The sequence below is a fragment of the Plantactinospora sp. WMMB782 genome (assembly GCF_049179135.1).
Lineage (GTDB): Bacteria > Actinomycetota > Actinomycetes > Mycobacteriales > Micromonosporaceae > Plantactinospora.
This window is the reverse complement of the sequence record NZ_JBMHMC010000007.1, coordinates 2,788,256-2,845,926: the sequence shown is the minus strand read 5'-3', so window position 1 is coordinate 2,845,926 and position 57,671 is coordinate 2,788,256. Positions and strand designations below refer to the sequence as shown.

41 protein-coding genes, 2 rRNA genes and 3 pseudogenes (2 of these 46 running past the window's edge) are annotated in these 57,671 nt (G+C 69.0%); 23 read left to right on the top strand and 23 right to left on the bottom strand.

Annotation, left to right across the window (positions count from 1 at the left end):
- The 4 genes from ACN28A_RS15080 to ACN28A_RS15065 all read right to left on the bottom strand — a co-directional run.
- Nucleotides 1-682: ribosomal RNA gene (locus ACN28A_RS15080) — 23S ribosomal RNA — on the bottom strand; it reaches 2,431 nt to the left of the window's first position.
- A 337-nt stretch (nt 683-1,019) separates the two neighbouring features.
- Nucleotides 1,020-2,536, bottom strand: a 16S ribosomal RNA gene (locus tag ACN28A_RS15075).
- The 16S and 23S rRNA genes sit together here, the layout of an rRNA operon.
- 606 nt (nt 2,537-3,142) lie before the next feature.
- Nucleotides 3,143-3,790 carry a DUF305 domain-containing protein gene (locus ACN28A_RS15070; protein ID WP_421395877.1) on the bottom strand — a complete coding sequence of 216 codons (648 nt, stop codon included), beginning with the start codon at nt 3,788-3,790 and terminating at the stop codon, nt 3,143-3,145.
- Between the two features lie 97 nt (nt 3,791-3,887).
- Nucleotides 3,888-4,775, bottom strand: coding sequence for a DUF1996 domain-containing protein (locus ACN28A_RS15065; protein WP_421395875.1), 888 nt, complete (start codon nt 4,773-4,775; stop codon nt 3,888-3,890).
- 389 nt (nt 4,776-5,164) lie between these two features.
- Between ACN28A_RS15065 and ligA the strand changes: the two genes are divergently transcribed.
- Nucleotides 5,165-7,639, top strand: coding sequence for an NAD-dependent DNA ligase LigA (gene ligA, locus ACN28A_RS15060; protein ID WP_421395873.1), 2,475 nt, complete (start codon nt 5,165-5,167; stop codon nt 7,637-7,639).
- Between the two features lie 47 nt (nt 7,640-7,686).
- Here the strand turns inward: ligA and ACN28A_RS15055 are convergent, their stop codons facing one another.
- A complete protein-coding gene (locus ACN28A_RS15055; protein ID WP_421395871.1) occupies nt 7,687-8,484 on the bottom strand; it encodes a putative protein N(5)-glutamine methyltransferase in 798 nt (265 codons plus the stop codon).
- A 358-nt stretch (nt 8,485-8,842) separates the two neighbouring features.
- Between ACN28A_RS15055 and ACN28A_RS15050 the strand changes: the two genes are divergently transcribed.
- Nucleotides 8,843-10,105 (top strand): sodium:proton exchanger, encoded by a 1,263-nt coding sequence (locus ACN28A_RS15050; RefSeq protein WP_421395870.1) that lies wholly within the window; start codon nt 8,843-8,845, stop codon nt 10,103-10,105.
- 66 nt (nt 10,106-10,171) lie between these two features.
- Here ACN28A_RS15050 and ACN28A_RS15045 read toward each other — a convergent pair whose 3' ends face one another.
- Together ACN28A_RS15045 and ACN28A_RS15040 are read right to left on the bottom strand one after the other, a co-directional pair.
- Complete coding sequence (locus tag ACN28A_RS15045; protein WP_421395868.1) at nt 10,172-10,336, bottom strand: hypothetical protein; 165 nt, start codon at nt 10,334-10,336, stop codon at nt 10,172-10,174.
- A gap of 222 nt (nt 10,337-10,558) precedes the next feature.
- Nucleotides 10,559-11,791: a cytochrome P450 gene (locus ACN28A_RS15040; protein WP_421395866.1), complete on the bottom strand. Its 1,233-nt coding sequence runs from the start codon at nt 11,789-11,791 to the stop codon at nt 10,559-10,561.
- Between the two features lie 91 nt (nt 11,792-11,882).
- Here ACN28A_RS15040 and ACN28A_RS15035 point away from each other — a divergent pair, with 91 nt between their 5' ends.
- Together ACN28A_RS15035 and ACN28A_RS15030 are read left to right on the top strand one after the other, a co-directional pair.
- The gene (locus ACN28A_RS15035; protein WP_421395865.1) at nt 11,883-12,224 is read left to right on the top strand and encodes a DUF952 domain-containing protein; all 342 of its coding nucleotides are present in this window, start codon (nt 11,883-11,885) and stop codon (nt 12,222-12,224) included.
- Between the two features lie 277 nt (nt 12,225-12,501).
- The gene (locus ACN28A_RS15030; protein WP_421395864.1) at nt 12,502-13,410 is read left to right on the top strand and encodes an acetyltransferase; all 909 of its coding nucleotides are present in this window, start codon (nt 12,502-12,504) and stop codon (nt 13,408-13,410) included.
- A gap of 375 nt (nt 13,411-13,785) precedes the next feature.
- On the opposite strand, the gene ACN28A_RS15025 is transcribed toward ACN28A_RS15030, so the two are convergent.
- A complete protein-coding gene (locus ACN28A_RS15025; protein WP_421395863.1) occupies nt 13,786-15,309 on the bottom strand; it encodes a non-reducing end alpha-L-arabinofuranosidase family hydrolase in 1,524 nt (507 codons plus the stop codon).
- Nucleotides 15,310-15,634: 325 nt separating this feature from the next.
- Here ACN28A_RS15025 and ACN28A_RS15020 point away from each other — a divergent pair.
- From ACN28A_RS15020 to ACN28A_RS15005, 4 genes and pseudogenes are all read left to right on the top strand, one after another.
- Nucleotides 15,635-15,805: pseudogene (locus ACN28A_RS15020) on the top strand (helix-turn-helix domain-containing protein); the annotation flags it as partial.
- Nucleotides 15,806-15,883: 78 nt separating this feature from the next.
- Complete coding sequence (locus ACN28A_RS15015; RefSeq protein WP_421404400.1) at nt 15,884-16,309, top strand: hypothetical protein; 426 nt, start codon at nt 15,884-15,886, stop codon at nt 16,307-16,309.
- A gap of 99 nt (nt 16,310-16,408) precedes the next feature.
- Nucleotides 16,409-17,323 (top strand): ATP-binding cassette domain-containing protein, encoded by a 915-nt coding sequence (locus ACN28A_RS15010; protein ID WP_421395861.1) that lies wholly within the window; start codon nt 16,409-16,411, stop codon nt 17,321-17,323.
- A complete protein-coding gene (locus tag ACN28A_RS15005) occupies nt 17,323-18,978 on the top strand; it encodes an ABC transporter permease (protein WP_421395859.1) in 1,656 nt (551 codons plus the stop codon). Before ACN28A_RS15010 ends, ACN28A_RS15005 begins: the two co-directional genes overlap by 1 nt.
- A gap of 234 nt (nt 18,979-19,212) precedes the next feature.
- On the opposite strand, the gene ACN28A_RS15000 is transcribed toward ACN28A_RS15005, so the two are convergent.
- Entirely contained in the window at nt 19,213-20,541 is a 1,329-nt protein-coding gene (locus ACN28A_RS15000) for a cation:proton antiporter (protein WP_421395858.1), read from the bottom strand.
- Between the two features lie 679 nt (nt 20,542-21,220).
- Between ACN28A_RS15000 and ACN28A_RS14995 the strand changes: the two genes are divergently transcribed.
- The 4 genes from ACN28A_RS14995 to ACN28A_RS14980 all read left to right on the top strand — a co-directional run bounded on the left by ACN28A_RS14995 (nt 21,221) and on the right by ACN28A_RS14980 (nt 24,727).
- A complete protein-coding gene (locus tag ACN28A_RS14995) occupies nt 21,221-21,808 on the top strand; it encodes a copper chaperone PCu(A)C (RefSeq protein WP_421404398.1) in 588 nt (195 codons plus the stop codon).
- Between the two features lie 23 nt (nt 21,809-21,831).
- The gene (locus tag ACN28A_RS14990) at nt 21,832-23,049 is read left to right on the top strand and encodes a Dyp-type peroxidase (RefSeq protein ID WP_421404396.1); all 1,218 of its coding nucleotides are present in this window, start codon (nt 21,832-21,834) and stop codon (nt 23,047-23,049) included.
- An 85-nt stretch (nt 23,050-23,134) separates the two neighbouring features.
- Complete coding sequence (locus ACN28A_RS14985; RefSeq protein ID WP_421395857.1) at nt 23,135-23,764, top strand: copper resistance CopC family protein; 630 nt, start codon at nt 23,135-23,137, stop codon at nt 23,762-23,764.
- Nucleotides 23,765-23,881: 117 nt separating this feature from the next.
- Nucleotides 23,882-24,727 carry an MOSC domain-containing protein gene (locus ACN28A_RS14980; RefSeq protein ID WP_421395855.1) on the top strand — a complete coding sequence of 282 codons (846 nt, stop codon included), beginning with the start codon at nt 23,882-23,884 and terminating at the stop codon, nt 24,725-24,727.
- Between the two features lie 136 nt (nt 24,728-24,863).
- Here ACN28A_RS14980 and ACN28A_RS14975 read toward each other — a convergent pair whose 3' ends face one another.
- Complete coding sequence (locus tag ACN28A_RS14975; protein ID WP_421395853.1) at nt 24,864-26,681, bottom strand: carbohydrate-binding domain-containing protein; 1,818 nt, start codon at nt 26,679-26,681, stop codon at nt 24,864-24,866.
- A gap of 393 nt (nt 26,682-27,074) precedes the next feature.
- On the opposite strand from ACN28A_RS14975, the gene ACN28A_RS14970 reads away from it, so the two are divergent.
- The 4 genes from ACN28A_RS14970 to ACN28A_RS14955 all read left to right on the top strand — a co-directional run bounded on the left by ACN28A_RS14970 (nt 27,075) and on the right by ACN28A_RS14955 (nt 30,330).
- On the top strand, nt 27,075-27,521 hold the full coding sequence (locus ACN28A_RS14970; RefSeq protein ID WP_421395851.1) for a TOBE domain-containing protein: 447 nt from the start codon (nt 27,075-27,077) through the stop codon (nt 27,519-27,521).
- Nucleotides 27,518-28,318: a molybdate ABC transporter substrate-binding protein gene (gene modA, locus ACN28A_RS14965; protein WP_421395849.1), complete on the top strand. Its 801-nt coding sequence runs from the start codon at nt 27,518-27,520 to the stop codon at nt 28,316-28,318. Before ACN28A_RS14970 ends, modA begins: the two co-directional genes overlap by 4 nt.
- A 3-nt stretch (nt 28,319-28,321) precedes the next feature.
- Nucleotides 28,322-29,167: an ABC transporter permease gene (locus tag ACN28A_RS14960; RefSeq protein WP_421395847.1), complete on the top strand. Its 846-nt coding sequence runs from the start codon at nt 28,322-28,324 to the stop codon at nt 29,165-29,167.
- Between the two features lie 68 nt (nt 29,168-29,235).
- A complete protein-coding gene (locus ACN28A_RS14955) occupies nt 29,236-30,330 on the top strand; it encodes an ABC transporter ATP-binding protein (RefSeq protein WP_421404394.1) in 1,095 nt (364 codons plus the stop codon).
- Nucleotides 30,331-30,604: 274 nt separating this feature from the next.
- Here the strand turns inward: ACN28A_RS14955 and ACN28A_RS14950 are convergent, their stop codons facing one another.
- Nucleotides 30,605-31,339 (bottom strand): DUF899 family protein, encoded by a 735-nt coding sequence (locus tag ACN28A_RS14950; RefSeq protein WP_421395845.1) that lies wholly within the window; start codon nt 31,337-31,339, stop codon nt 30,605-30,607.
- A gap of 131 nt (nt 31,340-31,470) precedes the next feature.
- Between ACN28A_RS14950 and ACN28A_RS14945 the strand changes: the two genes are divergently transcribed.
- On the top strand, nt 31,471-32,073 hold the full coding sequence (locus tag ACN28A_RS14945) for a winged helix-turn-helix transcriptional regulator (protein ID WP_421395843.1): 603 nt from the start codon (nt 31,471-31,473) through the stop codon (nt 32,071-32,073).
- A 272-nt stretch (nt 32,074-32,345) separates the two neighbouring features.
- Here ACN28A_RS14945 and ACN28A_RS14940 read toward each other — a convergent pair whose 3' ends face one another.
- The 3 genes and pseudogenes from ACN28A_RS14940 to ACN28A_RS14930 form a co-directional block, all read right to left on the bottom strand.
- The gene (locus tag ACN28A_RS14940) at nt 32,346-32,582 is read right to left on the bottom strand and encodes a hypothetical protein (RefSeq protein ID WP_421395841.1); all 237 of its coding nucleotides are present in this window, start codon (nt 32,580-32,582) and stop codon (nt 32,346-32,348) included.
- A 57-nt stretch (nt 32,583-32,639) separates the two neighbouring features.
- Nucleotides 32,640-32,768 (bottom strand): annotated as a pseudogene (locus ACN28A_RS14935) (hypothetical protein); the annotation flags it as partial.
- Between the two features lie 114 nt (nt 32,769-32,882).
- A complete protein-coding gene (locus ACN28A_RS14930) occupies nt 32,883-33,800 on the bottom strand; it encodes an SDR family NAD(P)-dependent oxidoreductase (RefSeq protein ID WP_421395839.1) in 918 nt (305 codons plus the stop codon).
- A 422-nt stretch (nt 33,801-34,222) separates the two neighbouring features.
- Between ACN28A_RS14930 and ACN28A_RS14925 the strand changes: the two genes are divergently transcribed.
- Nucleotides 34,223-35,635 (top strand): PHB depolymerase family esterase, encoded by a 1,413-nt coding sequence (locus ACN28A_RS14925; RefSeq protein ID WP_421395837.1) that lies wholly within the window; start codon nt 34,223-34,225, stop codon nt 35,633-35,635.
- Nucleotides 35,636-35,961: 326 nt separating this feature from the next.
- On the opposite strand, the gene ACN28A_RS14920 is transcribed toward ACN28A_RS14925, so the two are convergent.
- A complete protein-coding gene (locus ACN28A_RS14920; protein ID WP_421395835.1) occupies nt 35,962-36,429 on the bottom strand; it encodes a VOC family protein in 468 nt (155 codons plus the stop codon).
- Between the two features lie 92 nt (nt 36,430-36,521).
- Here ACN28A_RS14920 and ACN28A_RS14915 point away from each other — a divergent pair, with 92 nt between their 5' ends.
- The 3 genes from ACN28A_RS14915 (at nt 36,522) to ACN28A_RS14905 (ending at nt 38,813) form a co-directional block, all read left to right on the top strand.
- The gene (locus ACN28A_RS14915; protein WP_421395833.1) at nt 36,522-37,469 is read left to right on the top strand and encodes a helix-turn-helix transcriptional regulator; all 948 of its coding nucleotides are present in this window, start codon (nt 36,522-36,524) and stop codon (nt 37,467-37,469) included.
- Between the two features lie 119 nt (nt 37,470-37,588).
- Nucleotides 37,589-38,080 carry an SRPBCC family protein gene (locus ACN28A_RS14910; protein ID WP_421395831.1) on the top strand — a complete coding sequence of 164 codons (492 nt, stop codon included), beginning with the start codon at nt 37,589-37,591 and terminating at the stop codon, nt 38,078-38,080.
- Nucleotides 38,081-38,219: 139 nt separating this feature from the next.
- Entirely contained in the window at nt 38,220-38,813 is a 594-nt protein-coding gene (locus tag ACN28A_RS14905) for an SRPBCC family protein (RefSeq protein ID WP_421395829.1), read from the top strand.
- Between the two features lie 57 nt (nt 38,814-38,870).
- Here the strand turns inward: ACN28A_RS14905 and ACN28A_RS14900 are convergent, their stop codons facing one another.
- On the bottom strand, nt 38,871-41,564 hold the full coding sequence (locus tag ACN28A_RS14900; protein ID WP_421395828.1) for an ATP-binding protein: 2,694 nt from the start codon (nt 41,562-41,564) through the stop codon (nt 38,871-38,873).
- Nucleotides 41,565-42,354: 790 nt separating this feature from the next.
- On the opposite strand from ACN28A_RS14900, the gene ACN28A_RS14895 reads away from it, so the two are divergent.
- The gene (locus ACN28A_RS14895; RefSeq protein ID WP_421395826.1) at nt 42,355-44,724 is read left to right on the top strand and encodes an NACHT domain-containing protein; all 2,370 of its coding nucleotides are present in this window, start codon (nt 42,355-42,357) and stop codon (nt 44,722-44,724) included.
- Nucleotides 44,717-48,028, top strand: coding sequence for an NACHT domain-containing protein (locus ACN28A_RS14890; RefSeq protein ID WP_421395824.1), 3,312 nt, complete (start codon nt 44,717-44,719; stop codon nt 48,026-48,028). The genes ACN28A_RS14895 and ACN28A_RS14890 overlap by 8 nt, the downstream gene beginning before the upstream one ends.
- A gap of 623 nt (nt 48,029-48,651) precedes the next feature.
- Here the strand turns inward: ACN28A_RS14890 and ACN28A_RS14885 are convergent.
- The 7 genes and pseudogenes from ACN28A_RS14885 to ACN28A_RS14855 form a co-directional block, all read right to left on the bottom strand.
- Nucleotides 48,652-48,798 (bottom strand): annotated as a pseudogene (locus ACN28A_RS14885) (transposase); the annotation flags it as partial.
- Nucleotides 48,799-48,996: 198 nt separating this feature from the next.
- Nucleotides 48,997-50,757 carry a UvrD-helicase domain-containing protein gene (locus ACN28A_RS14880; RefSeq protein ID WP_421395823.1) on the bottom strand — a complete coding sequence of 587 codons (1,761 nt, stop codon included), beginning with the start codon at nt 50,755-50,757 and terminating at the stop codon, nt 48,997-48,999.
- Nucleotides 50,758-50,763: 6 nt separating this feature from the next.
- Nucleotides 50,764-52,698: an ATP-dependent nuclease gene (locus tag ACN28A_RS14875; protein WP_421395821.1), complete on the bottom strand. Its 1,935-nt coding sequence runs from the start codon at nt 52,696-52,698 to the stop codon at nt 50,764-50,766.
- 272 nt (nt 52,699-52,970) lie between these two features.
- Nucleotides 52,971-53,555, bottom strand: coding sequence for a PASTA domain-containing protein (locus tag ACN28A_RS14870; RefSeq protein ID WP_421395819.1), 585 nt, complete (start codon nt 53,553-53,555; stop codon nt 52,971-52,973).
- 244 nt (nt 53,556-53,799) lie between these two features.
- The gene (locus ACN28A_RS14865; protein ID WP_421395817.1) at nt 53,800-54,765 is read right to left on the bottom strand and encodes a restriction endonuclease; all 966 of its coding nucleotides are present in this window, start codon (nt 54,763-54,765) and stop codon (nt 53,800-53,802) included.
- A gap of 881 nt (nt 54,766-55,646) precedes the next feature.
- The gene (locus ACN28A_RS14860; RefSeq protein ID WP_421395815.1) at nt 55,647-56,087 is read right to left on the bottom strand and encodes an ASCH domain-containing protein; all 441 of its coding nucleotides are present in this window, start codon (nt 56,085-56,087) and stop codon (nt 55,647-55,649) included.
- Nucleotides 56,080-57,671 carry the 3' portion of a GNAT family N-acetyltransferase gene (locus ACN28A_RS14855; protein WP_421395813.1) on the bottom strand. It continues 460 nt past the right edge of the window, so the window shows 1,592 of its 2,052 coding nt (coding positions 461-2,052); its start codon lies off the right edge, out of view; the stop codon is at nt 56,080-56,082. The genes ACN28A_RS14860 and ACN28A_RS14855 overlap by 8 nt, the downstream gene beginning before the upstream one ends.

Sequence of the window (57,671 nt, the reverse complement as noted above, 5' to 3'; positions counted from 1 at the left end):
CCACTAACTCGCAGGCTCATTCTTCAAAAGGCACGCCGTCACCCACAAAAGCAGGCTCCGACGGATTGTAGGCGAACGGTTTCAGGTACTATTTCACTCCCCTCCCGGGGTACTTTTCACCATTCCCTCACGGTACTCGTCCGCTATCGGTCACCAGGAAGTATTTAGGCTTACCAGGTGGTCCTGGCAGATTCACGGCAGATTTCAGGAGTCCGCCGCTACTCGGGAACACCCACAAGAAAGACCAGATGCTTTCACCTACCGGACTATCACCGCCTACGGTTGGCTTTTCCACACCATTCAGCTAACACCTGGTATTTATAACTCTCCGGGAAAGTGTCAGCTTCCCCCATGAGGTCCCACAACCCCGACCACGCAACCCCTGACAGGTATCACACGCAACCGGTTTAGCCTACATCCGCTTTCGCTCGCCACTACTCACGGAATCACTATTGTTTTCTCTTCCTACGGGTACTGAGATGTTTCACTTCCCCGCGTTCCCTCCACACACCCTATGAATTCAGGTGCAGGTGACACCACATGACTGGTGCCAGGTTACCCCATTCGGACACCCTGGGATCACAGCTCGGTTGACAGCTCCCCCAGGCCTATCGCGGCCTCCCACGTCCTTCATCGGCTCCTGGTGCCAAGGCATCCACCGTCCGCCCTTGACAACTTGACCACAAAGATGCTCGCGTCCACTGTGCAATTCTCAACAAACGACCAACCCACACCCACCACCCCACACCAACCCGGAACCACGTCCGACCGTATGCGGGGCCAGGCGCGCCTGGCACAAGACAACAACCACACGGTTGTTCCCTCAGGACCCAACAGGATGCTCTACACCCACCACCAGCCGCACCAACCCGAACTTTCCACACCCCGAAGGGCCGTACTCGCCATGGTCAGCCGTTGCCAGCCGTGAACTTCGCCAGTGTCTCCGCCAACGAGCACCCCGCCACCACATCCGGGCGACGCGGGCTCCATACCGTCCTTCGACGGATGGTGCTCCTTAGAAAGGAGGTGATCCAGCCGCACCTTCCGGTACGGCTACCTTGTTACGACTTCGTCCCAATCGCCAGCCCCACCTTCGACCACTCCCTCCCACAAGGGGTTAGGCCATGGGCTTCGGGTGTTGCCGACTTTCGTGACGTGACGGGCGGTGTGTACAAGGCCCGGGAACGTATTCACCGCAGCGTTGCTGATCTGCGATTACTAGCGACTCCGACTTCACGGGGTCGAGTTGCAGACCCCGATCCGAACTGAGACCGGCTTTTTGGGATTCGCTCCACCTCACGGTATCGCAGCCCATTGTACCGGCCATTGTAGCATGCGTGAAGCCCTGGACATAAGGGGCATGATGACTTGACGTCATCCCCACCTTCCTCCGAGTTGACCCCGGCAGTCTTCGATGAGTCCCCACCATAACGTGCTGGCAACATCGAACAAGGGTTGCGCTCGTTGCGGGACTTAACCCAACATCTCACGACACGAGCTGACGACAGCCATGCACCACCTGTGACCGCCCCCGAAGGACCCCACATCTCTGCAGGTTTTGCGGCCATGTCAAACCCAGGTAAGGTTCTTCGCGTTGCATCGAATTAATCCGCATGCTCCGCCGCTTGTGCGGGCCCCCGTCAATTCCTTTGAGTTTTAGCCTTGCGGCCGTACTCCCCAGGCGGGGCGCTTAATGCGTTAGCTGCGGCACAGAGAACCGGAGAGGCCCCCCACACCTAGCGCCCAACGTTTACAGCGTGGACTACCAGGGTATCTAATCCTGTTCGCTCCCCACGCTTTCGCTCCTCAGCGTCAGTATCGGCCCAGAGACCCGCCTTCGCCACCGGTGTTCCTCCTGATATCTGCGCATTTCACCGCTACACCAGGAATTCCAGTCTCCCCTACCGAACTCTAGCCTGCCCGTATCGGCTGCAAGCCCACAGTTGAGCCGTGGGTTTTCACAGTCGACGCGACAAGCCGCCTACGAGCTCTTTACGCCCAATAAATCCGGACAACGCTCGCGCCCTACGTCTTACCGCGGCTGCTGGCACGTAGTTGGCCGGCGCTTCTTCTGCAGGTACCGTCACTTCCGCTTCGTCCCTGCTGAAAGAGGTTTACAACCCGAAGGCCGTCATCCCTCACACGGCGTCGCTGCATCAGGCTTCCGCCCATTGTGCAATATTCCCCACTGCTGCCTCCCGTAGGAGTCTGGGCCGTGTCTCAGTCCCAGTGTGGCCGGTCGCCCTCTCAGGCCGGCTACCCGTCGTCGCCTTGGTAGGCCATCACCCCACCAACAAGCTGATAGGCCGCGAGCCCATCCCAGGCCGAAAAACTTTCCACCCCCAACCATGCGGCCGAAGGTCATATCCGGTATTAGCCCCCGTTTCCGAGGGTTATCCCAAAGCCTGAGGCAGGTTACTCACGTGTTACTCACCCGTTCGCCGCTCGAGTACCCCGAAGGGCCTTTCCGCTCGACTTGCATGTGTTAAGCACGCCGCCAGCGTTCGTCCTGAGCCAGGATCAAACTCTCCAACAAAAACCATGGAAAATCCGAATAACCCGGCAACAACAAAAACACTTGCTGCCAAACAAACAAACATTTGGCACTGGCTTATCAAGCACCCTGTTGAGTTCTCAAAGAACAACCACACACCGAACAACCAGTCCAACCGGACCGCCACCCGGGGCATTTCGTCCCGCGCCCGCCGTTTCCGTCAGGCACTTGTTGTACTTTACCCGACTGTTTCTGCCTCGTCAAACCGGTGTCTCCCGGTTTGTCATGCTTCGTCCAGCCGTCGTGCACCCGCACGGACGCGACGGGCTACCGCCGCGATCGTTCGGGGTTCGGCAGGCCGGCCGCCGCAGTGTTGCTTCGCGGTCTTGCCCGGTGCCCTGCCGGGAGAGAAAGTTACACGGCCGGGCCGCCAACGCCAAATCGGGGTGGCCCGAACATAAGTTGTAGCACTAAAGGCGGATTGTCGGAATCGCCGACATCGGCCGGTCCTGTCGCGGCTCGTGCTTCCCGCGAACGGCCGAGCTGCGGGACAGCACCGACCAGCCGGACACCGAGCGCCGGAGCCGCGACAGCCGCACCGGAACGGTCGGGCCGTGGCACCGGTCCGGTCGGCCCGCGTGACGGTTCTCAGTCCGGGAGTCGGGCGAGCTGACCCAGGTAGGCGGTTCCGGTCCGGACGATCGCACCGGCCAGCGCGGTCGTCTCGGAATCCGCGCCGGCACGCTGCTCGGCACCGGCGATCCGTACGGACTGCTCCAGGTGCGCAGTCAGGTGTACGCCGAGGAGACGGCGGAACTCCGCCTCGGGTGCGCGGCCGAGTGCGGCCAGCTCGGCGGCGGTGACCATGCCGGGCATGTCATGCCCCTCGTGCGGGTTGGTCTTCGGCGCGCCGGAGCGGTCCAGCAACCGCACGGACCGGTCGAGATCGACGCGGTGGCTCTGCCGGATCCGAGCGGCGAGACTGCGTACATCCGGGTCTGCGGTACGCCGCGGCACCAGGTCCAGCAGGGGCATCACCCGTTCGTGCATGGCGATGTTCAGTTGCAGCCAGGCGACGTCGGTGCTGTTGAACGGGGCGGCCGGACCCGGTGCGCCGGCCTCGGATGGTGCTCCGGACGTACCCGACGGGTCGGGCGGATACCCGGGGGTGGCCGGGGCCGCGCTGGCGGGCGTACCCGGGCCCGGGGAAGGTGGTGCGGCGGAGCCGGCGCAGCCGCCGGCCAGCAGGACCGCGACGAGCAGCGCGGCGGTGTCCGGGGCGGCGCGGCGTCTCATCTCCGGTTCCCTTCCCAGGTCGCTGTCCGCGCCCCGCTCGCCCTCCGCCTCGGTGGGCCCGGACCGGACCGGCCGGACCCACCGAGGCGGCCCGTGATCAGCTCGGGCGGCCGTCCGCGCCGCACTTGATCACCGGGCGGATGCAGTCCCGGACCCGGCGGAGCATCTCCGCCTCGGGCCAGGCGTTGAAGAAGTCACCGTGCATGGTGAACCCGCCGCCGGAGGCGAGCCGGAACCGGGCCGGATCGCCGTTCACCGGATACCGCAGCACCTGGCGCAGCTTCGGCACCGCGACGGGGTGGCTGGGCGGGCAGGCCTGGTTGACCGGGTACGCCATGTGGCTCTTGTGGTCCGGCGAGTCGAGGTCCCGGCCGTTCCAGCACTGCGGGAAGTCGAGGTACGACTCGATCATCGTGCCGGCGGGACAGTTGACGAAGTCCTTGGACGCGCCGACGTGCCCCGCGTGCAGGCAGGACCACCGGGAGATGGTGGTCGAGTCCGGGCCGGTCGCCCTGGCGTTGCCGGCGACGATCCGCAGGCCCAGCGGCAGGGGCTGGGTGTTGGCGACGATGTCGCTGCGCACCCCCTCGCCGAGGTAGTAGAACGTGACGATCGTCGGCTCCACCGGGACGTTGTCCGCGTAGAACGTGGGCACCCAGTACGACGAGACGTCGACCCGGGGGTTGCAGGTGGTGTTGGAGTTCAGCAGGTCGGCGAGATTGGTGTACGCGTTCGTGGTCGTCGCGCCGAAGAAGCTGTGCATGTGCGAGGCGCCGGGCAGGCCCGGGAAGATGATCGGGTCGTCCGGCAGCCGGTGGCTGTACGGGCAGTCGGCCAGGAACTCGGCGACCCGGACGACCCGGGCCTGTGCCGGCTCCGCCCGCTCGACCACGGCATAGCCGCCGAGCAGGGCGAACAGCGCGACGAACAGCGACACGATCCTCAGCCGGCGGCGCGGCGCGGACAGGGGTACGGCCCTTTCCATGGGCACTCCTAGCGGGTGAGCGGGCAGCGGAGGATCCGGCGCCGCCGCCGTAGGCGTCGGAGACCGCTGGCCGGAGGGTGGTGGTCTGCCCCCGTTCGAGATGCCAGAGAGCGCTCTCTCCGGTACTACAAGCTTGGGCTCGCCGTCGAGATCTGTCAATACTTCCGCCCGAGCGTCGGATGGTGGCGGAGTCCGGAGTCCGGAGTCGGGACTCCGGGGTCCGGTGAAGTCCGGACGTACCGCGGAGTGCGCGGTCCGGTGGAGTTCGAGAGTGCGGCGGGCTCCGGGTGCGGTGGGCTCCGGGTGCGGCGGTGGCCGTGGGCGCGCTTCGTCGTACCCGGTCTCTAGGCTGAACGCCGAGCTTGCGGGCCTGACGGGAGGGGGACTTCGTGGCGCACGAGGCAGTGGGGACGGCAACCGACGAGCGGCCCGAGCAACCGGGTGGCGGCGGAGGCGGTCCGGCGGACGCGGCCGTCGAGCCGGTGGACGCGGCCGACGATCCCGCCGGCACTGCCGAGGGTTCCGTCGGCACTGCCGAGGGTTCCGTCGAGGCGGCCGTCGCGCCGGTGCAGCCAGCCGGCGAGCCGGTGGTCGACTCGGCGCTGGCGCGGCCCTTCCCGGACCGGTCGGCCTACCAGACGGCGATCGCCGAGATCCGGTCGGCCGCCGCCGCCTACTACAACGGCGCGGACCTGGCGATGGACGACGCCAGCTACGACGGGTTGCTGGCCAGGGTCGTCGCCACCGAGACCGCCCAGCCGGACTGGAAGCTCGACGATTCGCCCAGCGAGTTGGTGGCGGCCGGAGCCGGGCTGGTCGGCGACGTCGTGCACAGCGTTCCGATGCTCAGCCTCGACAACGTCTTCGGCGGGGAGGAACTGGCCCGCTGGGCGGCCCGGCTGGACAAGCTGCTCGGCCGTCCCGCCGCCGGCTACACCGTCGAACCCAAAATCGACGGGCTGGCCATCGCCGCCCGCTACGTCGACGGCCGGCTCACCCAGGTCGCCACCCGGGGCGACGGGCTGGCCGGCGAGGACGTGACGCCGCAGGCCCGCCGGGCGACCGGGCTGCCGGAGCGGCTCGCCGAACCGCTGACCCTGGAGATCCGGGGCGAGGTCTACATGACCGACGCCGACTTCGCCAGGGCCCAGGAGATGCGCACCGGGCACGGCGAGCCGCCGTTCGCACATCCGCGCAGCGCCGCGGCGGGCACACTGCGGGCCCAGGACCGGGCGTACGATGCTCCGCTGTCGTTCCTCGGCTACGCCGTACACGGCCTCGACGGCGCCGACGGGGAGACCGAGCCCCGCCCACACTCGGCCACCATGGCGTACGTCGAGAGTCTCGGCGTCGCGACCACCGCCGGTTCGCCGGTCGGGATGCCGCTCTGCACCACCGTGCAGGAGGTGCTCGCCGTGGTGGAGACCCTCTACGCGCGCCGGGGCGAGCTGGGCTTCGGCATCGACGGCGCGGTGATCAAGGCCGATCATCCGGCCGACCGCGAACTGGCCGGGTCGGGCACCCGGGCACCCCGCTGGGGCGTCGCCTACAAGTTCCCCGCCGACACCCGCACCACCACCCTGCTCTCGATCGAGGTGCAGGTCGGCCGGACCGGCGTGATCACCCCGGTCGCCGTACTCGCTCCGGTGCAGGTCGGTGGCGTCACGGTCACCTCGGCCACGCTGCACAACTTCGAGGACCTGGTCCGCCGCAACGTCCGGGCCGGCGACACCGTCTTCGTCAGGCGCGCCGGTGACGTGATCCCCGAGATCACCGGCGCCAAGCTCGACGAGCGGCCGGCGGACTCCACGGCGTACGAGCCGCCGGCCCGGTGCCCGCGCTGCGACGGCGAGATCGACCGCTCGCAGAAGCGGTGGCGCTGCACGCAGGGCCGGGCCTGCGGTGCCCGCGAGTCGCTCTCCTACTACGCGGCCCGGGACTCGATGGACATCGAGGGGCTGGGCAGCAAGATCATCGATCTGCTGGTCAGCGCCGGCATGGTCACCGACCCGGCCGACCTCTACGACCTCGACCCCGCCACGCTGGCCACCCTGGAGCGGCTGGGCGAGACCTCGGCCCGCAAACTCGTCGCCAACATCGAGGCGTCGAAGCGCCAGCCGCTCTCCCGGGTCCTCACCGGCCTCGGCGTACGGATGACCGGCCGGTCGATGTCCCGCCGGCTGGCCCGGCACTTCGGCACGATGGAGGCACTGCTGGCCGCCTCCGTCACCGACCTCCAGGACGTCGACGGCGTCGGCCCGGAGCGGGCCGTCACCATCGCGGCGGAGCTTGTCGAACTCGCTCCGGTCGTCGAGAAGCTCGCCGCCCGCGGGGTCAACATGACCGAGCCCGGAGCGCCCGGTCCGGCGGCGACCGGTGACGGCGACCCGGACGTGCCGACGGCGAGTGCGTTGCCGCTGCGGCGGCCCGACGGCAGCCCGATGACGGTCGTGGTCACCGGTTCCGTGCCCGGGTTGACCCGCAACGAGGGCAACGAGGCGGTCGAACGGCTCGGCGGCAAGTCGTCCGGGTCGGTTTCCAAGCGGACCGACCTGGTGGTCGTCGGCGAGGGTGCCGGCAGCAAGGCGGAGAAGGCCGCCGGGCTGGGCGTACGGGTGATGCCGGCGGAGCGCTTCGCCGAACTGCTCGCCGCACACGCCGCCGGTGACGCGACCACGATCACCGAGATCCTGGCCGTAGCGGGGGGCGGGGCACAGCCGGCCGACGCGGCACAACCAGTCGGCGAGGCACAACCCGCCGACGTGGCACAACCAGTCGGCGAGGCACAACCGGCTGATGCGGCGCGACCGGCCGACGGGACTCCGCCCGCCGGCGAGGCGCAGCCGACCGGCGTGGCCGGCTGAGCCTCGCCGACGCCGTCGTCAGCGGCGGCGGTCAGCGGCAGGGACGGTCAGCGGCGGCCGATCACCACGGTCGCCGGGAGGTCGTCGTCGCCGACCACCACCGTGCCGAGTCCGGCTTCGGTCAGCGCGGCTGCGGCCACACCGGCCTGGGCCGAACTGGTCTCCAGCAACAGGTGGCCGCCGGGGGCGAGCCAGTCCGGCGCCCCGGCGGCCACCCGGCGGAGCACGTCGAGGCCGTCGCGCCCGCCGTCCAGCGCCACCAGCGGCTCGTGCAGCCGGGCCTCCGGCGGCAACAGCTCGACCGCCTCGCTCGGCACGTACGGCACGTTCGCCACCAGCACGTCGACCCGGCCGCGCAGCCGGGGAGGGAGTGGCTGGTAGAGATCCCCGGCGTAGACCCGGCCGCCGAGCGGCGCGAGGTTGCGCCGGGCGCAGCGGACGGCGGCCGGTTCGATGTCCACCGCGTACAGCCCGACGTCGCCGACAAGCGTCGCGACCGCCAGCCCGATCGCTCCGCAGCCACAGGCCAGGTCGAGCACTGTCGCGCCGGGTCGGGCCAGCCCGGCGGCCCGGCGGACCAGCAGTTCGGTACGTCGGCGCGGCACGAAGACCCCCGGGTCGACCGCGACGCGCAGACCGCAGAAGTCGACCCAGCCGACGATGTGCTCCAGCGGCAACCCGCCGACCCGCCGCTCGACCATGGCCAGCAGCTCGGCCGGGCTCCCCGCGGCGCTGGTCAGGATCCCGGCCTCGTCCTCGGCGAAGACGCAACCGGCGGCCCGGAGCCGGCGGACGACATCCGCACGATCCGGGGTGGATATCTGGGTGGAGTGGAAGGTGAACACGTACAGCCCTTCGGAACGCCTGCGGGCGCCCCTCGGCTACCGGGAGCCGGCGTACCCGGAAAGGCACGCCGGAGCCCGGGGCGGGAGCACCCGGCCGATCGACACGGAAATCGGTCCCACCTCCTCGGATCGCGCGGCGCGAGGCCCACAAGGTACCCCAGGACCAGGCCGGCGGGTGGGCCGGCGGGCGCGGAGCGGTGTCATCTGGCCGATTCCGCCCCTGCCGCCGATCCGGTCCGGCAGGCTCGATCCCAGGCGATTCGGCCCCGGGCGCAGGCGCGACCCGGGCAGCTCGGCCCAGGCAGGCTCGACCCCGGGTGGGGGTGGCGACGACGTGCGGGTGGGACTCGATGTCACGGTGTCCGCCCGGACAGTGGCGACCCGGGTCAGCCTCGCCGTACTGGCCGCCGTACCGGCGGTGGCGATGCGGCTCTCCGGCGTCGACCTGCCGGCCGTCGCCGGCATGGCGGTCTTCGGCGTGGCGGTGCTCGCGGCGGTCGCCCTGTTGATGTGGGCCTCCGAAGTGGCCCGGGTCGACCTGCCGGGAAGTCTGGCGCTGGCGCTGCTCGCCCTGGTGGCGGTACTGCCGGAATACGCGATCGACATCTACTTCGCCTTCGCCGCCAGCTCCGATCCCACGTTCGCGGCGTTCGCCCTGGCGAACATGACCGGGGCGAACCGCCTGCTGATCGGGGTCGCCTGGCCCCTGCTGGTCTTCTTCGCCATCTGGGCGGTACGCCGCCGGCGGCAGCGCGGTGACCGCACCGGAGTGAGTCTCTCCGCACACCGCCGGACGGAGACCGTGTACCTGCTGATCGCCACCGGCTACGCCCTGGTGATCCCGGTGACCGGGCGGTTGGCCTGGTACGACAGCATCGTGCTGGCCGCCCTGTTCGCGCTCTACCTCTCCCGGGTCGGGCGTACCGAGCACGCCGAGGAAGCCCTGGTCGGGGTGGCCGCCACCCTGGCACAGGCGCCGGCCGTACGCCGCCGGCTGACCGTTGCGGCCCTCTTCGTCACGGCGGGAGTGGTGATCCTCAGCTCGGCCGAGCCGTTCGGCAGGTCCCTCGTCGAGGCCGGCAAGTCGCTCGGCATCGACGAGTTCCTACTGGTCCAGTGGCTCGCCCCGGTCGCGTCGGAAGCACCCGAGGTGATCGTGGCGATCGCCTTCGCACTGCGCGGCCGGGCCGACGACGGGCTGGGTGCGCTGCTTGCGGCGAAGCTCAACCAGTGGACCCTGCTGATCGCCTGCCTGCCGATCGCCTTCTATCTCGGCGGCGGGGAGTTCGCCGGGCTGGCCCTCGACGCGCGGCAGACCGAGGAGCTCTACCTCACCGCCGCGCAGACCCTGCTCGGCGTGGCGGTCCTGGCCGACCTGCGGATCTCCCGGGTCGAGGCGGCGACGCTGTTCCTGCTCTTCGCGGTGCAGTTCGCCCTGCCCACCCAGACGGTCCGGTACGGCGTCGCGGTCGCGTACGTGGTGCTGGCCGGGATCCTGCTGTTCCGGCAGCGCCGGGAACTGCCCGCCCTGCTGCGGGCGACCTGGCCGACCGGCCGGGCCCGAACCGGGCCGTCAACAACCGGGCCACCGTCCGGGCCCGGGGTGAGCAGACGCGGATGACACCTGCGGGTACGGCCCGTGGCGGGTCCCCGCCGCCGGCCGTACCCGGGTTCGGCCTACAGGTCCCTACAGGTAGCCCTTGGCCTCCTGCTTGGCGACCATCGGTTCGGTTCCCTTGCCCGTTTTCTTCAACGCGTCCCGCAGCTGCTTCTCGGTCATCTTCGAGCTGCCCTGGATGCCTGCCTCGTGAGCGCGTTGGCGCAGGTCGTGAAGTTCGTCCCGATCACCCATCTCGAAGCCTCCCTAGTTCCGCCGACGAGGGGCACCGCGACTCGGCGCCATCCTCCACGGGCCGGCTTCCCCCGATCGTGACCGGCAAACCGCAGCGTCGGCCGACCACCCCGGTCACCGCACCGCCCCCGGTCAGGCGCGGGAAGGCGGTCGCCGCACCGGGTTCCGGTCGCCGCACCGCGGCCGGTCACCGCAGCAGGTCCCGGCCGCGAACGCGGACGGTCAGCCCCGGATCAGGACGAAGCCGCTGCGTGGCCGGGTCGGCACCCGGCTCAGCGAGATCCGGAGATCCTGCTCCGGCACGTGGTAGTCCAGCTCGGCGAGCCGGCCGGTGAGCGCGCTCAGCAGGGCCACCGTCGTCGTCTCGCCCGGACAGCGGTGGCCGGTACGCGGATCACCGCCGCCCTGCGGCACCAGCTCGAAGGCGCCGATCTCCCGGCCGACGAACCGCTCCGGGTCGAAGGTGTACGGGTCCGGCCACAACCGGGCCGAGTGGTCCTGGCCGTACAGGTCGAGGATCACCAGCGAGCCGGCCGGGATGGGTACGTCCTGCCAGCTGAGGTCCCGGACGGCATGTCCGGCGACGAACGGCGCGAACGGATAGAAGCGCCGGACCTCGTGCCCGAACGCGGTGAGGTAGTCCGCGCTGCCGGAGCGCAGCCGGGGCCGGAGTTCCGGCCAGCGGTGCAGGGCGTGCGCGGCGAAGGCGACGAACCAGCTCACCGCCACCGTCGGCCGGACCAGGTTGAGGATCTCCACGGCGGCCAGCCGGGAGTCGAGCCGCTCGCCGTCGACTCCCCGGTAGTGGGCGATCGCCTCGACCGCCGAGCCGGCGTCGACACTCCGCCGTCCCGCCCGGACCTGGTCGACCAACTCGGCCAGCCAGCGCTCCCGCCGGCCGCGCGCCTGCCGGGCCCGCCAGTGCCGGGGACCGAGGGTGCCGAAGCCGTCCACCAGCGTCACCATGTCGGCGGCCATCCCGTCGACCTCCGACTCGGCCAGCGGCACGCCCACCCACCGGCAGACGGCCCGGGTGAGCACCCGGCTGACCTCGTCGAAGAGTACGACGGGCTGCCAGGAGGGCCAGCCAGCGACCGTCTCGTCCCAGGCGGCGCTCGCGTACCGCTGGAGGTTGACGACTGCCTCGGGGGTGAGCAGCGAGGTGAAGATCGCCTTACGGTGCCGGTGGGCGGCGCCGTCCAGGGTGTGCACCGCACGGCGGCCGAAGAGCGTGGCCTGCACCGGCCCCGGGATCGCCCCGTGCCGCCGGACGTGCTCCTCGTCGTAGAAGAACCGGGCCGCGTCCGGACCGCAGAGCGCCACCGCGCGCTGTCCGAGCAGCCGGGTCTGGACGGTCTCGGCCCGCTCGCGGCGGCGGAGGTTGGGCAACCAGCCGTAACCCTCGACAGCGAGCCGCAGCGTGTTGTCGGCGAGCAGGGCGGGACGCGGAGGCATCTGCCCTTGATGCCCGGGCAGACCAGGACTAAACAGGACCCAAACCGGCGGAAGAGTCGTACGGGCTGGTCAGGATCGGTACAGTCTCGAAGTGATCTTTCATATCGCCGAGGAGGCGGACTGGGCGGCGGCACAGGTCGCCGGGGACTACCGGGTCTCCACCCGGGGCCGGAGCCTTGCCGAAGAGGGGTTCATCCACGCCTCCCGGCGCGGTCAGGTGCTCGGGGTGGCCGAGGCGGCGTACTCCGACGCCGGTCCGCTGCTGCTGCTCCGCATCGACCCCGACCGACTCGCCAGCCCGGTGCGCGACGACGAGGTCGCGCCGGGAATCGTCTTCCCGCACATCTACGGCCCGCTCAACCTGGACGCGGTGGTGGAGGTGGCACCCCTGGCCCGGACCGCCGACGGTCGGTTCGTGTTGCCGCCCGGCTGACCCGGCTCACCGGACGGCCGGAGCAGCCGCCTGACCCACCCGGTCCTGGTCACGCAGCCAGATCCTCTACCGGTCTCCCGCCGCCGGGCCCTGCCGGGATGCCGGACCGGGAGCCGGACGGATTATTCCGTTGCGGCGGGCAAGGACCGCCGCCTACGTTCCCGGTACGCCGACGAGCCGGAAGGAGGTCAGAACGTGTCCGATGTTCTGCGCCCCCTCCGCGCCCCGGCGTCCACGCGGATCTGACCCGGGGCGCCCAGCTCTGGAGGATCGTCCCATGACCGATCTGGTCGTCCGCCCGCTCGTCGCGGGTGAGGAAAGTCTGTTCGACTCGATGCCCGATCCGCTGCCCCAACTGCGCCAGTTCGGCTACGCCGAAGGGCTGGCCGGCGGCGGCTACCGTCCCGAGCACACCTGGGTGGCCCTGCGCGGCGGCCGGGTGGTCGGCCGGGCCGCCTGGTGCCTGCCGCCCGGTGCCGTCGGTGAGCCGTGGCTGGAACGGTTCGACCTGGCCGCCGAGCCGGAGGTGGGCGCCACGCTGCTGCGCGCCGCGCACCGGGCGTTCGGCGGTCCCCGGACCTACTACGCCGCCCTGCCGGCACACTGGCGCCGCCGGCCGGAGGTGCTGGCCGTCGCCGAGGCGCCGATGGCGGCGGCCCGGCTCGCCGGGCTGGTCGAGCGGGGAGAGCGGCTGCGCTGCTCGTGGACGGGTACTCCGCTGCCGACGCCGTCCGGGCGGTACACCTTCCGGCCCGCCGCCGGACCGGCGGAGATCGACGCACTGGTGGCCCGGGTCGCGGATCCGGAGGTGCTTACCGGCAGGGAGGTCGCCCGCGCGGTCCACGGAGTCGACCTGGCCACCGACCCGCTGGCCTGGCTGGGCCGCTCGGCCGGAGCGTGGCGGATCGCGCTGCGGGCCGGGGAGCCGGTCGGGCTGGTCGGCACGGCCGGCGACGCCTGCTATCCGCTCATCGCCTATCTCGGCCTGCTCGACGAGGCAGCCCTGGCCGAGCTGCTGGCCGAGGCGGTACGGGTGCTGGCCGACGGCGGCGCGCACGAGGTGGTCGCGGACGTGGACGCACATCGGGTACGCGTACTGGCCGAACTGGAGCGGACCGGGTTCCGGCAGTTGCGCTCCCGGGTGGTGTTCGTACCGGAGCAGACGGGTGGTCGGTGCGGCACCTGATCGGCTGATCGGGCCGGCTGCGGCGCCCGGGCATGGGCGGCCCGCCGCAGACGATCGAACAGCGACGGTCCGGCTGCGGCGCCCGGGCTGGGGCCGCCGCGGCCGGACCGGGTCAGGGCAGTTCGGAAGGGCGGTAGCCGGCGGTCCCGGCGGAGGTGTGCACCAGCACCGTCAGACGGTCCACCTCGCCGCCCTCCGGCCCCGGCCACCAGGCCCGCCCACCAGCCGGACCGCAGGCTGGCCTGGAAGGTCCGGCCGCCGTCCAGCCGGACCTCCACCGCACCGGGCAGGGCGGGCTCGGCTGGTGCCGAGCCCGCCCTGTCGCTCCCGAACCCGTCGGTCGGATCGTGGGTCGGTTGGGTGTTGGTGGGGTGGTCAGCGTTGCAGGGTGAGGAGTCCGGGGCGGTAGGGCAGCAGGCCGTAGTCGCCGCCGGAGTTGGGGGAGCGTCCCTGGTAGAGGAGTTGGAGGTTGCAGGGGTCGACGGTCATGGTCTGGTCGGCGTTGGTGCGGATCAGTTCGCCGTGGCTGATGTCGTTGGTCCAGGTGGCGCCGCTGTTGGCTTTGCCGGCGAAGGGGTTGCTCTCGGTGGTGGCGTTCGGGGTCCAGGAGCCGCCGAGGCTGGTGGCGGTGAAGGAGCGGAAGTAGCGGCCCTGTGCGCCGATCGCTTCGACGATCATCAGGTAGCGCTGTTGGCCCTGGAGTTTGTAGACCTGGACGGCTTCGAAGAGGTTGTTGGTGGAGTCGGTCATGATCGTGGTGTAGTTCGAGCCGAAGCTGCCGGGGAAGTTCCCGATCGGCATGCTGGAGCGGTAGATGCGGCCGTTGTCACCGGCGAAGAAGAGGTACATGTTCTGGTCGTCGCCGATGAGGGCCTGGTCGATCGGCCCGGTCCCGGAGTTGGAGATGCTCGCGGTCGACAGGGTCTGGTGTGCCGACCAGCTGTTGACGTTCGTGGGGTTGGTGGAGGTCCGGTAGGAGAACGCGGGTCCACCCCACTGGTAGGCGAGCACCCAGATGTTGCGGGGGGCGAAGTAGAACAGCGACGGCGCCACGGCGGAGAACGGCATCGCGTTCTGGCTGGCCGAGCCCATCTGGTTCCAGTTGGAGAACAGGCCGAAGTTCATCGAGCCCCACGAGGTGCCGGTGTCGTGGGTGGTGGCGTAGACGAGGTGCTGGCCGTTGTAGGGGGCGTGGGTGAAGTCCTTCAGCGACACCCAGCCCGACCTCGGCTGGGCCAGGGCGCCGGTCGACGACCACCGGTACGACGACGGCAGGTTGCACGTACCACCCGGCGGCGGCGTGGTGGGGGTTCCTCCGCCGTCGACCCGGACGAGCTGCCACTGCTGGTTGGCACCGTTCCAGTCGTCGTACTGCACGATGTTGCCACCGTCGGCCGTCGAGGCGCCCTGCACCTCCACCACCTTGTTGCTGTTCCGGTTGACCAGCCGCACGTAACCGCCGTCGGAGTCGGCCAGCCGGAACTGCTGGTTGGTCCCGTTGCCGTCGGCCCACTGCACGATGTTCGCGCCGTTCGCCGTGGAGAAGTTGTAGACGTCCAGCACCTTGCCCGACAGCCGCGACTTCACCCGGTAGTAACCACCACCGGAGTCCACGAACTGCCACTGCTGCTGGTTGCCGTTGTTCCTGGCCCACTGCGTGATCCGCGCACCGTCGTTGGTGGCCAGGTTGTAGACGTCCAACGCCTTGCCACTGTTCCGGTTGACCAGCACATACCACGCGTTCGTGTCGACCGTCGCGGCTGCGGCGGGTGTCGACGCCACCACCGCGACGGCACCGCCGAGCAGCACCGTCGCCGCGCCGACGGCGACGACCCGTTTCAAGTACCCGCGTCGCCGCAGTGGCGGCGCGGTCGATGGAGACCCACCGAAGGCAGACATGATCCTCCTCGAGATGACCAGAAGCCGAACGGCCGACCCGCCACCTGCCGAGGACGCGGCGGCGACGGATCGACCGCGACGCATGGCGAGCACCTGCGTCGCTAGTGTGAGCGCTAACAAGGTGTTCCGCGTGCCCTCGCCATAACGCCCGAGCAAGGGCCCGACGACGCAGGCTCGCCCGGTGAACCAACGCATCGTCGTCCTTGAACATCGACTGTGAGCGATAACATGACGTTCGTCAAGTCGTGCCGCTCCGGCTTCACGAGCTTCCGGGCTTGCGGTCGATTGAACGAGTGTTTAACGTAGTGCTGTGGCATCGGCCGACATGGTTTCCGGTGCGCGGGACGGCGACCTCGCCACCGCGGACCGGATCCGCGACGCCGCCGTCGAGCGGTTCGGCCGGGACGGCTTCCGGGTCGGGCTGCGGGCCATCGCCGCGGACGCGGGCGTCACCGCCGGCCTGGTGGTGCACCACTTCGGCTCGAAGGACGGCCTGCGTCGCGCCTGTGACGAGCAGGTGCTGGCGGTCGTCCGGGAACAGAAGACGAAGACGCTCACCGACGGCACCGCGTCGATGTTCCTGGCCCAGCTCGCCGAGGTCGAACGGTTCGCGCCGGTGGTGCGCTATCTGCTGCGCAGTCTCCAGGCCGGCGGCGAGCTGGCGGCCGCCCTGATCGAGCAGATGATCGCGGACGCCGGGGAATACCTGGCCGCCGGGGAGGCGGCCGGGGTGGTCCGGCCCAGCCGTGACCGGGCCGCCCGGGCCCGATACCTGGCCTACCAGGCGACGGGTGGCGCGTTGCTGTGGTTCACCACCCAGGGCGCGACCGCCGGACCCGAGTCGTTCCGCACGCTGTTCCGCCACTACGTGCAGGAGATCACGCTGCCCGCCCTGGAGCTCTTCGCCCAGGGACTGCTCGTCGACCGGTCGATGCTCGACGACTACCTGATGTACGTCCCGGATCCGCCGGAGAGTGCCGCGGCCGACGCCGCCCGCTAGTCACCACACACACCCCGCTGGGGTGCTCTCTCCCGCACCTTCCGACGACACGTTGCCCAGGGCGCTTCCCTGGGCCTGCCTCGAACGGGACGTACCACAATGACTGCTGCCATCGACATCCACCAACTCGAAAAGTCCTTCGGCCGGGTGAGGGCGCTCGACGGCCTCGACCTGTCCGTCGAGACCGGCCAGGTGCACGGCTTCCTCGGCCCGAACGGCGCCGGAAAGTCCACCACCATCCGGATCCTGCTCGGACTGCTGCGCGCGGACGCCGGACAGGCCCGCATGCTCGGTCACGACCCGTGGAAGGACGCGGTACCGCTGCACCGCCGGCTGGCCTACGTACCCGGCGACGTCGAGCTGTGGCCCAACCTCACCGGCGGTGAGGCGATCGACCTGTTCGCCCGGCTGCGCGGCGGCACCGACCCGGTCCGCCGCGACGAGCTGTGCCAACGGTTCGACCTGGACCCGAGCCGGAAGGGCCGGACCTACTCCAAGGGCAACCGGCAGAAGGTCGCCCTGATCGCGGCGCTGGCCAGCGACGTCGAGCTACTCCTGCTCGACGAGCCGACCGCCGGACTGGACCCGCTGATGGAAGCGGTGTTCCAGGAGTGCATCCGCGAGGTCAAGGCGACCGGCCGCACCGTCCTGCTGTCCAGTCACATCCTCGCCCAGGTCGAGGTCCTCGCCGACCAGATCTCGATCATCCGACAGGGCCGGATCGTCGAGACCGGCTCGCTGGCCGAGCTGCGACACCTGACCCGTACCTCGGTGGAGGCGACCGTCGACCGGCCGGCCGACGTGCTCGCCGGGCTGGCCGGCGTACACCGGTTGCGGGTCGAGGACGGCCACCTCCACTTCGAGGTCGACGGCGAGCATCTTCCGACAGTGGTACGGCAGCTGGGCGAGCTGGGTGTGCACGGGTTGACCGCCCGGCCGCCGACCCTGGAGCAGTTGCTGCTGCGCCACTACGACGACCGGCTCGGCCACGACCGTGAGCCGGAGGTGGCGTGATGACCACCAGGACCGCCGACCACCCCGCACACCCCGCCGCACCCGGGACGCTGTTCACCGGGACCGGCAGCCTGCTCCGGTTCATGCTGCGACGCGACCGGATCCGGTTCCCCGGCTGGGTCCTCGGACTGACCCTGATGATGGTCTACTACTCCGCCGCCCTGAACAGCGTCAGCCAGAGCCCGGAGGACCTGGAGGGGCTGACCGCGTTCTCCGACAGTCCGGTGGGCGCGCTGTTCGGCGGGCCCGGATTCGGGTACGACGAGCTGACCGTCGAACGGTTCCTCGCCGGCCAGTACGGGCTCTACATGCTGCTCGGCGCCGGGCTGATGGGACTGCTCACCGTCGTGCGGCACACCCGGGCCGAGGAACGCACCGGCCGGGCCGAACTGGTCCGCGCCAACGTGGTGGGCCGGCACGCCCAGCTCACCGCCGCACTGCTGCTCACCGCCCTGATGGGTGTGCTCGTCGCGCTGCTGGTCGGTGCGGTGATGGCCGGCAACGGGTACGACGCCGGCGGCTCCCTGCTGTTCGGCCTCTCCATCGGAGCCGTGGCGCTGGCCTTCGCGGGCATCGCCACGGTCACCGCCCAGGTGTCGGAGTACCCCCGGGCCTCCGCCGGCCTCGCCGGTGCCGTCCTCGGCGCCGCCTTCCTGCTGCGCGGCCTCGGCGACATGGCGGCGGTCCAGGGCAGCGGCCCGGCATGGCTGTCCTGGCTGTCACCGCTCGGCTGGTCCCAGCAGACCGCACCGTACGTCCACGACCGCTGGTGGCCGCTGGTGATCTCGCTGGCGTTCACGGCGGTCACCGCCGCCGTCGGGTACACGCTGTCGACACGCCGGGACTTCGGCGCGGGCCTGCTCCCGCCCCGCCCGGGTTCGCCCCGCGCCGCCGGCTGGCTGGCCGGCCCGCTCGCGCTCGCCTTCCGGTTGCAGCGGGCCAGCCTGATCGGCTGGAGCGCCGCCCTGCTCGTCAGCGGCCTCGCCTACGGATCGTTCACCCAGCCGATGCTGGACGGCTTCGCGAACGCACCCGAGGACCTGGTGGCGGTGATGGGCGGCTCCGCTGACCTGCTGGCCGGCTTCCTCGGCCTGATGGGCCTGACCATGGCCTTCACCGTCACGATCTTCGCCGTACTCGCCGTACACGCGTTGCGCGCCGAGGAGACCGACGGCCGCGCCGAGCCGGTACTCGCCACGGCTGTCGGCCGCCGGGCCTGGATCGGCAGCCACCTCGCCGTCACCGCCGCCGGCGTACCGTGGCTGCTGTTCGTCGCGGGCGCGGGGATGGGGGTCGGCGCGGCGGTCAGCACCGGTGACGCCGGGCTCGTCGGCGATCTCGTTGTCGGCCACCTGGCGCACACTCCGGCGGTCTGGCTGGTCCTCGCCGCCGCCGCAGGACTGTACGCGGCCGTGCCACGGGCACTGCCGGCGATCTGGGCGGTCCCCGGCTACGCAATGCTCGTCGGCTTCTTCGCCCCGATCCTCGACATCCCCGCCGGCGCCGTACGCCTGTCGCCGTTCGAGCACATCGGGGAGTACCCGCTCGACGGGGTCAGCGTCGCCGCCGTACTCGTGCTGACCGTGTTCGCCGCCGCGGTGACCCAGGCCGCGGTGGCCGCCTTCCGCAGGCGCGACCTGTCCAGCACGGCCTGACCGACCGAGCGGGGCCTCGACGGGCCGAGGGTCACCTCGGGCAGCGGGGGTGTGACTTTGGCGAAGGCGGCGGGTGGCGATCCGCCGCCTCCGCCACCGCTGTCCGCGCGGCTCGCCGGCCGGCGGCCGAGGACCCGCCGTGGTTCCGGGCGCCGGTCCGGCGCCCGGCGCGCGGTCGATCGCCCGGCGAACCGTCAGCCGCCCGGTCGGGGCGGTCGACCGCCCGAGGGCCGGTCAGTCCCCCGAGGGCCGGTCGGTCCCCGAGGGCCGGTCGGTCCCCGAGGGCCGGTCGGTCCCCGGCGGCCGGTCGGTCCCCCGGCGGGTCCGGCTCCTGGTCGGGTGGTTGGAGCGCCTGCGGATCAGCCGGCGGCCCCGCGTCTCCAGGCGTTGCTGCCAGGCAGGCAGCAGATCCGGGTCGAAGCCACGCGCGACGACCACGTCGGTCGAGGAGTGCAGGAGGATGCTCAACACGATCGTGAGGGCGACGAGCGCGAACGTCTGCTCGGCTCCCGCGATCCCGGAGGCCAGCAGAAGCAGGCCGTAGACGACCGAGGCGAAGCCCTTCGGTCCGAACCACATGGCGGCCAGTTGCTCGCGGAGGTCGAGTCTGGCGCCGAGGAACGAGATCCAGAGCGCCACCGGGCGGGCCACGACCAGGGCCAGGATCGCGAACAGCCAACCGGTCCAGGAGACGTCGGCGAAGAACGCCGGCGACAGCAGCGCGCCGAACACCAGCAGCGCGGCGAGTTTGAGGATCTCGGCCACCAGTTCGCCGAAGTGCTCGAACGCCTCCCGCTGCTGTCGGCCGACCGTGGCTACGGTGATGCCGGCGGCGAACGCGGCGAGGAACAGGTTGGCGTGGCTGGCCTTGCCCAGGGCGAGGACGAGCAGGCCGATCGCGACGGCGTTGAGCGGAAGGTACTGCGGGGAGACGGCGAACCAACGGGTGCGTTCCAGCCGGATCGCGACCCACGGCACCGCGATCCCGATGGCGATGCCCAGCAGCAGCTCGGTGCCGAGCATCGTCAGGTGCAGGTCCTCCTCGTGCGCGGCGATGGCCAGCAGCACCACCACGAACGGCAGGGCCAGTCCGTCGTTGACCCCGGACTCGACGTTGAGCAGATGCCGGAGCCGGCCGGGGACCCGCTCGTTCCCGACCAGCGCGGCGGCGAAGACCGGGTCGGTCGGGGCGAGGATCGCACCGACCAGCAGGGACTCGACCCAGTTCAGGCCGGCGACGTAGTGCGCGAGGACGGCGGTGATCAACAGGGTGAGCGGCAGCCCCCAACCCAACGCGCGTCCGGGAAGCCGCCACGCCGCACGCAGGTCGGTCCAGCCGACCCGCATGCCGTCGGTGAACAGCACCGCGAAGAGGGCAAGTTCCGCCAGCGTCGCCACCTCCGGCGACCGGGCGGTCACGTGGACGAGACCGAAGACGCCGTCGCCGACGAGGAAGCCCGCGACCAGGAACAGGACCGCCGTGGACAGCACCGTGCGGTGGGCGAGCGCGGACAGCAGCACCGCCAGCAGCAGCGCAACGGCGAAGATCAGCAGCAGTGACATCCGGTGTTCCGTCCCGTCGGCATGGTGATCATGTCGCCGACCAGACTTCCCGGCACACCGAGGGAACAACCTACCGGTCGGCCGTCTCGGCAACGACCCCCCGGCCCCATCCTTCGGCGGGGGCGACACCGCGCCCGTCTCCGCGGTGAGCTGTCGCACACCTGTCACAGCGGTCACCCGAACGGTGTCCTGTGGCCGAATCCCCTCCGCCGTGAAGGAGAAACCGATGAACGGGAAGACCGAGGTGCTGGTGGTCGGCGCGCAGCGGCTGCGGTCGGTCCTCGCCAGCACCCCCGCAACGGCCACGCTGACGGTCGTCGGCGCCGGTCCCACAGGTATCGAGACCGACGGCGTGGGGCGCCTGCTCACCGACGAGACGTTGAGCAGCGTCGACGACGAGCGCATCGTCGCGGCCGGAGACTCGGCGGCACCGTCGGACCTGCCGTTCCGGATGAGCGCCTACGCCGCCGCCTGCCTGGGGGCGCACGCCGCCGACACGGTGCTGCACCGGATCGCGGGCCGGCGACCGGCGCCGGTGAGTGTGCCGACCGCCGTCATGTGCGTCAGCCTGGGGCGGCGGGCCGGCATCTACTCCGCTCCGGCTCGACGGGCTGGAACCAACCGCTGCTCCACGACGACCAGTAGTAGAACGAGCAGCGAGAAAGCGGAGGAAACACATATGCGCAGGTCGGCATCATCCGGCGTACGTCGCCGGGCGGCCACGTTCGCCGCCACCGTGCTGGCGGTACTCGCCGCGACGGGCTGCGGCCAAACCGTCGACACCCCGGCGGACCCGCCCGGCCCGGCCTCGTCGGCGAGCACCGACAGCGCGACGTTCATGGTGCGGGACCCGTGGGTCAAGGCCGCCGACAAGGGCATGACGGCCGCCTTCGGCACCCTGGTCAACAACACCGGCGCCGACGTCACCATCACCGCGGTGAGCACCTCCGTCTCGCCGATCGAGCTGCACGAGATGACGATGAAGGACGGCAGCATGGTGATGCGGCCGAAGACCGGCGGCATCACCGTCAAGGCCGGTGGAAGTCACGTGCTGGAGCCGGGCGGCGACCACTTCATGCTGATGGAGCTGGGCAGGCCGGTCCGGGCCGGTGACGAGCTGACCTTCACCCTCACCTTCGCCGACGGCCGGACCAGCGAGTTCACGGCGGTGGCCAAGCCGTTCACCGGCGCCGAGGAGAGTTACGACCCGAGTTCCGGCATGCCGATGGCCCCCGCGCCGGGGATGACCATGAGTCCCGCGCCGTGACCGACCGCTCCGAGACCCGCGCGGTGAGCCGGCGGCGCCTGCTCACCGGCGGTGCCCTGGGCGTCGGCGGCGCCGTCGCCGGGGCGGCGGCCGGGGTCGCCGTGACCGCCGCCGGCCGGCAGGCGCCGGCACCGGTTCCGGTCGACCCGGGCGCCGCCACGGCCGTCGGCACCGACGTCGTGCCCTTCTACGGCGCCCGCCAGGCCGGCATCGCCACCGACCCGCAGGCGCACGCGGCGTTCGTCGCCTTCACCCTGCACCGGGGAGTCGACCGGGCGGCACTGGGCCGGTTGATGCGGCTGCTCACCGACGATGCCGCCCGGCTGACCCAGGGCCGGGCGCCGCTGGCCGACACCGAACCGGAACTCGCCGTGCTGCCGGCCCGGCTCACCGTCACCTTCGGGTTCGGCCCCGACCTCTACCCGGCGGCCGGCCGGGACGACCGCCGGCCGCCGTCCGTCACCGCACTGCCGGTCTTCGACATCGACCGGCTGCAACCGGCCTGGTCCGGTGGTGATCTGCTGCTCCAGATCTGCGCCGACGACCCGCTGACTGTCACGCACGCGCAACGGATGCTGGTCAAGGACGCCCGGCCGTTCGCGGCGGTCCGCTGGGTACAGCGGGGCTTCCGGCGCAGCCGGGGTGCCCAGGCCGACGGGCATACCCAGCGCAACGTGATGGGCCAACTCGACGGCACCGCCAATCCCCGTCCCGGCACCGCCGCCTTCGAGCAGTCCGTCTGGGTCGGCGACGGCCCGGACTGGCTGCGCGACGGCAGCACGCTGGTGCTGCGACGCATCCGGGCCGAGTTGGAGACCTGGGACAGGCTCGGCCGGGCGGACAAGGAACTCGCGGTCGGCCGACGGTTGGACACCGGAGCACCGCTGACCGGCCGGCACGAGCGGGACGAGCCCGACTTCTCGGCCCTGAACGAGGCAGGTCTGCCGGTCATGCCGGACTTCGCACACGTCACCCGGGCCCGGGTGTCCGACGACCGGCTCAAGATCCTGCGCCGGCCCTACAACTACGACGCGGTGCCGGACGCCGACGGGCGGGCCGACAGCGGACTGATCTTCGCGGCGTACCAGGCCGACATCGCACGGCAGTACCTGCCGATCCAGCGCCGGCTCGCCGAACGGGACCTGCTCAACGACTGGATCACCCCGATCGGTTCCGCCGTCTTCGCCATCCCACCCGGCTGTGGGCCCGGCGGCTGGATCGGCGAACAGGTGCTGGGTTGACCGGCACGGGCCGGGCGACAACCAGGAAGAGCGACAACCGGGAAGAGCGACAACCGGGAAGAGCGACAACCGGGAAGGACGACCGATGCGACGAGTTCCCGGCAGCCGGGGTGGGCCGGACGGTGGGATCCGGAACGCCGGACGACGGCGGGTGGCGCTGGCCGCGCTGGCGGTCACCGGCGCCCTGGCGGGCGGGCTGCTGGACGTCCGGCCGGCGGCGGCGCACGCCGAGCTGCTGACCAGCGACCCCCGGGCCGACTCGACGGTGAGCAGTCAACTCGACGAGATCACGCTGACCTTCAACGGCCTGGTCCGGGGCGACTTCAGCACGGTCGTCGTGACCGGCCCGGACGGGGTCCGGCACGGCGCCGGTCAGCCACGGGCGGTCGACAGGCGGGTACGGCTGCCCGTCGAGCCGGTCCGGTCCGGCAACTACCGGGTCGCGTACCGGGTGGTCTCCGCCGACGGGCACCCGATCCAGGGACAGTTCCGGTTCACCGTCGCACTGCCCCCGGCGCTGGAGCCGACCGCCGCTCCGGCCGGCCCGCCGGCGACCTCCGGTGACCCGCCGGCGTCGCCGGTCGCCCGGGTGCCAGCTGCGGACACCGGTTCCGGAGCGGTGCGTTACGGTGCCGGTGCCGCCGGGCTCGGCGTCGCGCTGGCCGCCGCCGGGTTCTTCCTGGTACGCCGAGGGCGCCGGCGCCGCGGGAGATGAGCACAGGATCGTGGCGGGCACGGTGTCGGGGGGTACGAGCGGCGCCGACCGCCGCACCCGGACGATCGTCGGATCGCGGTTACCCCGCGTCACGCCGCCCCGTGCCATCCTGACCGGATGCGAGTCGTCTCGATTCACACGTACCCCGTGAAGGGTTGCCGTCGGATGGACCGCGAGTCGGCCCGGGTCGAGCCGTGGGGCCTGGACGGCGACCGGCGCTGGCTGATCGTGGACGAACAAGGGCTCGGCCTGTCCCAGCACCAGCACCGGGAACTGGTGACGATGCGGGCCGTGTCCCGGCCGGGCGGGCTGACCCTGGACGCACCGGGACTGGCCCCGCTCTACCTGGCCGAACCGACCGGAGGCGAGGCGAGCCAGGTCCTGGTGTATCGCGGCCGGCCGCCCTCGCAGGTACGCGCCGCCGGCCCGGAGGCCGACGAGTGGCTGGGCCGGCTGTTGGGACGCCCCGCCCGGCTGGTCTGGCTCGGTGACCCCGCCGGCAACCTCGTGCCCTGGGAGGTTCCGGCCGGCTCCGGCGCCGAGGTGAGTTTCGCCGACGGCACCCCGCTGCTGTTGGCGAACACCGCGTCGCTGGACGCGTTCAACGACTGGCTGCTGGAGTCGGGCAGCACCGAGGGGCCGCTGCCGATGACCCGGTTCCGCCCCAACCTGGTGGTCAGTGGTGCCGCGCCGTGGGCAGAGGCCGACTGGGTCGGCCGGCGGATCAGGATCGGCGGGGCCGAGTTCCACGGTGCCGCCGAGTGCGGCCGCTGTGCTGTCGCGACGATCGACCAGGAGACCGGGGAGCGGGGCCGGGAGCCGCTACGGACGCTCGCCGCGCGGCGGAACGTCGACCAGAAGCTCCTCTTCGGTCTCCAGCTGACCGTGCGGGCCGACCCGGACGGAGCGACCCGCGAAGGTCGTACGGTGAGCGTCGGTGACGCCGTGGAAGTGCTGGCCTGACGTTGCGGCGGGCATCCGCCCCGGAACGCGGAGCCCGGCACCGGGTGGTGCCGGGCTCCGCCGATCGAGCGGCGGTCGCCGATGGAAGATCGGCGCCGTCGGGACCGCCGACGCCGGCGAGGCCGGCGCTACCCGATCAGGTCGCGGTGCAGGTCACCGCCGGGGCGGTGTTGCTGCCGTTCCAGGTGCCGATGAATCCGAAGGTGGTGCTGGCCCCGGCGCCGAGTGAGCCGTTGAAGGCGACGTTCGTGGCCGTCACCGCCGAGCCGCTGGCGCTGACGGTCGCGTTCCAGGACTGGCTGATCGTCTGGCCGTTGCCGAACGTCCAGGTGACCCGCCAGCCCCGGATCGCGGACGAGCCGGCGGTCACCCGTACGTCGCCCTGGAAGCCGCCCTGCCACTGGCTCGTGATGGCGTAGCTGGCCGTGCAACCGCCAGCGCCCGGCGGCGGGTTGGTCGGGTTCGGCGGCGTGGTCGGGTTGGTCGGCGGCGGAGTGGTCGGCGGCGGGGTGTTCGGCGGCGGCCAGCCGGGCCCGCCGGGCGGCCAGCCGACCAGGCCGCCGCGGTACTGCCCGGCGGTGACCGTCATCAGCCGGCTGGCTCCCGCGATGCTGCCGCCGGTGGTGGCCATTCCGCCGACCGTGGTGCCGGAGAGGCTGCCGCCCAGGTAGACGTCGTAGGTCTGCCCGTTCTGGATCCGGTTGGAGGAGAAGACCACCTCCCGGAAGCTCTTGGGGGCCCGGTAGGAGGCGATCACCTGGTTGCCGGAGACCAGGTGGAGCAGGGCACCGGCCGGCTGGCTGCTGGACAGCTGCGGGGCGACCCAGCCCTGGCCGGAGGTCGGCGGCAGGCTCAGCACCGCCATCGAGGTCGATCCGGCCCCGAGCACCGTACCGCCGTTGAAGTAGACCGGGCCGTTCGAGTCGATCGCGCCCTCGCCGGGGCTGCCGGTGCTCGGCCCGCTGACCACGACCGTGCCGGCGGTGACGGTCACCGAGCCGTTGGAGTCGATGCCGTCGATCGTGGAGTTGACCAGGGTGGTCCCGCCGGTGATCCGGACGAAGGCGTTCGGCGCCACGTCGAAGTCGCCGTACCCTTCCTCGGTGGCGTTGAGCGCGTCGTCCCGGGCGGTGACGTCGACGTTGCCACCGCTGATGGTGATCTGCCGGCTCTCGACGGCCTCGAAGGCGTTGGTGACCGTGACGTTGCCACCGGAGATGGCGACGGTGTTCTCGCCCTTGATCGCGTCGTCACCCGCGCTCACCCGCACGGTGCCGTTCGAGATGGCGAGCCGGCCCCGGTCCGCCTCGGTGTCGTCGGACTTGATGCCGTCGCCGCCGGCCGTGACGTCGAGGGTCCCTCCGGTGATGTCGAGGAAGTCCTTGCCCCGGATACCGTCGTCGACCGCGTTCACCGTGATCGTGCCCGACTCGATGACGAGTCCGTCCTTGCTGGTGATCCCGTCGTAGGCGTTGCCCCGGACGTTGAGCGCTCCGCTGCCGGTGATCCGCAGGTCGGCGCTGCTGAACAGGGCGGCGTTCGGCTCGTCGGTGTTCGGGTCCGGGTAGACGTACCTGGTCGCGTCGGTGAGCCGGCTGGTGGTGCCGGCGGCGAGCGTGATCACGACCTGGTCGGCGTCGGCGACCTGCAACGGTGCGTTGCTGGAGTTGGTGATGGTGGCGCCGCTGAGGATCAGCTCGACGGTGCCCGAGGCGGACGTGTCGACGTTCAGGTAACCGTCGTTGAGGGTGCCGGTGACCTCGTAGGTGCCCGGTGCGGTGATCGTCACGGCCCGGCCGGCGATCACGACGTCGGCGCTGGGGCTGGTGGCGCTGGCGCCGGTCAGCGTGATCGGGACGGTCGCCGCAGCGATGGCCGGTGCCTCCATCGGGCCGGCGACCAGTGCGGTCGCGAGCCCGACGGCGACGATGGCTCTCGGTGGGATGCGTTTCATGGCTCTGTCCTGACTCGGGTGCGGATGGGACCGGACGCCTGGATGAACACATCGACAACTATAAATGAACTCGGTGGATTTCGAGGCCGCCGCCGCCCCACGGCGTCGACGGATCCATCCGGACGCGCACCTCTCGCCGCACGCCGGCCGAGGCGGCTGGTCGTCGCCCCCGCATCCGGCGGAACACCAGCCGACCTGTCGGGGTGGCGGCGACGGGGAACCGGTGCGGCGCGTCGCCGTAACGGGTGAACCGCCGGAAGCATGCCCTGCCCAGGCTTGCACCGCAACCGCTCCACAATCGCGCACCTGCAGCCCTTTCAAGGGAATTGCTATCGCGGATACGGCATCTTCGGCCGATGGACCGGGGCAGTTGCGGTCGGTTAGATTCACGCCGTGACGGTGTTTCGCATGGGTGAGGCCGCCGAGTTGCTCGGCGTCAGCGTGGACACGGTGCGGCGGTGGATCGACGCCGGACGGCTGCCGGCGGGTCGGGACGAGCACGGCCACCGGATGATCGACGGGGTGGACCTCGCCGAATTCGTGCGCGCGCAGTCCGCTGGTCCCGACGGCCGCACCGACGGGTCGTCGGCGCGTAACCGGCTGCGCGGCATCGTCACCGCCGTGGTGAAGGACGCGGTGATGGCGCAGGTGGACATCCAGGCCGGCCCGTTCCGGCTGGTGTCGCTGCTGAGTCGCGAGGCGGCCGACGATCTCGGTCTCGAGGTCGGCTCGGTGGCGGTGGCAGTGATCAAGTCGACCACGGTCGTCGTGGAACGGCCCACCACACGCGTGGCCGGCAGAGGGGCACCCGCGGTCAGCAGCGGAAGGACCGGCTCATGAGCGGACGACGGTTCCGCGTCGCCCTGGCCGGCCTCACCGCTTCGGCGGTGGTCGCACTGGCCGGCTGCGGCGGCGGGGACGATTCCGCCAGCCCCCGGCCGGAGGGTGGCGGTGCCGGGTTGACCGGCAACGTCACGGTCTTCGCCGCCGCGTCGCTCACCGAGTCGTTCACCCGGATCGGCAAGGACTTCGAGGCGGCGAATCCCGGGGTGCGGGTGACGTTCAGCTTCGCCGGCAGTTCCGCGTTGGCCACCCAGATCAACGAGGGTGCGCCGGCCGACGTGTTCGCCTCCGCCGCACCGGCGAACATGAAGGTCGTCACCGACGCCGGCAACGGTGCCGGCGCACCGACCACGTTCGCGCGCAACCAGCTCGTCGTCGTGGTGCCGAAGGGCAACCCGGACGGGGTCACCGGGCTGGCCGACCTGACCGGGCCCGACACCAAGGTGGCGCTCTGCGCCGAGCAGGTGCCCTGCGGGGCGGCGGCGAGGAAGGCCCTCGACTCCGCCGGCGTGGGACTCACCCCGGTCACCCTGGAGCAGGACGTCAAGGCCGCCCTGTCGAAGGTGAAACTGGGCGAGGTCGATGCCGCGCTGGTCTACCGCACCGACGCGAGGGCCGCCGCCGACGACGTCGACGGGATCGAGTTCCCCGAATCGGCCGCGGCGGTGAACGACTATCCGATCGTCGTGGTCAGGAACGCTCCAAACCCGACCACCGCCCAGGCGTTCGTCAGCCACGTACTCTCCGACACCGGCAGGACCGTCCTCACCGCTGCCGGGTTCCAGGCTCCGTAGCCGATGTCACCGCTCGACGACGCGGTGGCCCGGTCCGGCCACACCGCGCCACGGACACGTCCCAGACGCACCGGCCGGGCGCCGGTCGCATTGCTCCTGCCGGCCTCGCTGGGTCTGCTCTTCCTGGTGCTGCCGCTGTTCGGGCTGCTGGTCCGCACCCCGTGGGGCACGCTGCCGCAGCGGCTCGCCGATCCGGGCGTGGTCACCGCGCTGCGGCTGTCGCTACAGACCGCCACCCTGGCCACCCTGCTCTGCCTGCTCTTCGGCGTACCCCTGGCCTGGCTGCTCGCCCGGGTCGAGTTCCCCGGCCGCCGCGTCGTACGCGCCCTGGTCACCGTCCCGCTCGTGCTGCCACCGGTGGTCGGCGGCGTCGCCCTGCTGCTCGTCTTCGGCCGCCGGGGACTGCTCGGCGGCTGGCTCGACGCCACCTTCGGGATCACCCTGCCGTTCACCACCACCGGCGTCGTACTCGCCGAGGCGTTCGTCGCGATGCCGTTCCTGATCATCGCCGTCGAGGGTGCGTTACGCGGCGCGGACACCCGCTACGAGGAGGCCGCCGCCACCCTCGGCGCCAGCCGGTGGACCACCTTCACCCACGTCACCCTGCCCCTGGTCGCCCCCGGCGTCGCCGCCGGAGCCGTACTCTGCTGGGCGCGGGCCCTCGGCGAGTTCGGCGCCACCATCACCTTCGCCGGCAACTTCCCCGGCCGCACCCAGACCATGCCGCTGGCTGTCTACCTGGCCCTGGAGACCGATCTGGAAGCCGCGATCGTGCTCAGCCTCGTCCTGCTCACCGTCTCCGTCGCCATCCTGGCCAGCCTCCGCGACCGCTGGATCAGCGCGCCGTGACCGCCGACCTGACCGTGCACGGTGGCTCGTCCGGTGGCGGTGGCACCGGACCGGCGGCAGCGGGCCCGGTGCTCGACGCCCGCTTGATCGTGCACCGCGGCACGTTCCGGCTCGACCTGCCGCTGACCGTCGACGCCGGCGAGGTCGTCGCGCTTCTCGGCCCCAACGGGGCGGGCAAGACCACCGCGCTGCGTGCCCTCGCCGGCCTGCTGCCGCTCTCCGCCGGACACCTCACCGTGGCCGGCCGGGTACTCGACCAACCGGACCGGCGGATCTGGACGCCTACCGAACGGCGTCCGATCGGCGTCGTCTTCCAGGACTACCTCCTCTTCCCGCATCTGACCGCCCTGGACAACATCGCGTTCGGGCCCCGCCGGCACGGCCTGCCCCGGCGGCAGGCACGGCAGCGCGGCGCCGAATGGCTGGAGCGGATGGGGCTGGCCGAACACGCCCGGCGCAAGCCCCGGCAGCTCTCCGGCGGGCAGGCCCAACGGGTCGCCCTGGCCCGCGCCCTCGCCGTCGACCCGGCGCTGCTGCTCCTCGACGAACCCCTCGCGGCACTCGACGCCCGCACCCGGCTCGACACCCGCGCCCAGCTCCGGCGACACCTGGCCGCGCACACCGGAGCGACCCTGCTGGTCACCCACGACCCGCTCGACGCCCTCGTCCTCGCCGACCGGCTCGTCATCATCGAACACGGCGGGGTGGTGCAGGAGGGGGATGCCGCCACCATCACCGCCCAGCCCCGCACCGACTACGTCGCCCGGCTCGTCGGGCTCAACCTCTACCGGGGCCACGCCGACGGGCACACCGTCGTCGTCGGTGCCGGGTTCACGCTCACCACCGGCGAACGCCACGACGGCGACGTCTTCGTCGCCTTCCCACCGTCGGCCGTCGCCCTGCACCCCAACCGGCCGGACGGCAGCCCGCGCAACACCTGGCAGGCCACCGTCACCGGCGTCGAACGGCACGGCGACAACCTGCGGGTACAGCTCGGCGGCGCGGTCGGGGTGGCCGCCGACATCACCCCACTGGCCGCCGCCCAACTGCGCCTCGCACCCGGTCAACCGGTCTGGGTCGCCGTCAAGGCCACCGAGACCCGCGTCTACCCCGCCGCGACCGAACGCCGCACCGGGACCGTGCACGCCGGCGACGGGCCGTAGACGGCGGACCGGGAGTTCTGTACCGAGGAGTACACCGGCCGGATGGGCGAGGTGTACGCCAGCCTGGCCCGCGACATCACCGACGGACCCACCACACCCCGGGATTCGGCCACGCCCTGCACAACAGCCGCCTGATCGACAGCGTCGAGCGGGCCGCCCGAACCGGAACCCGGCAGTAGAGGCAGCGCGCTCGCAGTATCTTCCTGAGCCGGTCCACGGGCTCCAACCCGCGCAACCCGGCGGTGCTGGAGCCTCGCGGCCCGCTGTCGCCCCGTCAGTGGCAGTGCTGTTGCCGGTGTGCGCCGACCGGCCCAGCTCCTGGTCTGGTCCACTGCGGAACGGGACGGCCGTCCCTGCGCCACCTCGTGCAGGTCGGTTCCTGCGGCCAGCCCTCCGGTGAGTCCTCCCAGACCTCCTGCCGGCCGTAGACGGTCAGGTCGAGCAGCTTGTGCGAAGACATGATCGCTTCGACGCCCCGGCCGGTCGTCTCGTAGGTCAGGAAGAACCGGTCGTCGCGGCGCAGGAAGCAGACGATCTCGCCGCCACCGTCGCCGGCGTAGGCGGGATCCTCGATGCCGTGCGTCGAATACCACGGATGGGTGTAGCCCATGAAGTCGCGGAAGGGAGCCACCTCCTCGTACGGTCCCGCGCAGAAGACCGCGAAGGAAATGCCGCGCTCCTCGAGGTAGGCCGCGTTCTGGAAGTCCCAGATGGTGGCGGTGCAGCCTTCGCACTGGTCCTCGAACGGCTTGCCGGGGTGCCACATGTGCCGGTAGACGACGAGTTGGTCCCGGCCGGCGAAGATGTCCGGTAGTGGCGTCGGGCCGTACGCTCCGACGAGCGGGACCGGTGTCACCTCGGTCATCGGCAGGCGGCGCCGGGCGGCGGCTATCGCGTCGCCCTCCCGGGTATGGGCCTTCTCGCGGACCAGCAGTGCCTCGCGCGCGCCGAGCCAGGTCCCGCGATCGACGACCGGCGGTGCAGGGGTGGTGGCGTGGATGGCTGTCATGTCGATATTTTAAACATAGCGAGCACTTGTGTGACCATAGTTACTGGGGAAGGTAGTGAGCAGTCGTGCCGACCAAGCGGACCTTTCGGGAACTCGGGGACGCCTGCCGCGCCGCGAATGCTCTCGACCTGGTGGGTGACCGATGGACCCTGATCGTGGTGCGTGAGGTGATCCTCGGACCCAAGCGCTTCGCCGACCTGCAGGAGTCGGTCCGTGGCATCACCCCGGCCGTCCTCACCGACCGGTTGCGGTCACTGCGGGAGAGCGGCATCGTCGAGCAGGTCGTCCTGCCGGACCTGGCCCGCACCCGCGCCTACGTCGCGACGGCCTGGGGCCGCGAGCTGGAGTCGGTCCTGGGATCGCTGGGGCGCTGGTACTCCGCCGGTCCCGACCCGAGCACGGACGGCGGCATGACTCCCGACGGGACGGTCCTCGCCATGCGGACGATGGCTCCGGAGGTGCCGGACGGGGCACCGACCCTGACCCTCCGCCTCTACGACGGCCGGCGCACCGACCCGCCGATCCGCGAATACCGCGTCTCCTCGATCGACGGGCGCTTCGACGTCCGGCCGGGTGTTGCCACGGAGCCGGCTGCCACGGTAACCGCGGAGTCGACGGTCTGGAGCAGACTCCTCTTCGACGATCTGCCACTCGCACCTGCCGAGCGCGACGGGACAGTACGCGTCGAGGGCGACCGGGAGGCCGTCGTACGGGTCCTGCGTCTCTACTCCTGAGCACGGCTCGCCGCCCGGCAACGCCGCGAGCGGTAGCCGCACCGTGGGCCACCGGGTGTCCGGTGGCCCACCCGACGAGTTGGCCGGCTTCACCGTTTCAGGCCCAGCCACGGCTGCTGGTGGCCGGTCTGTGGTGCGGAGCGGGCCTCAGGTCGTCAGCTCCTCCGGCGGGGGTGTGGGTAGGTAAAGTAGCCAGTCGAAGGCGGCCTCACCTCGGGTGACCTACATGCCGATGACGCGTCCGGTGAAGCCGGACGCGACTCGGTCGACAGCTACCGGCCGTCGAGTTCCGCCAGGGTGATCGTCCGTTCGTCGGTGACGAGCTCGAAACTGATGGTGTCCGGGCCTGCCGCGCGCACACCTGTGTGCGCCTGGTCGGCGTCGCCGGTCATGGTGACCGTGGGCGGCAACCCGGAATCCGTGCGGGTGGCGATCGCCAGCGTGACCGGCCCGGCGGAAATCGCATGCTCCGCCACCGTCTGGCACGGCGGTCCGATGCGGGCGGCCACCCGCGCCGTGTCACCCTCCGCTTCGAGGTCGTAGTGGTGGGCTTCGTCGATCCGTACCGTCAGGCCCGGGCGACCCGATCCGGCGTCGAGGTGGGTGACAACCCGGCAGTCGTGGTGTTGTTGGCGGCGGCCGACAACGGCGGCGTCGGGCCGGTCGAGTGTCGGTCCGCGTGCCCGTAGCGTCAGCCAGCCCGGTCGGTCGCTCAGTGACCACGACGACGACGGCCGGGAGCGCGGCGAGGTCCGCCCCTCATCGCTCTCGGTCGCACTTCCGCAGGAGTGTCTCAGGCTGTTGGAAGTTCACCGGGCGATGTCCACGCCGGTGAGCTCGGCCGACAGCATCCAGAGCCGGGCGGCCTCGGCGCCGTCGGCGGGATCGCCCTCGACGATGCGGTGGTCAGTGCAGTAGCCGCCACCGTAACCGTCGAGCTGGCCCGAGGTGGCGGCCCAGACCTGCGTCGCCGCACCCTGCTCGACACTCTTGAACAGCCCGGGTCTGGCGGTGCCGTCGGCGTCGATCCAGCCGGCGGCGACCATCTCGTCGACGTCGAGGTGCCGTTGCAGCGGCGTGCGGACCCAGCCGGGATTTACCGAGAAGGCTCGAACACCGCGTTCCCGACCGAGTACGTCGAGATGGCGCGCGAACAGTATGTTGGCGAGTTTCGACTGCGTATAGGCTTCCCACTTGTCGTACCCACGGTCGAAGTGCACGTCGTCCCAACGTATGTGCCAGGCCGGTGCACGGCCGGAGGCGACCGAGACGACCCGAGCCGTCGGAGACCGGGTCAGGGCCGGCCACAGCAGGTTCGTCAGCGCGTAGTGGCCGAGATGGTTGGTCGCGAACTGCGCCTCCCAGCCGGGACCGACCCGCGTTTCGGGACAGGCCATGATCCCGGCGTTCGCGATCAGAAGATCGAGGGTGTCGTGGGCGTCGAGGAACCGCTGCGCGAAGGCGCGTACGGAGGTGAGGTCCGAGAGGTCGACCGCAGCGACGTCGGTGCCGGTCACGGAGGCCAGCACCTGCTTCGCCGCGTCCGGCCGGCGGGCCGGTACGACGACTCGGGCGCCTGCGTGGACGAGCGCGAGGGTCGTCGCCAGGCCGATGCCGGAATAGCCTCCGGTCACCACCGCGGTCCTGCCGCCGAGGTCGATTCCGTCGAGGACGTCGGTAGCGGTGAGCTGCGCAGCAAAGCTCGGTGGGGTTGTGTCGCCGTTCATGACAGCGGACGCTAGGTGCTAGACCGGGGTCTAGGTCAACAGCGCCGGAAACGCGCGCCGGACTGCCCGACCAGCGAAGCCTGGTACCCGCCCGGGTCGACCCGAACCGGCCGGCCGTCTCCGACCACCGGCTCGGGCGGTGGTGGCGCGTCGAGCGCGGCAGTGCAACGCCCCGTACGACGGACGGGGCGCAAACGGCGCTCCCGGCCCCGCGCCGTGGGGCCGGTCTGGCGTGTCAGGGCGCCCGCCTTCGCTCTCTCGCGGCAGTGTCCCGTCGCCTCCGTCACTCGACCGCACCGGCCCGGTACCCGGCCGGCTCGCCCGGGCGGGACCCCGCCGGCAGCAGAAGACGTTAGACACTTACTTGACGGTCGTCAGGTACGTGCCTAAGGTCTAGATAAACGAACATCGATGGAGGTGTCATGTCACGAACCAGGGCGGCGCTGGTAGCGTCCGCCAGCGCCGTGCTCCTCGCGGTCGGGGGCATTGCCCTGTCCCCGCCGGCATCCGCCGCGTCGCTGGTCGAGGTGACCAACTTCGGCAACAACCCCGGCGGCATGCGAATGCACATCTACGTACCGGACAACCGCCCCGCCAACCCACCGATCGTCGTCGCCATGCACGGCTGCGGCGGCTCCGGACCAGGCTTCTACTCAGGCAGCGAATTCGCCTCACTGTCCAACCAGTACGGCTTCATCGTCATCTACCCGAGCGCCATGCAGGAAGCCGGCTTCGGCAGATGCTTCGACACCTGGTCAGACGCATCCAAACGACGCGGCGGCGGCAGCGACCCCGTCTCCATCGAATCCATGGTCAACTACGCCCGCACCCAACACGGCGGCGACATCAACCGCGTCTACGCCACCGGCAGCTCCTCCGGCGGCATGATGACCCAACACATGCTCGCCGTCTACCCCGACCTGTTCAAAGCCGGCGCCTCCTTCATGGGCGTACCCTTCAACTGCTTCGCCAACGCCGCCGCCTACCCACCCGGCGGCCCCTGCACCAACGGCACCATGAACCGCACCCCCCAACAATGGGGCGACATGGTCCGCGCCGCCCACCCCGGCTTCACCGGCACCCGCCCACCGATCCAACTCTGGCACGGCACCAACGACACCCTCGTCCCCTACTCGCTGCTCCAGGAATCCATCGAGCAGTGGACCAACGTCCACGGACTCAGCCAAACCCCCACCTCCACCGACACCCCACAGGCCAACTGGAACCGCCGCCGCTTCGGCACCCAGGTCGAGGCATACGCCATCCAGGGCGCCGGACACAGCCTCCCGTCCACCGGCATGGCCCGAGCCGCCATCCAGTTCTTCGGCCTCGACCGCGCCGCACCCACCACCCCACCGGGCAACCCGACCACGCCCCCGGGCAACCCGACCACGCCCCCGGTGAATCCCACCGTTTCGCCTACCGTTCCGCCAACGGGCCCACCCGGTTCGGCCAGTGAGATCGTCGGGGCGCAGTCGGGCCGGTGTGTCGACGTGCCGAACGCGTCGCGTACCAACGGCACCCGGGTACGGCTCTACGACTGCAACCGGCAGGTCCAGCAGTCCTGGACGTACACCTCGAACAAGCAGCTACGGGTGTACGGGGACATGTGCCTGGACGCGGCGGGTTCCGGCAACGGCGCGGCGGTGCAGATCTACAGCTGCCACAGCCAGACCAACCAGCAGTGGAACGTCAACTCCAACGGCACCATCAGTGGCGTGCAGTCCGGGCGGTGCCTGGACGCCTGGAGCACGGCCAACGGCGCACAGATCCAGATCTACGACTGCCACGGACAGACCAACCAGCGATTCAGCCTCGCGGCAATCAATCGATGATCCTGGGTGGCCCGTCCTGTGCGGGGGCGTGCGGGTCCACCGGCCGCAGGGGGAAACCAACCAGAACGTCTGGAACAGGCCGTCCGGAAGCCGGGCGGGCTCGGTGTGACGCCGGGCCCGCCCGGATCACACCGACGGCGTGGTCAACCATCCGGCCGCCCGGTGGGCCGCTCCGTCGGCCCGGCGCCGGTCGTCGTCAGACGACCCCCCGGCAGGCCGAGAACGGGCACCAACGATAGTCGAAGGCCGTTTCGGTCCGCCTGGTGGAAGCCGCGAATCCGGCTACGTCCAGGTGTAACCGTGTAGCCGGGCAGCGCGGTGTGTGGTCACCGAGGGAGTTCGAAGAGTTCCAACTGGATGCCGTCCGGGTCGCGCAGGTAAAGGATCTTGGTACCGGCCAGCTCGCCAGCGTGGATTCCGTCTCCGCTCGCCAACGTCACCGGGTCGGCGTTGAGGTGGACGCCGCGTTTCCGCAGGTGGCCTACTGCCGCGTCCATGTCGTCGACCTCGAAGCAGAGATGCATCACCCCGACGTCGCAGTTTCGGCCCTCGAACGGCTTCGGCGCCGGCCGGTCGTACTGGATCAGTTCCAGCAGGACGTTGTCTCCGGCGAGCGAGAACACCGCTCGCATCGCGGGGTCTTCGACTTCTACCACGGCGCCGAGCGCAGCGTTGTCGGCCGAGATGGTCACGCCGTTCGCGGCGATCCCGAGAACATCCTCGTACCACCGCACCGACCGGTCGAGGTCGCTGACGGGCACGCCGATGTGGTTCATTCGCGTCACCTTGAGCATCCGCCGATGCTGCTACACCGATACGTTCCGAGGGAGTCGGAGATCTTCCTCGTACCGCTGGTACCAGGACAGAGGCGACCGGATGCCGGATCATGAAGCGGATGAACCACCTTGGTGCCGCGCTCCGCGCCTGGCGGGACCGACTGGAGCCCACCACCGTCGGGCTGGCCCACCACGCACCGCGGCGGGTCGCCGGACTGCGCCGCGGTGAGCTGGCGATGCTGGCGGGCATCTCGGCCGAGTACGTCGCGCAACTCGAGCAGGGCCGCGCGAAGACCCCGTCGGCTCAGGTGTGTTCGGCATTGGCCCGCGCGTTGCAGCTGAACGACGAGGAGCAGGCCCACCTGCTGCGTCTGGCCGGGCATACCGCCAACCCGGACCGCATCCCCAGACTGGTGCCGGTCAGTGTGCGCCGGGTTGCCGACCAGCTCGGCGCCAGCCCCCTGGCCGTGTACGACGCCGCCTGGCAGCTGCTGCACTGGAACCCGCTGTTCGCGGCAACCTGGGGTGACCCGTCCCGAGCCAGCGTCGAGGACCGGAACGCCATGATCACCCAGTTCGAACGACGGAACCCCCGGGTCCGACAGACCCCGGCGGAACGGGCGTGGTTCGAGCAGTCCCTCGTCGCGGACCTGCGGACCACCACCGGCCGGTACCCGAACGATCCCGACGTCGCATCGTTGATCGAACGCCTGAACCGCACGCCACGGTTCCGCGAGCTGTGGGCGAGTCCGACCGTCGCGGCTCACGAAAGCGCGCACAAAACCGCTGTCCATCCGGAGGTTGGCGAGATCGCCCTGGACGCCAACATCCTTCCGACCCAGGACAGCGACCTGCGGGTCGTGGTGCTGACGGCGCGACCGGGCACCGACGCGCAGAGCAAACTGGAACTGTTGGCCACCATCGGTGTCCAGGAAATGGCTCCACCGCCCGACCGACCTGGCCCGCCGGAGCGTGATCCGACCACGAGCCCTTCCGCTGTCGCGGCGGCGGCGAAAGCCGGCGACCTGCGCCGGGTGGAGAGCGGCCACGACGAGTAGGTAGTTCTTGCCGATGCCGGCGAGGCGGGTGCCTTGGCAGGATCGTCTCCGTTGTGCGGGGCAGCCCCGCGAAACGGTGGCGGCCAACTGGCCGCCGTTCACCGCAGAGAGGTAGCGCGATGGAGAACGGGCAGGTCACCGGCGCGGCGACCGAAGGTTCGAGGATCGACGAGACGGCACCGGTGATCAGTCGCCACAGCGTCACGGTGCACGCGTCGGCTGAGACCGTGTGGCACGTTCTCACCGACATCGACGCGTGGACCACGTGGCTGCCGGAGCTTCCGTACGCGCGGGTGGAAACCCCAGGCCCTCTCGGGCCGGGATCGGTGTTCCGGTGGTCCGCGTCCGGGCTGGACATCGTCTCGACCATCGCCGAGGTGCGGCCGTACGAACGCCTGGTCTGGTCCGGACACGCCAACGGATCGGACGGCATTCTGGGCATCCACGTCTGGAAACTGGCTCCCGGCGACGACGGACTGGTCGTGTCCACGGAGGAGTCCTTCGCGGGCCCGCCGGTCGATGCCGACCCCGATTCCATCCAGGCAGCCTTGGACGAGAGCCTGGTCACCTGGCTGCAACGGCTCAAGGACACCGCTGAAACCGACCGCTGAAACCGACCGCTGAAACCGCCGCCGTCGGATAGCGACGAGTTTTCATCGCGCGACGAACCTAGTGAGAGGGAAAACTTTGACCGTCTTCCGTCCGGCATCCTGGCCGGGCATCATGCGAATGCTGGCGGCCTCGCTGGCCATGACCGGCGTTCTGGGGGTCCTGGCCACGTCGGCGCAGGCCTCCGCGCAGGGCGGCGGCGCAAACTCCGGAGCACCGCGTTGCGCGGGGCAGAGCGTCGACCCGAAGGCCAAGATCCGCTACCGGGCCGAAGCCGTCATCGACGCACCGCTTCGGACGATCTGGAAGCTGCAAACCGATGTGGAGCGTTGGCCGTCCTGGCAACCGCCGGTCCTGACCAGCCGGCGTCTCGACTCCGGTCCGCTGCGCGCCGGCTCCTCGTTCCGGTGGACGACTCCGGTAGAGGAGACACACCTCAATCCCGCCACCACTCTCGTGGTCACCTCCACCGTCCGGCAGCTCCAGCGGCAGAAGTGCGTGCGGTGGAGTGGTCCAGCGGTGGGCGAAGGACTGCGTATCGACGAGGGGGTCCACGTCTGGACCTTCACCGAGGTCGGGGGCCAGGTCCTCGTGCGTACCGAGGAGACCTGGCGCGGCCGCCAGGTCGAGGCGGACGTCGAGTTCGCCACCACCGCGCTCGGGGCAGGTCTCGATGCGTGGCTACGAGACCTGAAGACCACGGCTGAACGGGACTGCGAGCGGCACCGCCTCTGACGGCGCTGAAATCCGATGCCCCGCCACCGGCCCCGGTGGCGGGGCCAGCCGTCTGTCCTACAGCTGGAACTCGCGGAGCTGGCGTCGGGACGATATCCCCAGCTTCCGATAGATGCTGCGCAGGTGGGCATCGACCGTGCGGGGACTGACGAACAGCAGCGCGGCCACCTCCTTGGTGCCCGCGCCGGACGCGACCCGGCGAGCGACAAGCAGCTCCCGCTCGGTCAGCGCGTTGAGCGGGTCGGTCTCGTCGACACCGGGATGCTCGCCGATGGCCGCCAGCTCCCGTACGGCCCGGTCGGCGAAGGCTCGCGCGCCTACCGTCTTCAGCAGCTCGTGCGCGGCCCGCAGCTCCACCCGCGCCTCGGCACGGCGGCCCACACTGCGTAGCCACTCCCCGTACAGCAGGCGAGCGCGCGCATAGTGCCCACGTAGCCGGGTTTGGGCGAACCGGTCGATCGCACCGACATACAGCTCGTGGGCGCCCAGGCCCGGCTCGAGCAGCGCTCGCGCGAGCAGGTGCGCGCCGACCGCCCACGACGTGGGATTGACCCGCGCGAGATCCTCAAGCCAGGCGGCGGAGAGCCTGCCCTCCTCCGGCCGACGTGCACGCACGGCCGCCTCGACGAGCTCACCGTGGAACGCGGAGACGACATACGAACCCTGCTGCTGCCGATCTCGCGCGACAAGCAACGCGTCGAGCGCCTCCTGGTAGCCGCCGAGCCCGTTGCACAGCACGCCTTTCGCGTAGAAGACGGCGGTGTACTCCACCCCGGCCCAGTGGCGCAGCACCTCTCGCACCTCGCGGAACCGTTCGGTGTCACCACGCCAGGCGGCGAGTGTCAGGTCCGAGCCGAGGAGATTGGTCGTGCCCGCCGCCTCGTCGACCGCGCGTGCCTCGATGATGCTGGCGGCCGCATCGTCGAACCGGCCGACCATGATCCTGGCGGCCGCCTGGAAACGCAGTGCATGCGGCAGAATCGCGTAGGCTCCCTGTGCCCGGGCAAGCTCGACCTGACGGTCGGTCAGCTGCTCCATCGCGACCTCGTCGCAGAGGTCGGCGCTGAGCACACAGGCGCGCTCCATCCACCACGGACTCGCATCGGGCACCCGGGCCTGATGCTGAAACGCCTCGACCGCGCGGCGCATCGCGGGTGCCGCCTCGTCGACGGGCAGCAGGTTCTGGGCGAGCAGGGCGTCGAGTAGAAGATCGACGGCGCGGGGCGGACACCGTCGCGGTACCCGCCCCTGGATGCGTAGGGCGAGACGGCGCAGCCGGCCGGGCTCGTCAATGCTGAACATCAGGGAGGCGAACGCCTCCAGGTAGGTCTCGCGGGCCTGGTCGGGCTCGAGCTCCTCGGCCGCGTCGGCAAGTGCGAGCGTCGCCGGGATACTACGCGCCACGTGGTAGTCGATCATCGCGTCCAGGAGGCGCAGCTCAGCGCCGTCAGCCGTTCCAGGCGAACCGAGGCGTGCCTGGTTCACCAGTTCACGCGCGGCTTCGGGCGACCCGGACTTCAACCGCGCTCGGGCGGCGGACAGCAGCCGACCTGCCCGCCGCGAGGCGTCCGGCGTCAACTGGGCGGAGCGTTCCAGAAAAGCCGCTGCCGCGGCGAAGCCCCCACGTTCGTGCGCGCGCACGGCCGACCGCGCCAACTCCGCCGCTGTCGACTCGTCGGGAACGGCGGCCGCGCTGGCTCGGTGCCACGTGCGACGGTCCGCGTCGGTATCGGCACTGGTCGCCTCGGCCAGCGCCGCGTGTACCTGCCGGCGTGTCCGGGCATCCGCCGACCGGTACGCCGCGGAACGAGCCAATGGATGCCGGAAGTGCAAGGGAGGACCGGCCAGCACCAGGCCCTCCTCCTCAGCACCGGTGAGATCGGCGGCGTCCAGCCCGAGAACCGTCATGGCGCGGCGTAGCAGCATGAGGTCGCCCAAGGGCTCCGCCGCGGCGAGCACCATGACCGACCGGGCCCGCGCCGGCATCCGCTGGATCCGACGCGTGAACTGCGCCTCCAACGCGCCCTGCACGCCTCCGGTCGCCACGTTCGGCAGGCCCAACGCATCTGCGTTCCGGGCGAACTCCACCAGCGCGAGCGGATTGCCGTCCGCCTCGGCGACAATTCGTTCCAGGACCGGACCGTCGTGACTGGGCAGTGTCGACGCTGACAAACGCAGCAGGTCAAGGGCTTCACTTGCCGCGAGCCCGGCAACGACGAGTTGGGGGAGGCGGTCGAACTCCGGGACAGAAGCGACTCCCCGGGCGGCGAACACCAGCACCACCCGATCGGCACCGATACGGCGCGCGACGAAGGCCAGTGCCTGCCGCGACGCCTTGTCACTCCACTGCGCGTCGTCGAGCACGCAACACACCGCAAGGTCCTGCGCTGCGGCGCCCAGCAGGCTCAGTACGGCCAGGCCGACCAGCATGGGATTCGGTGCGGCACCTGCGCCGAGCCCGAACACCGTCTCCAGTGCGAGCCGCTGAGGTGCCGGAAGCTCACGGCGGTACTCCAGTACCGGAGCACAGAGGTGGTGCAGCGCCGCGTAGGGCAACTCGCTTTCGAACTCGACGCCACTCGCGCGCAGCACCCGCCAGCCGTCGAGCGACTCGACCGCGGCCTCGACGAGCGTCGACTTGCCGATGCCCGCCTCGCCGAGGACGAGCATCGCGCCTCCGCGCCCGTCCGCCGCAGCCGCCGAGAGCGCGCCGAGCTCGCGCAACTCCGACTGCCGCGCGACGAATCGCATTTACCCCCATCCCGATCTCGTCCTCGTCGGAACTCTACGCGGGCCACGCGAGAAGGGGTTGGCGCGGGCGGCACGACCGTCTTCAGGTCGTGGCGAGCCGAACCGGCTGCGGGTCACCGACATCACCGAACACCCGACCAGGAAGGCGTGGTCTACTGCGTGGTCGCGTTGGCCACCTACTCGCGGAAGGGCGGCGTCCCTCGCCCGTCAGGCCGGTGCCGACCCGAAGACCCCGCAAGATCTCCTCGGCCGCTCCAGCATCGTGATCACCGCCGACACCTGCACCAGCGCGACCCGGGCCGGCAGCCACATCGCATCCACGTGGCACCCACCCGTCCAACCGGGATTAGAAAACAAAGCGCCCGACCCGCACATTCGCAGGTCAGGCGACATTTGATCTTGCGCGCCCGAAGGGATTCGAACCCCTAACCTTCTGATCCGTAGTCCGAAGTGGATTTTAGTCTCCTCCAGGTTCGACTCTATCAGAAATCCGTTCGGCCGCGTCCACCTTAGTCCGCATGAGTCTCGCTGAATCCCTGCAGGTCCTGGCCCTACATCAATAGGCTCCGATGCCGTCGAGGCCCGGTTAGACGCCCTGGAATCCGGGCCGGTCCCGGTACGTCCGTGTCAGTGCCGCGACGTCCGAGCACCCACCGAGCACCAAACGGATCCCCACCAGCCGCGGCAGGGTTGAAAAGATTCTCGCGCTGATGGGTCGCGTCGTGCGTCTCGACGGGTGGCGCCCGGTGATACTAAAGCCCGGGACGCCGAAGCGGAGGAGACCGCGTTCGTGGGTTTGCTCGAGATTGCCGCCGTCAAGCTCGGCGAGGTGCTCGTCGCGAAGGCGTGTGAGGCGGTCACCGGGCAGAAGACTGTCGGTGACATCGCGGGCGGACTCACGGCGATGCTTGGGGACAGGGCGATCGACCGCCTGGGAACTCGCAAAGCTCGGCGACAACTGGACGACATGGCCGACACAATCGCCCGTCGGGTGCTTGACCAGTATGAGCACGAGTTCCGCGGCTTGTCCGAGGACGGCCGGGCCGTGGTGGTAGAGGCAGTCAGCGAGACGTTTCAGCTGGTGCCTCCCACCGCTGGTCTCGTCCTGGGCATCAACTTCAACGCCACGGGTCTTGAACGCGTGATCCGCTCTCTCACCGAGGCACACCGCGCGACTCGCTTCTTCGGCGAGAGCGAGACCAGCATGTACGACCTCCTGCTGCAGATGTGCTGCACGGAGGTTGTGCAAATCGTTACGGCTCTGCCCGGCTTGACCGATATGGCGATCCCGGAGATCATCGGCCGGCTGACAGCGGTGGCCGACGAAGTGAGGGACGCGCCGCACCGGGCCATCGCGGACGCTGCGAGGCAGAGCGACATGGCCTTCACGGAGAACTACCGGCGGGCTGTCTCCAGTGAGCTCGATGTGGTCGATCTAGCGAGCGCGCGATTAAGCGTGACGAGCCGCCGCTACCCGCTGAGCTTGGCGTACCTCAGTATGCCCACGCTGGTCTACCACCCATCGGCCCCGCCGACCGTCATGCAGGTCGAGTCCGCACTCGCAAACCGATCCCGCGTGCTCTTGAGGGGTCATTGCGGCAGCGGCAAGACGACGTGTCTCTCCCGGCTGTTTGTGCTCGCCGCCCGTAGAAGCCTGACCGGGGAACTCGCAGGGCTGAACGGAGCCGTGCCGTTCTACCTGTCGTTACATCGGTATGTTCACGCTGACCTGCCGTCGCCGGACGATTTCCTCGAAGCCGTCGGACGGGACATCGCCGGTGAGATGCCGCGCGGCTGGATCCATCGCCAGCTACGAGACGGCGAGAGCCTGGTGCTCATCAACGGCATTGATGAGGTGCCTGGGGATCGGCGTCCCGCGGTACTGGAGTGGGTGAAGGGGCTGATCGCCAAGTTCGATCGGCCGCGATACGTGCTGACCAGCCGGCCGGGGGCGGTCGACGAAGACTGGGCGGCTGTAGCCGGCTTCGATGTCGTTGATCTACTTCCCATGGGTCCGGATGACGCAAGGATGTTCATCCGTCGATGGCACGATGCGGTGGCCAACACGCTCAGCTCCGATGCCGCACACGCGGAGGTCGATGCGTGCCGGGAGCGTCTTCTGGCTGCGCTCGCGTCATGCCACGCCCTGCGTGCGTTGTCCGCCAACCCGTTGACCTGCGCGTTGATGTGTGCTCTGCATAGGGACAACCAGGTGCACCTGCCGGGCGGGTGGCTCGACTTAGTCAGAATGGTGGTCGACGTCCTGGTCGACGAGCGTGACCGGGAGCGGGGCGTCGCCGACGACCTGGCCCCGCCGGTGGAGCAGCGCATCCGGGTGTTACAGGATCTTGCGTATTGGATGATCACGGAGGATCTGGCTGCTCCCCGCGTCGAGGAGGTGCAGGAGCGGATCGGTCATGTGCTAGGTCCGGTTGGCGTATCTGGTAGCGCGCCCAGCGCGGCCTCTAGCGTCCTCAATCACCTGGTTACCCGCAGCGGGCTGGTCGAGGTACGACCTGACGGAACGACGTGTTTCACGATCCCGTTCCTGCGAGACTACTTTGCGGCTCGGGAGGCCGCGGCGGGCGGAAATATCCGGTTCCTGCTCCGAGACTCGCATCGGATCGAACGGCAGCACCTGGTGGTGATGGCCGCTGGGCATGCCCCGCTTCCCCGGGCCGAGGAGCTACTGTCCGGACTGCTGGGCAGGGCTGCTGAGCAAGCAGGGACGAGGGAGCAGTTCCTCGTACTCGCGCACGCCTGTTTGCGCGCGGTTTCTGGGCTCGGCTCGGAACTGCGGCGGCGGGTGGAGGCCGCTACCTCTGGCCTGCTGATGCCACAAACCGTGGAGGACGCAAAGGCGTTGGCTCTGGTGGGGCCGCTCGTGGTAGACCTGCTCGCTGAGCAGTCAACCGACGACATCGAAGTCACCCTCGCCCTCATCCAGGCGGCGATGCACATCGGCGGTGACGACGTCCTGCCGTTCCTAGCCCGGCTATCCACTGACGGGAGACCTGCGGTGGCGCAGGCGCTACGGGGGGCGTCGCTGAGGTTCGACTCGCAGGTCTACGAACGGATGGTGATTGCGGGTTGCCCACCGGCGGGCGAAATCGTCGGATCGGCATTCCGGCAGGCGGAAGAGGGTGGTTCGGGTGAGTGAGCCCGAGTCCGGCGCGTTGCGGATTGGCGCGTGGGTGGCCCGTGCGGGGCTGAGTACCTGGCTGGACGACCCTCGGCTCGACGGCGCCGACGACCTTATGGCAACACTGGCCACGCGGATCGTCGGCGCGATCGATCGACGGCGCCTCCTGCGCGAGTTCGACGCTATCGCTGACGCCGTGGCGGAACATTTGCTGGCGCTGCCCGGGCTGTCCGAAGACGAACGTGTCCGGGCGATCTCGGCGGTTGATAACACCGTCGGTCAGATATCGCTGCCAGGGCGGAGCCGTTGGGACTGCGACGATCCTGCTCGGTTGGCTCGACTCCTCAGCGGTCACCGGGAAATTTTCCCCGCGTACGACGTTGTGCTCCGATTGAGTTGTGTGGCGGTCTGCGAGACGCTGTCCCAGTTGCCGCCGGACGCGTCAGAGCTCGCTGACGCGCTGAGACGACCTGGTGCCATCGCCGCCGCCGTAGGCAAGGCCATGGATAGGCAGCAGACTGAGATCGAAGAGGACTTCACCCCGAGGTATCTACGGTTTATCGCCGAGTCGATGGATCGTATGGAGTTCGCGGGGTTCCACTCATGGCGGATGCGGCATTCGTTGATGAAGGGCTTCGTTGCGCCCTCGGTGCGGATCCCAGACGCTGACGCCGCCGACAGTCAGCCTCTTGTGGAGTCTGTGGCCAATCATCGCAGAATCCTAGTGTGCAGCGCGGCCGGCTCAGGGAAGAGCACCACGCTCATCTGGCTTGCCGTTCGGGCAGCTCGCGGGGAACTTTCAGGACTTGGTTGGTCGATACCAGTGTTGGTTCGGTTGAACAGCCAGTCAAATGAGGCGACAGATCCGGTGCAACGGCTCGCCGACACAATGTCACACCAGCCGGAGGACCCGGTGCCACGTGAATGGGTCCGCCGCGTCCTTCGAGAGGGCACAGCACTGGTACTGGTTGACGGCCTTGATGAGCTGCCTGAGCCTAACCGGTCCGAGACCTGGGAATGGTTGCACCGTCTGACAACCAGCTTCCCTACCGCTCGTCTAGTGGTCAGTACGCGCCCGCCCAGGTTGGATGACTGGACCGACGCCCGCTTCCATGTAGTCGAGCTAAAGCCCTTTACTCCCACAGATGTCGAAAAGTATGTACGCAAATGGTATTCGACCGTCCTTCCTGACCGCGGCGACACCCATCCCCAAGAACTCCTTCTTGATGCGTTGGCGACAAATCCTCATCTAGCAAGGTTAGCAACCACCCCACTCATGTGCTCGATCTTGTGCGCGATCGCCATGCGTCGCACTACATCATTCCCGCGCAATCATGAGATCTATGAAGCTGTCCTGCAAATGATGCTCGAGCTCGACGGCCCTAAAGGCATTCACCGTCGCTCAATGCTCGGCTACTCCGAGAAGCGAGTCCTTCTGACGCAGTTGGCGTACTGGTTCCTCTTGAACAAGTACATTGAGGCCGACCGAAAGGCCGTCGTCGACCAGATCAACATCGAGCTAGAAAACATGCCGCAGGTGGTTGCGTCCGCCGAGCAGGTACTGAACACCCTGATTGAGACCTCCGCTGTGCTACGGGAGTCAGTGAATGGCCGAATCGATTTCCTCCACCCCACATTGCAGGAATACCTCGCCGCACAAGCCGTACTCAATCAGAATGCGACTGATCTGCTAGTTCAGCTCGCACATGAAGACGAGTGGCGCGACGTTCTAGCGATGGCAGCGAGCCAGTCGAATCCCGTGGCATGCCAGCAACTGATCACAGGTCTGCTACATCGGGCGCAAGTCGAGACCCGGTACCGGCCTCAACTGCTCGACCTCGCGCGCGAGTGCATGGCAGATCGTCCAGAAATCCGGAGTTCTGCGCTCGACACGCTAGATTCCCGCCTGGCGATAGGTGAACCGCCTGAAACGGAATCCGGGCGGCACGTAATTTTCGCGCTCGACATCGTCGGATTCGCCGCTCGTACCAACGCACATCAGCTCGCCCTCCGTGGCGCATTGTACGAGACCCTCCAACGCGCGTTTGAGCAGGCACAGTGTCCATGGGAACGATGCGTTTTCACGGATACCGGTGATGGCCTGCTGATTATTGCACCAACGGGTCAGAGTATCGACCATCTGGCGCGGCAAGTGCCGGACCGACTCGCGACCGAGTTACAGAGGTACAACCTAACCCGTTCCGCCGAAGCGCAGGCACGGCTACGTATGTCCATATGCGAAGGTTTGGTCGTCTCGGGAGCGGTTGGTTTTACAGGAGAGGCGGTGGTTGCCGCTGTTCGATTGCTCGACACCCAAGCCGTGCGTCAGGCGTTGCGTGAGTCGACTTCCGTATTGGCAACCATAATGCCCGACAACACGTACCGACAGGTCAACGACCTGATGGAACATTATAGGCCGCTCAGTGTCACGAGTCAGAAACTTTCCACCAAGGCCTGGATCCGGCTGTACGTAGGTGACGCACATACGTCGGCGGACGTTTCTGCCGCGAATAAGTCCGACTCAGGACACACGATCGCTCACACCATCGACCTGGCACGAGCGGATCTGATGAAACGCCAGTCGACTGTCTCCTTGGCTGAAATACAAATACGGGCCACTCAAGCCGCGCCGGCACGTGACGTTCTAGCAATCTTGCGCGCCCCAGGCGTCGGCATCATCGCCGATGCGGAGGAACGAGCCGCCGTCCGGGCCAACACGACCAACATCGCGAGGCTTGCTAGGCAATTTGAGGACGCTGGCGCCTGCGCAATAAGGGTACCAACGGATCGAGTGCAGCTCGGCGGGTCATGGAAGGAGCTGGCCATAGTCCGAGCCGCAGTCAACATACCAGTGCTGTGCAATGACTTCATTTATTGGCCCTACCAAGTATTCGAGGCACGAGCGCACGGTGCGGATATGGTACAGCTCGTCGCAGCAGCACTCGAACAGAAGATTCTGGTTGCACTGCTAGGGCAAATTGAGGCACTTGGCATGACTGCGGTAGTGCGCGTGCGTACGCTCGATGAAGCAGATAGAGCATTGGAGGCCGGAGCCGCAGTCATCAGCATCGTCACCACTGGGCCGAACGGAAACGCGGCACTTCAGGAAAGGTTCGCCCGTGTTGCGTTGGAGTTGCCCCCAAGGGTCGTACGTATTGCAGAGGGTGAGATGATCGGCCCCGACGATGTACTGGCCTTAGCCAGCACTGGAGCTCACGCCGTATTGACTGGCTGGAACCGGTTCGGATCCGCTGAACCCATCGAGGGAATCCAACAACTGGTCAGGGCCGGAGAACATCGGTGGAGCCAGCGCGCGCTTTAGACCCCAGCTCAAACGTCTGGAAGGAGCCACCGCCCATGCCTGACGAGATCGTATTCACGGTAAACGGGGCCAGCGCGGTACCAGCACAGCGGATCTCGCTGGTCGAGGCCGGCCTACTGGAACGTCAACACCTGCAGCAATGGGTCATCGACCATCCCGAACTTATCGACAGTGACATGAAGGTCGTCACCTTCGAATACGGGCGATGGATGACAGGAGGAGTACATGGTTCGTCCGCGCTCGAGCAGTGGCACCCACGTCGCCACGCAGGCCGCGAAAGTTCGTCGGGCCTCCGCCGTGGATCGGCTGATCGAGCGCGGAACTATCCCCGATGGCACCGAACTGACCATTGTCGTACCCGACCAGGTCGGCCAGGACCGCGAAATACCATCCGTGCCTGGCTGGCGGCAGACCCTGAGGTTCCCCCGATAGTTCGGAGACTTTCGATCATGGTCTGATAGGCCCTGACCAGGAGGTTCTCTGTGCCCGCCCCTCGTAAGTACCCGGACGAACTGCGCGCCCGCGCGGTGCGGCTCTACCGGGAGTCCGACCCCAAACCTGTCTTCAAGGCGTGGTGCTACGCCACGACCCAGGACGGCGCGATGGCAAGATCGCGGACGCCATTCCTGCGGAACCCGGACCTCGACCGGCCCGACGTTGGTGAGCAGCATCTTCGTCCGGCTGCCGTTACGGCTGTTCCCACTGCCCCGACCTGCCCGGTCGTGCTTGTCATAGCCGACATGGTCGGTGATTTCACCGTCCAACGCGGACCCGTAACCCGCTTGGCCAACTGCTGCTGCCCGGTCCACCAGCAACGTGCCGCTCGCGTCCCCGGGATTGTCGCAGAAGACCGCGTGCAGCGCCTTCGCATCGCGGGAGGCCGACGCCAGTCGCCGCACCGACTTGGACCGGTATCGGTTGATACCGATCAACAGGCCTGGAACTGCCGCGCCGAAGCCGCTGGGGTGTCAGGCATTCTTGCCCCCGGCGTCTCGTGTGTTGTGGACGACCATGAACGGCACCGCATCCCGTTGAAGGCAGGATGTCACGGCCGGCACCTGCGGGTCGGCGGTAACCAGGATGAGCAGGCGCTGGGCGCGGGATGCGCCGACGTACAGCACCCGCCGGCTTTCGCCGGGATTGCCCTCGCCCCAGAGCCCGACCCCGTCGGTGGAGGTGGCGCGTTTCGGCAGCGGCGGGATCGCGACCGCGGTGACCGTTGCCTGGAGGCCCTTGAAGCCGTGGATCGTTGACCAGTCGAGCGCATCGGGTTCGTCGACCATGAGGACCGGCCAGGTGTCGCCGTTCGGAGAGCGGAGGCTGCCGGCGTTGATCCAGTCGTCCCACCCCAACGCCTTGATACCGTTGCGCATCTCGGCGCGGAAGGCGCTGGGTGGGCCGTCGAAGGATGAGGTCCTACTGGCGAGCCGCAGGCAACCCTCCCGGAACGTGCGGGGGGTGAGCCCGACGGAGTCGAGGAACTCGGCGTCGGCGAGCACACGGTCGTCGTCGTGGCCGAGCCCGCGGAGGATGCCTTCGATCGTCTGCATGGCCTGGGTCCGAGCCCGGGCGCTGGCGCGGAGGTCTTGAAGGGTTGCTGCGGCCTGGGCGAGCTGGACGAGTTTGCCGCCGCTCTTGTCGCCAGGCGGTGAGGCGCCGGCGCACTCGCGGGCGTCTTTCTCGGCGTAGGCGAGTACCTTGATTTCCTCGTGGGTGAAGCCCATCGACCTGGCGACCTCGATTATCTTCGAGCGAGCGTGGCCGAACCCGCTCACGGGCAGGATCACGACGGGGTGCTGGTCGTCCTTCCATCTCCCGAGCGGAATATCGGTCCCGGCGTCGGCGCGCAAGCTGTCAACGACGGCGCAGATCGCCGGAGAGCTTCGGTAGTTGCCGTCGAGCCGGGTTCCTTCGGGGACCCGGCCGACGAGGTTCTCGACCGCCTCGATGGTGGAACCGCGGAAGCCGTAGATGGACTGGTCGAGGTCGCCCACCATGACGGTCTCGATGCCGCAGTCGAGCAGGAAGTTGATGAGGAAGATGTCGCTGCTGTCGCAGTCCTGCACCTCGTCGACGATGACCGACCCGAACCGGGCGCTCATCAGCTGGCCCAGACGGGTCCGGTTGGTCGGGTCGGTGAGGTAGTGCTCCATCAGTACCCGCGTCGCCGCGCAGTCCATCACCCCATTCGCGAGGAACCGGCGAGCCAGGCGTGAGGCACTGGTGTTGGCCTTATTCCGCTGCCAGTCCGGGAGATTGGTTACGGTGCTTCGCTGGGCGTACGGGATCTGGTGGTTGACCAGCCGGGCGTTGCCGCCGTCGTGGTCGAACGCGAACCAGCCGAGCTGGAACTCCAGCGGGACTCCCGCCACCCCGAACGTGGTGCCCTGGACGGTGTGCCACGAGTCCTTGAACGTGGGGACCGTGCCCGTTAGCGCCTTGTACAGGGGCGTGACGATGAACCGGTTGATGAAGCCGTCGATGGTGCCGACGTAGTTCGGGGCGGTGATGAGGTCTGGCCGCTGGGCGCACCGCTGACGCGCCTCGTTGATCGCGGCGTTGGTGAACGACAGCAGGGCGACGCCCTGCCGGGCGGGGACGCCGGGGCGTTGGGTGAAGCGCTCGACGATGCTCTGGGTCTTCCCGGCGCCCGGGCACGCTGGGACGAAGACGCTGCCCGGCTTGTCGATGAGGGCGCGCTGAGCCGGCGAGAAGTCGATTTTGTCCATGCCCGCTTACCGCATCGCCGACTGGATGGCCTGTGTGAGGTAGGCGGGGCACTCGAACGTGCCGCCGCTCTGGATCAGTTCGGCGACGTCGTGGGCGAACTCGCCCTTGCCGATGTACCGCTTGGTGGTGCGCAGCTTGCGGTAGAAGACCTCCGCCGGGTTCGTGCTCATCGTCAGCGTGCTCCAGAACCTAGCCGACCTGGGCTTTTGGCGTTTGAACGCGGTCTCCAGCAGCGGGCCGTTGACCGTGAACGGGTTCATCAGGTCGGCCTCGAGCGTGAACTCGGCGGCGAACACGGCGAGGATCGAGTCGGCGCCCAGCTGGGTGCCGATCTCTTCCAGCCGGTCCTTGCGGCTGAGTGTGGCGGCCGGCTCGTCCTCCGTCTTTGGCTCGCCGGCCTTCAGCTCTTCGTTGAGGTCGTCGTCTTGGTCGACTTCGTCAGCGACGTCGGGGTCGCCGTCGGTGATGACCACCAGCCGGTCGACGAGCCGAACGCCGTTGACCTGCTGCAGGAGGAGCTTGAGGTAGGGGCCGAAGTCGACGCTGCCGATGCTGATGATCGACACGGCCCGGAATTCGCGGCACTTCGCCCCGTAGTTGGTTGCCGTCTTATTGAGGACGCAGTGGCGTGCGAGCGGCGGCAGGATGACGGCTTCGGAGACACCCTCCACGAGGACCGCGCGCCGGGTGAACAGCAGCTCGGCGCGGCTCACGTCGAGATACTGGTCGATTTTGCGGCGTTCCTCATCGGTCAGGTCGATGTCGCACAGGGCGATCGCGGCGGTGCCGCGTTGGATGCCCGTCGGCACCACCTCGACGTCGGTGGCCGAGGAATCCTCGGTGATCTCCGGTGTCGGGGTCTCCTGGGTACGCAGGACCACGATGCTGCGGATGCCCACCGCGCTGGCGAGGTTCGGCGAGTGGGTCGTGGCGACTACCTGGATGCGACCCGCCGGGCCGTCCGTGTCGTCGCGCAGCGACTTGACGGCCTGCTCTTGGAGGTAGTCCAGCAGCACGGCCTGCAGCTGCGGGTGAAGGTGGGCCTCCGGCTCCTCTACGAGGAAGAGCGTGAGCTCGGCGTCCTGGGCGTTGCGCAACTCGATGATGACCGACGCCATGTAGAGCAGGTTGGCGTAGCCGAGGCCCGAGTCCTCGATGTCGGCGAGGTCGACGCCGTGCTCGGCCATCTTTAGACGCAGGCCACGAGCGAGCCGCTGCAGCCGGACGTCGCGGAAGCTCAGACCGATCATCTGCCCACGGACCGGATCGGTGAGGTCGCTGACGTGCTCCTGCAGCCGCTTTTGGGTGCCGGTGATGACATCGTGCTCCTCGAGCTTGCGCAGCCCGTCGATCGCCTGGTCGAGAAAGTCCGTGCGGTCGGCCTCGCTCGTCAGGTACTTGATGATAAGCGCCATGCGGTTGCCGGTGGCGGAGTCCAGCTCACGCTTGGCGTCGCGCAGCGGCGCCAGGTAGACGTGCCGGATCTGGTCGCGCTTCTCAGGTTCGGCGTCGGGCCCGGCGGCCCGCCCGACCAGATTTTCCACCTTGGACCGGCGGGGTACGTCCACGTTCGGCCGGAACCGGGTCATGTAGTACGCCTTGTTCGTGGCGATATCGAGCGCGCCGATGTACTGGCCTTGCTGAAACCGCGTCAGACCATCGAACTCGCCCGCGATCTCGATCGGCCCGTCCGCGCCGCTGGAGACGTCGTCGATCTCCAGATAGCGGACCCGCCGCCCGCTCAGCGGCGTGGTCAGCAGCCGCATCGCGTCGATGACGTTGGACTTGCCGGAGTTGTTATCGCCGACGAGCAGCGTCAGGCCGGGCTGAAGCTTGATCTCCACGCCGCGACACGAGCGGAAGTTCGTGAGCCGTAGGCCGGCGAGATACATGCCGCTCCCGGTGGTCGGCGCGCTGAGCGTGGTCGGTGCTGTGGACATGCTGATGGGAACTCCCCTGTACCGTGTCAGAATCGTGTTGCAGGCTATGAGCTGCGGATCTGTGAGCGGATCAAGCAGCTCGTCGATACTCGAATGAGGCCGCCAAGGACGCGGCGCCGACGGATCGGCTTGCCGATCGCGACGACCGCGTCGGGGGCGGCGATTTAGGCTCTGGTGTGGCCGGTGCCGGTCGAAGTGGTCCTCGCAGTCGCGTAACACGATGCCGGCGTGTTGTTCGTCAGGACCGCGGCGAGAATTACTACCCGTAGGACTCAGCTCTGCTTGGTGCAGGTCACTACCACCAGGTCGTCCGGAAGCATCTTGCTGCCGGCCTTCGCTGACTGCCCTGTCACTGTCCAGTTTGCCAGCATCAGAACCAGTGTGTCGTTTTCGTCTTGGCTGCCGTACTGAATGTTTGTGAACCCGAGCTTCCGGAGCTTGTCGTCGGCGACCGCAGCGTTCATACCCTTCAAGTTCGGCATGACCAGCTTCGTCGGTGCGGGCGGCGCGGTAGGTGCCGGAGGGGCGGGGGCGGCTGTCGCAGCCGGAGCAGTCGCGGTGGGTGCTGACATCATCAGCGCCGGTGTGGGTGCCGCAGCAGCGGGAACAGTCGCCGCGACCGCTGCGGCTGTCGGCGAGGATTTTGCCTCCGGTTGGGGCCCACCGCTCACGACCGCGACGATCCCGGTGACGCCGCAGCATGCGATGACGATTACCCCAGCGACGATTCCGATGATTGCGCCGATGCCGAGTTTCCGGCGGAGCGGTGCTGCCGGTGGCAGACCGTGGGTGAACTGCTGTGTGGCGGGTGGCGGTCCCTGCCACGCAGGGTTGTTGTCAGGTGATTGGTAAGTCACCCGGTGGAGTGTGGTCGGGGGTGCTTGTCATGCACACCAGCCGATCGGGTGGGTCGCTGTCAGGTAACCGACTTCCGAGAAATCTAACAGCAGCGTTACCGATCTGGGCGTGGTCGGACCACAGCTGTCCTCGCTGGCATGCGCCGGCCGAGAACAGGTGCCGTACCAGTTCCGGCCGCGTTTCACCGCATTGAATTCCTACTTGACAGATGTCTAACACCTTGGGATTGAAGTGTTAGAGGCGTTAGGAAGGGGCGGTTTGGCCAATATCTGCCCGGTTCCACCCCGGTGGCAGCTTGTCCAAGCCGATAAGGACGTCGAGTTGGAGGTGCTCTTTCAACATGTGTTTGAGGTTCCGGCCCTCGATGATTTCTATGCGGCCGTTCGCGGTTGCGAAGTCACGGCTCGCTTTGCCTACCCAGGAGGTGGTGACGAGGACGCCTTTGGCGGCGCGCTTGTGCTCCATGACGCCGGCCAGGGCGTGGACTGCTTCCAGTCCGACGATCTTGCTGTAGCGCTTGGCCTGGATGATGCAGAGGCCGCCGACGATTGGATCCTCGTTTACGGCGACACCGTCGACGCCTTCGTCCTTGGACGCTTGGGTGACCCACGACCTCATGCCGACGGCTTCGAACAGCCGGCGGATCAGGTGCTCGAACTCGCCGGGTGAGAGATTCAGTAGGTCAGTGCGGCTGTCCATGCCGGCGACGACGTCCATTTCGTCGACGAATTTGTACTTCGACAGGTCGAAGGTCATCACCGGACGTACACCCTCGAGGTCGTACGGGTGCGGGGAGACGATAGCGTTGAGGTGGCTACGCAGACAGAGCACGGGGTCCAGTTCCCGCTCGTCGAGTTCAATCTCGGCGAACCTGTCCCGCTCCGCACTGATGCTGATCAGCAGCGGTCGGACGGCGCGGCCGGTCGCCCGGTCCTTGGTGGAGACGTAGCCGTTGAATACGATACTTTCCACCATGTCGGGGGTAGTGGCCCCGAATGTCTCGGCGAGGGTACGCAGCGTCAGCCGGGCCAGCAGGTCGCTGTACAGCTTTTTCGTCTCGGCGTCCTTACGCGGTGAGGGCATCATCCCGTTGGCTTTGGTGTAGCGGTAGGCGGCCACTGTCGGTACGACATCCTGCAGCGGCAGCTCGTATTCGATGAGCAACTCGCGCGAGTTCGGCTCGTAGTGGGCAGCAGCGCTACCGGTCAACCCCTCGGGATATCGCGACTGGGCAAGGAGGTGCTGCAGTCGATCGACGAACGCGCCAGCCCCGCCGTGAGTCAAGGCCGCGCGAAGTTCAAGAGTCGAGTCCGCGGTGCGTCGGTTCCGGTCGACCAGTAGCTGGCCGTAGGCGGCGACCTTCGAGGCGATCGCCTCGGTCCGGAACTCGGCCTCGGCAAGCTTACGGGCGTGCGCCTCGCGCTCGGCTGCCCGCTGGGCCCCGGCCGCGTCTTGGGCTGTCGCCCGCGCTGCAGCGGCTTGACGCCGTTCCTCAGTCCGTTCCCGCTGCGCTGCCTCACGGGCCGCCTTCGCCGCTGCCTGATCGAAGAGCCGCTTGGTCCGCGCCTCCTCCCGCGCCAGGGCGGCCTGAGCCTTCTTCGTGATAGCGTCGGCCTGCCGAGCCTCACGATCAGCTTCGGCCTCTTGGCGGGTTGCTCCGCCATGAACTCCCGGTGTTGACGCGCTTCTGCTTGGGCCTGAAGCTTTCTGGCCTGCTTACGAGCATCGAGAATCTGAGCAACGAGGCCTTTACGTCGCGTCATACATCCTCCGCAGCTTCCCGAGGGGCGAACCTGACCCTAACTCAGGAGGCAACCATATGAGAATCTCCAACTACTGAGCGTACGACCGTTACGGGCTCAGCATTGAACTGCTGATGAGTTGCCCCACCCGCGAAGCATCAAGGGTCCGATGTGGTGCGAGGGCCACGGCGGCTCTGGCTGACCTGGAGCAACACAACCCGTGCGACTCCGTTGAACTCCCAGAAACCGCCGTCGGCGCCGCCTTCGTCGACGCGAGCACCGCGTGTCTCGCCATCGCTGAGGCGCAGGAGTCGAGATGACGGACCTACGTGGCCCCGGTAGATCAACTTACGCCCGTTGGGCCGCGAGTTGCCGGATGGCGGTGGGGTCGGATTCGGCCACGTATCGATAGCTTTGCGGTGGGTGGAACGCTCGGCTGCTTCGCAGGTCGTTCAGTGGCAGGGGGGCGCCCAGGGGTAGTGCCTTGGTCAGGAAGAGCAGGCAGGCGGTATCAGTGCCGGTCAGGTAGTCATCGAACTCGCGTCGGTTGATGCCCATCGCGTGTCCGTGGCTGCTCCAGGCGACCTGCACGCTGAGGTTCTCGCACCGTTCGAGCTGTGCGGTTCCCACGACGGCCATCACCGGTGAGCTGGCGTACAGGACGACGGGTGTGCCTTCGCGGGCGGCCACGCGGCGCCGGCGCACCTCGACTGTCTTTTGGCCCGAGAGAATGGCTTCGGCGAAGCGCGGCCGTACGGACAGCAGCAGGGCTGGTGGCTCTTCACGCATGCTGATCGAAGCCTTCCCGGTAGATTTGAGCGAACAGCTCAGGTTCGATCTTGCGTGGTGAAAGCGGGTAGAGCAGGCCGGTTCGTGTCCCGCTGAGGGCCTTCAGCCGCGGTAGCGGTATGGGGTGAGGGAAGATCTCGGTGTTGGTGACGCGCAGGGCTTGGCGTCGTTGGTTTTCCGAGGTGCCTTGGATTTGCGAGAGTTCCCAGACGCCGAGGTGTTGGAAGCGGTCGTGCAGGTCTGTTGGTGTGCCGATGACGTTCAGCTCCAGCTGGGAGCATCCGATGATGCCGGGCGCGGCTGGTGTGTTCCCGCTCATGTACCAGAGGATGCGGGCGGGCGCGGCGGGGCCGCCTGTGGCGGCGCGGTAGTAGACGTGTTCGCGGCTGAGGCCGAGGTCTTCGCGCCATAGTGGTGTGGGTACGCCGAACAGCTGGTTGGACCACCGTTGCTGGATCGACACGACGTAGGTAGGCAGCGCGGTGTCGATGATTTTCGCCGGCCACCAGGTGCGCTCCAGCTGGGCGACGACGGCGGCAGGCATAGTTGATCTTAACGGTGTTGGCTCGGGTAAGTCGAGATGTCGCGCTACCGCGCTGGCGTCCCGTTCGACGTCAGCTGCTGTGCCGCAGGTGTCGATGACGAACGCTATCCACCGGCCGTTGATCTGTTGGAAGCCGTCGTCGAGCAACGCGCGCTGCGTCCCGGGCGACAAGTGGGCGTCGTCGACCACGATCGCGGCGAGTTTGTTGGTGCGGCACTGGTTGCGCAGGATCAGCAACAATTGACGAGCCATGGTGTCGGCCAAGGGCTGGTTGGCCACGCGCAGCAGGGACACGGTGAGCGCGAAGCCATGCTGGTCGGTTACGTAGAGAGCGGCGACGTCCCCGTCTGGGGTGATCACGGCGCAACGGTGGGTACGCGCGACAGCGAGGGCATGAACTTGGCGAAGGAAATCCTTGCGGCTCTCGCCACTTACGGTCGCGGCCAAGTGCTCGACCGCTTCGTCTTGCTCCGATCCCAGGGCCTTGAGCTGGTAGCCGGTCCCGAGCAACGCCACCGGTTGGTACGCCTCGGCTCGTGTCAGTTCGTCGAGGTGAACGACGACATCGGCGGGCTCGAGGATTCGCAACCCCAGTGCGCGGGCTGGCTTCCTCAAGACGCTGATCAGCCGAGCGTCGTGCGTGACGAAAACGCCGACCTTCGCCGCTGCGGCCGAGGCGACGTGGCGTAGATCGTATTCGTCACGTCGCCCAGCGGGATACGGAGTGTGCTCGGCATCGACGCGGTCTAGGAGAAACTTCTGGGCTGCCTTGAGGGCTTGTGAGACAGGCGCCGCAGGTGTGCACCTGCTCATCACCTCCTCGCAGGCGTCCCTCGTCGCGCCGGGTTCCAGGTCGGAGATCTCCCGCCGGACCGAGGCGGTGACCACCAACTCGAGTTGGTCGGTGAGGTGGTCGGCGAGCAGTGCCAGCGATTCACTGGCACCTGGCCGGCTCTGGGCCGGTCCCAGGTCACGGATGATGTTGTTGTCCAGGGCGGCTCGCAGCAGAGGCGGATCCTGCCGTGAGAACAGATCAGGGT

Excerpts from the sequence above, each read along its gene's own strand:
- ACN28A_RS14915 (WP_421395833.1), top strand. The coding sequence starts at position 36,522 with ATGAAGCGGATGAACCACCTTGGTGCCGCGCTCCGCGCCTGGCGGGAC.
- ACN28A_RS14905 (WP_421395829.1), top strand. The coding sequence starts at position 38,220 with ATGACCGGCGTTCTGGGGGTCCTGGCCACGTCGGCGCAGGCCTCCGCG.
- ACN28A_RS14960 (WP_421395847.1), top strand. The coding sequence starts at position 28,322 with ATGTCACCGCTCGACGACGCGGTGGCCCGGTCCGGCCACACCGCGCCA.
- ACN28A_RS15040 (WP_421395866.1), bottom strand. The coding sequence starts at position 11,791 with ATGCCTCCGCGTCCCGCCCTGCTCGCCGACAACACGCTGCGGCTCGCT.
- ACN28A_RS14925 (WP_421395837.1), top strand. The coding sequence starts at position 34,223 with ATGTCACGAACCAGGGCGGCGCTGGTAGCGTCCGCCAGCGCCGTGCTC.
- ACN28A_RS14920 (WP_421395835.1), bottom strand. The coding sequence starts at position 36,429 with ATGCTCAAGGTGACGCGAATGAACCACATCGGCGTGCCCGTCAGCGAC.
- ACN28A_RS15065 (WP_421395875.1), bottom strand. The coding sequence starts at position 4,775 with ATGGAAAGGGCCGTACCCCTGTCCGCGCCGCGCCGCCGGCTGAGGATC.
- ACN28A_RS14910 (WP_421395831.1), top strand. The coding sequence starts at position 37,589 with ATGGAGAACGGGCAGGTCACCGGCGCGGCGACCGAAGGTTCGAGGATC.
- ACN28A_RS14860 (WP_421395815.1), bottom strand. The coding sequence starts at position 56,087 with ATGCGTGAAGAGCCACCAGCCCTGCTGCTGTCCGTACGGCCGCGCTTC.
- ACN28A_RS15025 (WP_421395863.1), bottom strand. The coding sequence starts at position 15,309 with ATGTCTGCCTTCGGTGGGTCTCCATCGACCGCGCCGCCACTGCGGCGA.
- ACN28A_RS15010 (WP_421395861.1), top strand. The coding sequence starts at position 16,409 with ATGACTGCTGCCATCGACATCCACCAACTCGAAAAGTCCTTCGGCCGG.
- ACN28A_RS15000 (WP_421395858.1), bottom strand. The coding sequence starts at position 20,541 with ATGTCACTGCTGCTGATCTTCGCCGTTGCGCTGCTGCTGGCGGTGCTG.
- ACN28A_RS14900 (WP_421395828.1), bottom strand. The coding sequence starts at position 41,564 with ATGCGATTCGTCGCGCGGCAGTCGGAGTTGCGCGAGCTCGGCGCGCTC.
- ACN28A_RS15030 (WP_421395864.1), top strand. The coding sequence starts at position 12,502 with ATGACCGATCTGGTCGTCCGCCCGCTCGTCGCGGGTGAGGAAAGTCTG.
- ACN28A_RS15015 (WP_421404400.1), top strand. The coding sequence starts at position 15,884 with ATGTTCCTGGCCCAGCTCGCCGAGGTCGAACGGTTCGCGCCGGTGGTG.
- ACN28A_RS15005 (WP_421395859.1), top strand. The coding sequence starts at position 17,323 with ATGACCACCAGGACCGCCGACCACCCCGCACACCCCGCCGCACCCGGG.
- ACN28A_RS14875 (WP_421395821.1), bottom strand. The coding sequence starts at position 52,698 with ATGTCCACAGCACCGACCACGCTCAGCGCGCCGACCACCGGGAGCGGC.
- ACN28A_RS14980 (WP_421395855.1), top strand. The coding sequence starts at position 23,882 with ATGCGAGTCGTCTCGATTCACACGTACCCCGTGAAGGGTTGCCGTCGG.
- ACN28A_RS14985 (WP_421395857.1), top strand. The coding sequence starts at position 23,135 with ATGCGACGAGTTCCCGGCAGCCGGGGTGGGCCGGACGGTGGGATCCGG.
- ACN28A_RS14880 (WP_421395823.1), bottom strand. The coding sequence starts at position 50,757 with ATGGACAAAATCGACTTCTCGCCGGCTCAGCGCGCCCTCATCGACAAG.
- ACN28A_RS15045 (WP_421395868.1), bottom strand. The coding sequence starts at position 10,336 with ATGGGTGATCGGGACGAACTTCACGACCTGCGCCAACGCGCTCACGAG.
- ACN28A_RS14930 (WP_421395839.1), bottom strand. The coding sequence starts at position 33,800 with ATGAACGGCGACACAACCCCACCGAGCTTTGCTGCGCAGCTCACCGCT.
- modA (WP_421395849.1), top strand. The coding sequence starts at position 27,518 with ATGAGCGGACGACGGTTCCGCGTCGCCCTGGCCGGCCTCACCGCTTCG.
- ACN28A_RS14975 (WP_421395853.1), bottom strand. The coding sequence starts at position 26,681 with ATGAAACGCATCCCACCGAGAGCCATCGTCGCCGTCGGGCTCGCGACC.
- ACN28A_RS14995 (WP_421404398.1), top strand. The coding sequence starts at position 21,221 with ATGCGCAGGTCGGCATCATCCGGCGTACGTCGCCGGGCGGCCACGTTC.
- ACN28A_RS14950 (WP_421395845.1), bottom strand. The coding sequence starts at position 31,339 with ATGACAGCCATCCACGCCACCACCCCTGCACCGCCGGTCGTCGATCGC.
- ACN28A_RS15070 (WP_421395877.1), bottom strand. The coding sequence starts at position 3,790 with ATGAGACGCCGCGCCGCCCCGGACACCGCCGCGCTGCTCGTCGCGGTC.